Origin of the sequence: Mycolicibacterium elephantis DSM 44368, from assembly GCF_004014805.1 — a bacterium.
Classification (GTDB): domain Bacteria; phylum Actinomycetota; class Actinomycetes; order Mycobacteriales; family Mycobacteriaceae; genus Mycobacterium; species Mycobacterium elephantis.
Genome location: NZ_ATDN01000019.1, coordinates 1 through 55,636, shown reverse-complemented (window position 1 = coordinate 55,636; position 55,636 = coordinate 1). Strand labels below are relative to the sequence as shown.

General features: G+C 68.0%; 55 protein-coding genes and 2 pseudogenes. 25 read left to right on the top strand and 32 right to left on the bottom strand.

Annotated elements, in window-relative coordinates; translation table 11 throughout:
- The first annotated feature begins 119 nt into the window (after window positions 1-119).
- Genes cofD through MELE44368_RS14535 form a run of 3 tightly spaced genes read left to right on the top strand, consistent with a single transcriptional unit; the run spans window position 120 to window position 2,994 of the window.
- Window positions 120-1,100: a 2-phospho-L-lactate transferase gene (gene cofD, locus MELE44368_RS14545; RefSeq protein WP_128109137.1), complete on the top strand. Its 981-nt coding sequence runs from the start codon at window positions 120-122 to the stop codon at window positions 1,098-1,100.
- Entirely contained in the window at window positions 1,097-2,446 is a 1,350-nt protein-coding gene (locus MELE44368_RS14540) for a coenzyme F420-0:L-glutamate ligase (RefSeq protein ID WP_128109136.1), read from the top strand. The genes cofD and MELE44368_RS14540 overlap by 4 nt, the downstream gene beginning before the upstream one ends.
- Window positions 2,443-2,994 (top strand): NUDIX domain-containing protein, encoded by a 552-nt coding sequence (locus tag MELE44368_RS14535; protein ID WP_128109135.1) that lies wholly within the window; start codon window positions 2,443-2,445, stop codon window positions 2,992-2,994. Before MELE44368_RS14540 ends, MELE44368_RS14535 begins: the two co-directional genes overlap by 4 nt.
- Before the next feature lie 19 nt (window positions 2,995-3,013).
- On the opposite strand, the gene manB is transcribed toward MELE44368_RS14535, so the two are convergent.
- From manB to rfbD, 3 genes are read right to left on the bottom strand one after another with little or no spacing between them, the layout of a single operon-like run.
- Window positions 3,014-4,090: a mannose-1-phosphate guanylyltransferase ManB gene (manB, locus tag MELE44368_RS14530; protein ID WP_206613769.1), complete on the bottom strand. Its 1,077-nt coding sequence runs from the start codon at window positions 4,088-4,090 to the stop codon at window positions 3,014-3,016.
- A 1-nt stretch (window position 4,091) separates the two neighbouring features.
- On the bottom strand, window positions 4,092-4,985 hold the full coding sequence (locus MELE44368_RS14525; RefSeq protein ID WP_128109134.1) for a glycosyltransferase family 2 protein: 894 nt from the start codon (window positions 4,983-4,985) through the stop codon (window positions 4,092-4,094).
- Window positions 4,986-4,995: 10 nt separating this feature from the next.
- Window positions 4,996-5,871 (bottom strand): dTDP-4-dehydrorhamnose reductase, encoded by an 876-nt coding sequence (gene rfbD / locus MELE44368_RS14520; protein ID WP_264030628.1) that lies wholly within the window; start codon window positions 5,869-5,871, stop codon window positions 4,996-4,998.
- A gap of 67 nt (window positions 5,872-5,938) precedes the next feature.
- Between rfbD and MELE44368_RS14515 the strand changes: the two genes are divergently transcribed.
- From MELE44368_RS14515 to MELE44368_RS14505, 3 genes are read left to right on the top strand one after another with little or no spacing between them, the layout of a single operon-like run.
- A complete protein-coding gene (locus MELE44368_RS14515) occupies window positions 5,939-7,414 on the top strand; it encodes an LCP family protein (RefSeq protein ID WP_128109132.1) in 1,476 nt (491 codons plus the stop codon).
- Window positions 7,415-7,416: 2 nt separating this feature from the next.
- Window positions 7,417-8,124, top strand: a complete 708-nt coding sequence (locus tag MELE44368_RS14510; protein WP_128109190.1) for a TIGR03089 family protein — start codon at window positions 7,417-7,419, stop codon at window positions 8,122-8,124.
- Between the two features lie 60 nt (window positions 8,125-8,184).
- Window positions 8,185-9,621, top strand: a complete 1,437-nt coding sequence (locus tag MELE44368_RS14505; protein WP_128109131.1) for a multicopper oxidase family protein — start codon at window positions 8,185-8,187, stop codon at window positions 9,619-9,621.
- 75 nt (window positions 9,622-9,696) lie between these two features.
- On the opposite strand, the gene MELE44368_RS14500 is transcribed toward MELE44368_RS14505, so the two are convergent.
- From MELE44368_RS14500 to MELE44368_RS14485, 4 genes are read right to left on the bottom strand one after another with little or no spacing between them, the layout of a single operon-like run.
- On the bottom strand, window positions 9,697-10,860 hold the full coding sequence (locus MELE44368_RS14500; protein WP_128109130.1) for an acyl-CoA dehydrogenase: 1,164 nt from the start codon (window positions 10,858-10,860) through the stop codon (window positions 9,697-9,699).
- 55 nt (window positions 10,861-10,915) lie between these two features.
- The gene (locus MELE44368_RS14495; RefSeq protein WP_128109129.1) at window positions 10,916-11,740 is read right to left on the bottom strand and encodes a class I SAM-dependent methyltransferase; all 825 of its coding nucleotides are present in this window, start codon (window positions 11,738-11,740) and stop codon (window positions 10,916-10,918) included.
- A gap of 11 nt (window positions 11,741-11,751) precedes the next feature.
- Window positions 11,752-12,282 carry a 5-(carboxyamino)imidazole ribonucleotide mutase gene (gene purE, locus MELE44368_RS14490; protein WP_128109128.1) on the bottom strand — a complete coding sequence of 177 codons (531 nt, stop codon included), beginning with the start codon at window positions 12,280-12,282 and terminating at the stop codon, window positions 11,752-11,754.
- Window positions 12,269-13,459 (bottom strand): 5-(carboxyamino)imidazole ribonucleotide synthase, encoded by a 1,191-nt coding sequence (locus tag MELE44368_RS14485; protein ID WP_241566634.1) that lies wholly within the window; start codon window positions 13,457-13,459, stop codon window positions 12,269-12,271. Before MELE44368_RS14485 ends, purE begins: the two co-directional genes overlap by 14 nt.
- A 138-nt stretch (window positions 13,460-13,597) precedes the next feature.
- On the opposite strand from MELE44368_RS14485, the gene MELE44368_RS14480 reads away from it, so the two are divergent.
- The gene (locus tag MELE44368_RS14480; protein ID WP_128109127.1) at window positions 13,598-14,359 is read left to right on the top strand and encodes a GtrA family protein; all 762 of its coding nucleotides are present in this window, start codon (window positions 13,598-13,600) and stop codon (window positions 14,357-14,359) included.
- On the opposite strand, the gene MELE44368_RS14475 is transcribed toward MELE44368_RS14480, so the two are convergent.
- From MELE44368_RS14475 to MELE44368_RS14425, 11 genes are all read right to left on the bottom strand, one after another.
- On the bottom strand, window positions 14,314-14,832 hold the full coding sequence (locus tag MELE44368_RS14475) for a PH domain-containing protein (protein WP_128109126.1): 519 nt from the start codon (window positions 14,830-14,832) through the stop codon (window positions 14,314-14,316). The two genes, MELE44368_RS14480 and MELE44368_RS14475, sit on opposite strands and share 46 nt — an antisense overlap.
- Before the next feature lie 10 nt (window positions 14,833-14,842).
- Window positions 14,843-15,652, bottom strand: coding sequence for a biotin--[acetyl-CoA-carboxylase] ligase (locus MELE44368_RS14470; RefSeq protein WP_128109125.1), 810 nt, complete (start codon window positions 15,650-15,652; stop codon window positions 14,843-14,845).
- Window positions 15,642-16,898, bottom strand: a complete 1,257-nt coding sequence (locus MELE44368_RS14465) for a lipase family protein (RefSeq protein WP_128109124.1) — start codon at window positions 16,896-16,898, stop codon at window positions 15,642-15,644. Before MELE44368_RS14465 ends, MELE44368_RS14470 begins: the two co-directional genes overlap by 11 nt.
- Window positions 16,899-17,198: 300 nt before the next feature.
- Entirely contained in the window at window positions 17,199-18,659 is a 1,461-nt protein-coding gene (locus MELE44368_RS14460) for a sugar transferase (RefSeq protein WP_128109123.1), read from the bottom strand.
- A 325-nt stretch (window positions 18,660-18,984) separates the two neighbouring features.
- Window positions 18,985-19,878, bottom strand: a complete 894-nt coding sequence (locus MELE44368_RS14455; RefSeq protein ID WP_128109122.1) for a sialate O-acetylesterase — start codon at window positions 19,876-19,878, stop codon at window positions 18,985-18,987.
- A complete protein-coding gene (locus MELE44368_RS14450; protein WP_128109121.1) occupies window positions 19,847-21,085 on the bottom strand; it encodes a lipase family protein in 1,239 nt (412 codons plus the stop codon). The genes MELE44368_RS14455 and MELE44368_RS14450 overlap by 32 nt, the downstream gene beginning before the upstream one ends.
- Window positions 21,085-22,350 (bottom strand): acyltransferase family protein, encoded by a 1,266-nt coding sequence (locus MELE44368_RS14445; protein WP_128109120.1) that lies wholly within the window; start codon window positions 22,348-22,350, stop codon window positions 21,085-21,087. The genes MELE44368_RS14450 and MELE44368_RS14445 overlap by 1 nt, the downstream gene beginning before the upstream one ends.
- Window positions 22,347-23,609, bottom strand: a complete 1,263-nt coding sequence (locus MELE44368_RS14440) for an alpha/beta fold hydrolase (RefSeq protein ID WP_241566630.1) — start codon at window positions 23,607-23,609, stop codon at window positions 22,347-22,349. The genes MELE44368_RS14445 and MELE44368_RS14440 overlap by 4 nt, the downstream gene beginning before the upstream one ends.
- The gene (locus MELE44368_RS14435; protein ID WP_128109119.1) at window positions 23,606-24,274 is read right to left on the bottom strand and encodes a YveK family protein; all 669 of its coding nucleotides are present in this window, start codon (window positions 24,272-24,274) and stop codon (window positions 23,606-23,608) included. The genes MELE44368_RS14440 and MELE44368_RS14435 overlap by 4 nt, the downstream gene beginning before the upstream one ends.
- On the bottom strand, window positions 24,271-25,515 hold the full coding sequence (locus tag MELE44368_RS14430; RefSeq protein ID WP_128109118.1) for a lipase family protein: 1,245 nt from the start codon (window positions 25,513-25,515) through the stop codon (window positions 24,271-24,273). The genes MELE44368_RS14435 and MELE44368_RS14430 overlap by 4 nt, the downstream gene beginning before the upstream one ends.
- Window positions 25,515-27,074, bottom strand: coding sequence for a tyrosine-protein kinase domain-containing protein (locus MELE44368_RS14425; protein WP_241566629.1), 1,560 nt, complete (start codon window positions 27,072-27,074; stop codon window positions 25,515-25,517). Before MELE44368_RS14425 ends, MELE44368_RS14430 begins: the two co-directional genes overlap by 1 nt.
- Before the next feature lie 135 nt (window positions 27,075-27,209).
- Between MELE44368_RS14425 and MELE44368_RS14420 the strand changes: the two genes are divergently transcribed.
- Window positions 27,210-28,661 carry an O-antigen ligase family protein gene (locus tag MELE44368_RS14420; RefSeq protein ID WP_128109116.1) on the top strand — a complete coding sequence of 484 codons (1,452 nt, stop codon included), beginning with the start codon at window positions 27,210-27,212 and terminating at the stop codon, window positions 28,659-28,661.
- A 153-nt stretch (window positions 28,662-28,814) separates the two neighbouring features.
- On the top strand, window positions 28,815-30,344 hold the full coding sequence (locus MELE44368_RS14415; protein WP_241566628.1) for a cellulase family glycosylhydrolase: 1,530 nt from the start codon (window positions 28,815-28,817) through the stop codon (window positions 30,342-30,344).
- 7 nt (window positions 30,345-30,351) lie between these two features.
- Here MELE44368_RS14415 and MELE44368_RS14410 read toward each other — a convergent pair whose 3' ends face one another.
- From MELE44368_RS14410 to MELE44368_RS14400, 3 genes are read right to left on the bottom strand one after another with little or no spacing between them, the layout of a single operon-like run.
- The gene (locus tag MELE44368_RS14410) at window positions 30,352-31,500 is read right to left on the bottom strand and encodes a glycosyltransferase (protein ID WP_128109115.1); all 1,149 of its coding nucleotides are present in this window, start codon (window positions 31,498-31,500) and stop codon (window positions 30,352-30,354) included.
- The gene (locus MELE44368_RS14405; protein ID WP_128109114.1) at window positions 31,427-32,605 is read right to left on the bottom strand and encodes a lipopolysaccharide biosynthesis protein; all 1,179 of its coding nucleotides are present in this window, start codon (window positions 32,603-32,605) and stop codon (window positions 31,427-31,429) included. The genes MELE44368_RS14410 and MELE44368_RS14405 overlap by 74 nt, the downstream gene beginning before the upstream one ends.
- Before the next feature lie 52 nt (window positions 32,606-32,657).
- Complete coding sequence (locus MELE44368_RS14400; RefSeq protein ID WP_128109113.1) at window positions 32,658-33,794, bottom strand: glycosyltransferase; 1,137 nt, start codon at window positions 33,792-33,794, stop codon at window positions 32,658-32,660.
- 152 nt (window positions 33,795-33,946) lie between these two features.
- Between MELE44368_RS14400 and MELE44368_RS14395 the strand changes: the two genes are divergently transcribed.
- Window positions 33,947-34,630: a class I SAM-dependent methyltransferase gene (locus MELE44368_RS14395; RefSeq protein ID WP_128109112.1), complete on the top strand. Its 684-nt coding sequence runs from the start codon at window positions 33,947-33,949 to the stop codon at window positions 34,628-34,630.
- Here MELE44368_RS14395 and MELE44368_RS14390 read toward each other — a convergent pair.
- Genes MELE44368_RS14390 through MELE44368_RS14380 form a run of 3 tightly spaced genes read right to left on the bottom strand, consistent with a single transcriptional unit; the run spans window position 34,627 to window position 37,044 of the window.
- Window positions 34,627-35,310: an acyltransferase gene (locus MELE44368_RS14390; RefSeq protein WP_064918169.1), complete on the bottom strand. Its 684-nt coding sequence runs from the start codon at window positions 35,308-35,310 to the stop codon at window positions 34,627-34,629. The two genes, MELE44368_RS14395 and MELE44368_RS14390, sit on opposite strands and share 4 nt — an antisense overlap.
- A 14-nt stretch (window positions 35,311-35,324) precedes the next feature.
- Window positions 35,325-36,005, bottom strand: a complete 681-nt coding sequence (locus tag MELE44368_RS14385; RefSeq protein ID WP_241566627.1) for an acyltransferase — start codon at window positions 36,003-36,005, stop codon at window positions 35,325-35,327.
- A gap of 4 nt (window positions 36,006-36,009) precedes the next feature.
- Window positions 36,010-37,044, bottom strand: coding sequence for a glycosyltransferase (locus MELE44368_RS14380; RefSeq protein WP_241566626.1), 1,035 nt, complete (start codon window positions 37,042-37,044; stop codon window positions 36,010-36,012).
- Window positions 37,045-37,352: 308 nt separating this feature from the next.
- Between MELE44368_RS14380 and MELE44368_RS14375 the strand changes: the two genes are divergently transcribed.
- The 4 genes from MELE44368_RS14375 to MELE44368_RS14360 are packed head-to-tail and all read left to right on the top strand — an operon-like array spanning window position 37,353 to window position 40,684.
- Window positions 37,353-38,111, top strand: coding sequence for a class I SAM-dependent methyltransferase (locus MELE44368_RS14375; protein ID WP_128109110.1), 759 nt, complete (start codon window positions 37,353-37,355; stop codon window positions 38,109-38,111).
- 58 nt (window positions 38,112-38,169) lie between these two features.
- Window positions 38,170-39,807: an acyl-CoA carboxylase subunit beta gene (locus MELE44368_RS14370; protein WP_128109109.1), complete on the top strand. Its 1,638-nt coding sequence runs from the start codon at window positions 38,170-38,172 to the stop codon at window positions 39,805-39,807.
- Complete coding sequence (locus MELE44368_RS14365; protein ID WP_241566625.1) at window positions 39,804-40,049, top strand: acyl-CoA carboxylase subunit epsilon; 246 nt, start codon at window positions 39,804-39,806, stop codon at window positions 40,047-40,049. Before MELE44368_RS14370 ends, MELE44368_RS14365 begins: the two co-directional genes overlap by 4 nt.
- Window positions 40,046-40,684 (top strand): Maf family protein, encoded by a 639-nt coding sequence (locus MELE44368_RS14360; RefSeq protein ID WP_128109108.1) that lies wholly within the window; start codon window positions 40,046-40,048, stop codon window positions 40,682-40,684. The genes MELE44368_RS14365 and MELE44368_RS14360 overlap by 4 nt, the downstream gene beginning before the upstream one ends.
- 83 nt (window positions 40,685-40,767) lie before the next feature.
- On the opposite strand, the gene MELE44368_RS14355 is transcribed toward MELE44368_RS14360, so the two are convergent.
- The gene (locus tag MELE44368_RS14355) at window positions 40,768-41,748 is read right to left on the bottom strand and encodes an NAD-dependent epimerase/dehydratase family protein (protein WP_128109107.1); all 981 of its coding nucleotides are present in this window, start codon (window positions 41,746-41,748) and stop codon (window positions 40,768-40,770) included.
- Complete coding sequence (locus tag MELE44368_RS14350; protein ID WP_241566624.1) at window positions 41,741-43,090, bottom strand: nucleotide sugar dehydrogenase; 1,350 nt, start codon at window positions 43,088-43,090, stop codon at window positions 41,741-41,743. The genes MELE44368_RS14355 and MELE44368_RS14350 overlap by 8 nt, the downstream gene beginning before the upstream one ends.
- A 120-nt stretch (window positions 43,091-43,210) precedes the next feature.
- Here MELE44368_RS14350 and MELE44368_RS14345 point away from each other — a divergent pair, with 120 nt between their 5' ends.
- The 4 genes from MELE44368_RS14345 (at window position 43,211) to MELE44368_RS14330 (ending at window position 46,937) form a co-directional block, all read left to right on the top strand.
- Window positions 43,211-44,098, top strand: coding sequence for a sulfurtransferase (locus MELE44368_RS14345; protein WP_128109105.1), 888 nt, complete (start codon window positions 43,211-43,213; stop codon window positions 44,096-44,098).
- Window positions 44,099-44,102: 4 nt separating this feature from the next.
- Window positions 44,103-44,513, top strand: a complete 411-nt coding sequence (locus MELE44368_RS14340; protein WP_046751533.1) for a SufE family protein — start codon at window positions 44,103-44,105, stop codon at window positions 44,511-44,513.
- Between the two features lie 257 nt (window positions 44,514-44,770).
- Window positions 44,771-46,570 carry an acetyl-CoA carboxylase biotin carboxylase subunit gene (locus MELE44368_RS14335; protein ID WP_128109104.1) on the top strand — a complete coding sequence of 600 codons (1,800 nt, stop codon included), beginning with the start codon at window positions 44,771-44,773 and terminating at the stop codon, window positions 46,568-46,570.
- 49 nt (window positions 46,571-46,619) lie between these two features.
- A complete protein-coding gene (locus MELE44368_RS14330; protein ID WP_128109103.1) occupies window positions 46,620-46,937 on the top strand; it encodes a hypothetical protein in 318 nt (105 codons plus the stop codon).
- Window positions 46,938-46,940: 3 nt separating this feature from the next.
- Here the strand turns inward: MELE44368_RS14330 and MELE44368_RS14325 are convergent, their stop codons facing one another.
- Window positions 46,941-47,474 carry a nucleotidyltransferase family protein gene (locus MELE44368_RS14325; RefSeq protein ID WP_264030591.1) on the bottom strand — a complete coding sequence of 178 codons (534 nt, stop codon included), beginning with the start codon at window positions 47,472-47,474 and terminating at the stop codon, window positions 46,941-46,943.
- A 240-nt stretch (window positions 47,475-47,714) separates the two neighbouring features.
- On the opposite strand from MELE44368_RS14325, the gene MELE44368_RS14320 reads away from it, so the two are divergent.
- Window positions 47,715-48,158 carry an STAS domain-containing protein gene (locus tag MELE44368_RS14320; RefSeq protein ID WP_128109101.1) on the top strand — a complete coding sequence of 148 codons (444 nt, stop codon included), beginning with the start codon at window positions 47,715-47,717 and terminating at the stop codon, window positions 48,156-48,158.
- Here MELE44368_RS14320 and MELE44368_RS14315 read toward each other — a convergent pair.
- Window positions 48,129-48,851, bottom strand: coding sequence for an RNA polymerase sigma factor SigF (locus MELE44368_RS14315; protein ID WP_276050263.1), 723 nt, complete (start codon window positions 48,849-48,851; stop codon window positions 48,129-48,131). The two genes, MELE44368_RS14320 and MELE44368_RS14315, sit on opposite strands and share 30 nt — an antisense overlap.
- 62 nt (window positions 48,852-48,913) lie before the next feature.
- Window positions 48,914-49,348, bottom strand: coding sequence for an ATP-binding protein (locus MELE44368_RS14310; RefSeq protein WP_046751538.1), 435 nt, complete (start codon window positions 49,346-49,348; stop codon window positions 48,914-48,916).
- 319 nt (window positions 49,349-49,667) lie between these two features.
- On the opposite strand from MELE44368_RS14310, the gene MELE44368_RS14305 reads away from it, so the two are divergent.
- Complete coding sequence (locus tag MELE44368_RS14305; RefSeq protein ID WP_128109099.1) at window positions 49,668-50,684, top strand: DNA topoisomerase IB; 1,017 nt, start codon at window positions 49,668-49,670, stop codon at window positions 50,682-50,684.
- A gap of 189 nt (window positions 50,685-50,873) precedes the next feature.
- On the opposite strand, the gene MELE44368_RS14300 is transcribed toward MELE44368_RS14305, so the two are convergent.
- Both MELE44368_RS14300 and MELE44368_RS14295 read right to left on the bottom strand, forming a co-directional pair.
- Window positions 50,874-52,100: a glycosyltransferase gene (locus tag MELE44368_RS14300; RefSeq protein ID WP_128109098.1), complete on the bottom strand. Its 1,227-nt coding sequence runs from the start codon at window positions 52,098-52,100 to the stop codon at window positions 50,874-50,876.
- A gap of 67 nt (window positions 52,101-52,167) precedes the next feature.
- Window positions 52,168-52,446, bottom strand: a pseudogene (locus MELE44368_RS14295) (glycosyltransferase family 1 protein); the annotation flags it as partial.
- A gap of 141 nt (window positions 52,447-52,587) precedes the next feature.
- Here MELE44368_RS14295 and MELE44368_RS14290 point away from each other — a divergent pair.
- From MELE44368_RS14290 to MELE44368_RS14270, 5 genes and pseudogenes are all read left to right on the top strand, one after another.
- Window positions 52,588-52,785, top strand: coding sequence for a hypothetical protein (locus MELE44368_RS14290; protein WP_128109097.1), 198 nt, complete (start codon window positions 52,588-52,590; stop codon window positions 52,783-52,785).
- A gap of 75 nt (window positions 52,786-52,860) precedes the next feature.
- The gene (locus MELE44368_RS14285; RefSeq protein ID WP_241566623.1) at window positions 52,861-53,271 is read left to right on the top strand and encodes a hypothetical protein; all 411 of its coding nucleotides are present in this window, start codon (window positions 52,861-52,863) and stop codon (window positions 53,269-53,271) included.
- Window positions 53,271-54,488, top strand: a pseudogene (locus tag MELE44368_RS14280) (Nramp family divalent metal transporter). The gene MELE44368_RS14285 and the pseudogene MELE44368_RS14280 overlap by 1 nt, the downstream one beginning before the upstream one ends.
- Window positions 54,485-54,883, top strand: a complete 399-nt coding sequence (locus tag MELE44368_RS14275; RefSeq protein WP_128109095.1) for a hypothetical protein — start codon at window positions 54,485-54,487, stop codon at window positions 54,881-54,883. The pseudogene MELE44368_RS14280 and the gene MELE44368_RS14275 overlap by 4 nt, the downstream one beginning before the upstream one ends.
- Entirely contained in the window at window positions 54,870-55,232 is a 363-nt protein-coding gene (locus tag MELE44368_RS14270) for a PRC-barrel domain-containing protein (protein ID WP_128109094.1), read from the top strand. Before MELE44368_RS14275 ends, MELE44368_RS14270 begins: the two co-directional genes overlap by 14 nt.
- Here the strand turns inward: MELE44368_RS14270 and MELE44368_RS14265 are convergent.
- On the bottom strand, window positions 55,214-55,555 hold the full coding sequence (locus MELE44368_RS14265) for a hypothetical protein (RefSeq protein ID WP_128109184.1): 342 nt from the start codon (window positions 55,553-55,555) through the stop codon (window positions 55,214-55,216). The two genes, MELE44368_RS14270 and MELE44368_RS14265, sit on opposite strands and share 19 nt — an antisense overlap.
- Between the last annotated feature and the right edge of the window lie 81 nt (window positions 55,556-55,636).

Below are 55,636 nucleotides of genomic sequence, written 5' to 3'. Positions count from 1 at the left end.
TAGAACAGAAATTCATACCATTCCGTGACCGAATATCGGCGAGTCGTCGATCGGCGTGTCTGTCACACCGGTGCGCCTGCGCGCGCCCGGCCGACCGCGACGGCCTACGCTCGGTCGATGTGAAGGTCACGGTTCTGGTCGGCGGCGTCGGCGGAGCGCGGTTCCTGTTGGGTGTACAGCATCTTCTCGGGCTTGGCCAATTCGGCGACAACACCGCCGACGAGTTGACCGCGATCGTCAACGTCGGAGACGACGCCTGGATGTTCGGCGTGCGCATCTGCCCGGACCTCGACACCTGCATGTACACCCTGGGCGGCGGTATCGACCCCGACCGGGGCTGGGGCCACCGCGACGAAACCTGGAATGCCAAGGAGGAACTCGCGGCCTACGGCGTGCAGCCGGACTGGTTCGGGCTGGGCGACCGCGACCTGGCCACCCATCTGGTGCGCAGCCAGATGCTGCGGGCGGGCTACCCGCTGTCGCAGGTCACCGAGGCGCTGTGCCGGCGGTGGTCACCGGGTGCCCGGCTACTGCCGGTCACCGACGACCGCAGCGAAACCCACGTCGTCATCACCGATCCCAGCGACGGCGAGAAGCGCGCGATCCACTTCCAGGAGTGGTGGGTGCGCTACCGCGCGAAGGTGCAGACCCACAGCTTCGCGTTCGTCGGCGCCGACCAAGCGACCGCGGGGCCCGGAGTCACCGAAGCGATCGAGACGGCCGACGTCGTGCTGCTGGCACCGTCGAACCCGGTGGTCAGCATCGGCGCGATCCTCGCCGTGCCGGGGGTCCGCGCCGCGTTGCGCGCGACGCCGGCGCGGGTCATCGGCTACTCCCCCGTTATCGGCGGAAAACCGTTGCGCGGCATGGCCGATGAATGCCTGTCGGTGATCGGGGTGCAGAGTACCTCCGAAGCGATCGGCCAGTATTTCGGTGCACGTTCGAAGGTCGGCATACTCGACGGCTGGCTGGTGCACGAGGGAGATCACGCCGAGATCGACGGCGTCGAGGTGCGCGCGGTGCCCCTGCTGATGAAGGATCCTGCGGCGACGGCCGAAATGGTGCGTGCCGGCTTGGATCTGGCGGGCGTGAAACCGTGACCGAGCACGGCTCCGCGGCCGCCGTCGAGCTCCTACCCGTGCCCGGGCTGCCGCAGTTCCGGGCGGGCGACGACCTGGCCGCGGCGATCGCCGCCGCGGCGCCGTGGTTGCGCGACAACGACATCCTCGTGGTCACCAGCAAGGTGGTGTCCAAGTGTGAGGGCCGTGTCGTCGCCGCACCGTCTGACCCGGACGAACGAGATGCGTTGCGGCGCAAGCTCGTCGATGCGGAAGCTGTTCGGGTACTGGCCCGCAAGGGCCGCACCATGATCACCGAGAACGCGCTGGGGCTGATCCAGGCGGCGGCGGGGGTGGACGGCTCCAACGTCGCAGCGACGGAGTTGGCGCTGCTGCCGGTCGACCCCGACGGCAGCGCGGCCGCGTTGCGCGACGGGCTGCGCGACCGGCTCGGCGTCACCGTCGGGGTCGTGATCACCGACACCATGGGCCGCGCGTGGCGCAAGGGTCAGATCGACGCCGCGATCGGCGCCGCGGGGCTCACCGTGCTGCACGGCTATGCCGGTGCGCGCGACCGGCACGGCAACGAGTTGATCGTCACCGAGATCGCCGTCGCCGACGAGATCGCCGCCGCAGCCGATCTGGTGAAGGGCAAGCTCACCGACATCCCGGTCGCGGTGGTGCGCGGCCTGTCGCTGCGCGACGACGGATCCACCGCGCGGATCCTGCTGCGCCCGGGGGAGGACGACCTGTTCTGGCTGGGCACGGAGGAGGCGATCGCTCTCGGCCGCAGCCAGGCCCAGCTGCTGCGCAGGTCGGTACGCCGGTTCGGCGACGAACCCGTGGCCGGCGACCTCATCGAGGCCGCCGTCGCCGAGGCGCTCACCGCCCCCGCGCCCCACCACACGCGTCCCGTGCGGTTCGTCTGGTTGCAGGACCGTGCCCGCCGCGTGGCGCTTCTGGACCGGATGAAAGACAAGTGGCGCGCCGACCTCCGCGGCGACGGCCGCTCCGCCGACGCCGTCGAGCGCCGCGTCGCCCGCGGCCAGATTCTCTATGACGCACCCGATGTCGTGATCCCGTTCATGGTTCCCGACGGCGCGCACAGCTATCCCGATGCCGAACGCACCGCGGCCGAACAAACCATGTTCACCGTCGCCGCCGGCGCCGCGGTACAGGCACTGCTGGTGGCGTTGGCGGTGCGCGGCGTCGGCAGCTGCTGGATCGGCTCGACGATCTTCGCGCCCGACCTGGTGCGCGACGCGCTCAAGTTGCCCGGCGACTGGGAACCGTTGGGCGCCATCGCCATCGGCTATCCCGAAGAAGGCTCGGCGCCGTCCGGGCCCCGCGATCCCGTCCCCACCGACGGACTGTTGGTGCGCAAATGAGCCTGCACGCCTCGGCCGTGGAGACGCTGCGCGGTTGGCGGGCCCCCGACCCCGGGCAGGACACGCTGCGCCACGCGGTGCTGGCGTTTCTGGCCGCCCGGCCCGACGGCTGCCTGCGCGAGTGCGTGCCGGGGCACGTCACCGGTTCGGCGCTGGTTCTCGATCACACCGGAAGCAAGGCGCTGCTGACGCTGCACCCGCGGGTCGGGCGCTGGCTGCAGCTGGGCGGGCATTGCGAGCCGACCGACGACACCATCGTCGCCGCCGCGCTGCGCGAGGCCGCCGAGGAGTCCGGAATCGACGGGCTGCGAATCGATCCCGTGCTGGCCGCGCTGCATGTGCACCCCGTCACCTGCTCGCTGGGCGTGCCGACGCGCCACCTCGACATGCAGTTCATCGTGCACGCACCGGAGGGTGCCGAAATCGCCTGCAGCGACGAGTCGTTGGCCCTGCGCTGGTGGCCACTGGACGCCCTGCCCGACGACTGCGACTTCGGGCTCACCCAATTGGTGATTTCGGCGCGCAAACGAGCGCTCAGCGAGCGTTAGCGCACCGAAATCGCATGTTTTAGACATCGGTCGAGTAGCGGATGCCGCCGTCGGGAATCGTGACCCCCGGCCAGACCCGCGCACCGCGCAACAGCTCGCAGCGTGCACCGATGTCGGCGCCGTCGCCGATCACCCCGTCGCGGATCAGCGCGCGCGGCCCGATGCGGGCGCCGAACCCGATGATCGAGCGTTCGATCACCGCACCGGCGCCGACCTTCGCGCCGTCGAAGATCACCGCCCCGTCCAGCCGTGCGCCGCCGGCGATCTCCGCGCCGCGCCCGACGACCGTGCCGCCGATCAGCAGGGCGCCGGGCGCCACGCTCGCGCCGTCGTGCACGAGTTCCTCGCCGCGGTGCCCGCCGAGCGCGGGCGACGGCGCGATACCGCGCACCAGGTCGGCCGACCCGCGCACGAAGTCCTCGGGGGTGCCCATGTCGCGCCAGTAGGTGTTGTCGACGTAGCCGCAGATCCGCAGCCCGTCGGCCAGCAGCCCGGGAAACACCTCGCGCTCCACCGAAAGCGCCCGCCCCTTGGGGATGCGCTCGATCACCTCGCGGTTGAACACATAGCAGCCGGCGTTGATCTGGTCGGTCGGCGGATCCTGCGTCTTCTCCAGGAACGCGGTGACCCGCCCGTCGGCGTCGGTCGGCACGCACCCGAACGCGCGGGGATCGCCCACCCGCACCAGGTGCAGGGTGACGTCGGCGTTGTTCTCCTCGTGGCTGTTCAGCAGCGCACGCAGATCGGCGCCGGACAGCACGTCGCCGTTGAACACCAGGGCGGTGTCGTGGCGCAGCCTTGGCGCCACGTTGGCGATGCCGCCGCCGGTGCCCATCGGCTGCTCCTCCACGACGTACTCGATCTGCAGACCCAGCTTGGAGCCATCGCCGAACTCCGACTCGAAGACCGCGGCCTTGTAGGAGGTGCCGAGCACCACGTGCTCGATGCCGGCTTGGGCGATGCGGGACAATAGGTGTGTCAGAAAGGGCAGGCCCGCCGTGGGCAACATCGGCTTGGGCGCCGAAAGCGTCAACGGCCGCAGCCGCGTACCGAGCCCGCCGACCAGGACGACGGCGTCCACCTCTGCCGGATTCACGCTAAGGCCGTCCTTTCCGCCGGTTGCGTGCAGAGTTGCGTACCACCAACCCGCCTCGCGCCGCGAGCGCCCCCCGGATGGTCCATCGCAGCGGCCCCTGCCACCACCTCGAATACCGATCCGCGAGGAAAGTGTATGTGCTGGTGTGGTGGGCAGCCAAGTTGCGGGCCGGATCCCGACCGGCCGCGTGGCCCTTATCGTGCAAAATCTCCGCGGAGGGCACGTATACGTTCTGCCAGCCGGCCTTTCCGAGGCGATCACCCAGGTCGACGTCCTCCATGTACATGAAATAGCGCTCGTCGAAACCGGAGATCTCGTCGAAAGCGGCCCTTCTCAGCAACAGGCACGATCCCGACAGCCAGCCGACCGGACGTTCGCTGGGCTCTTGTCGCTCCTGCCGGTAGGCGGCCGTCCACGGATTGGACCGCCACACCGGGCCGACGACCGCGTGCATGCCGCCGCGCACCAGGCTGGGCAGGTGCCGCGCCGACGGATACACCGACCCGTCGGGGTCGCGGATCAGCGGGCCCAGCGCACCGGCGCGCGGCCACCGCGCGGCGGCCTCCAGCAGGATGTCGATGCTGCGTGGACCCCACTGCACGTCGGGGTTGGCGACCACGAAGAAGTCCGAATAGGACGCCGCCGCACCCTCTTTCAGGTACTCGTCGACGGCACGGTTCACCGCGGTGCCGTAGCCCAGGTTCGCCCCGGTGGGCAGCAACCGCACGTTGGGGTAGCGCTCGAGCGCCTCCTCCGGGGCGCCGTCGGTGGAGCCGTTGTCGGCCATGATGACCGTGACCGGCCGGTCGGTGGCATGCGACAGCGACGCCAGAAACCGGTCGAGATGGGGTCCCGGCGAATACGTCACCGTGACGACCACCAGTTCGTCACTCACGGTCTAGAGGTTATCCGGCCGCCACACCGTGCGCGTCGAGCGCCGAGGTCAGCGCGTCCCGCCAGGGCCGCAGCGGGGTGAGCCCGGCCTCGGCGGACCGCCGCCCGGACAGCGCCGAGTACGGCGGGCGGGGCGCCGGGCGCGGGTGCCGCTCCGAGCTGACGGGACGCACCCGCGCCGGATCGGCGCCGACGGCCTCGAACACCGCCTGCGCCTGTTCGAAGCGGCTGGCCTCGCCCTCGTTGGCGGCGTGCAGCACGGGCGCGGCGATGTCGCCGTCGGCCACCTCCAACAACGCGGTGGCCAGGTCCGCGACATACGTGGGGGAACCGATCTGGTCGGCCACCACCTCGACCGGCTGATCGCCTGCGGCCAGTCGCCGCATGACGGCCACGAAATCGCCTCCGTCGCCGCCCTCGTACACCCACGCGGTGCGGACCACGTGGGCACCGGGCAGGGCCTCGAGCACCGCCGACTCCCCCGCCAGCTTGGTGCGCCCGTACACGCTCAGCGGACCGGTCTCGTCGTCGATCTCATAGGGCCGCCGCTGTGTGCCGGAGAACACATAGTCGGTGGAGATGTGGATGAGCCGCGCGCCCGCCGCGGCGCAGGCGCGTGCGAGGTTGCCCGGGCCTACGGCGTTGACGGCATGGGCGCGCTCCGGTTCGGCCTCGGCGGCGTCGACCTTGGTGTAGGCGGCGCAGCTGATCACCACGTCGCCGGGTTCGATGACGCGCGTCACGGCGGCCGGATCGGTGATGTCGCACCGCGCCGACGTCAGCGCCAGCACCTCGCGTCCCTCCCGGCGGGCCTGAGCTGCCAAGACGCGGCCGACCATGCCGCCGGCCCCGGGTATGACGATTCGGTCCCAGTTGCGCTCAGCCACGGTCTCGAGTCTGGCACGCCGATGCGCGCTACCGCCGATGCGGCGGTCTCGCCAGTAACCTGGGCTGATGCCCGCGCGCACGCTTCGTGTCATCGCCGTGTCAGCGGCATTGTTGGTCGTGATCGGTACCGGCGCCGCCTGGGGCAAGATCCGCGCGTTCGAAGCCGGAATCAACCAGATCTCCTCGGTCGCGCTCGGCGAGGGCGGCGAGGACGGTGCGATCGACATCCTGTTGGTCGGCATGGACAGCCGCACCGACGCCCACGGCAACCCGTTGTCGCAGGAAGAACTGGCCATGCTGCGCGCAGGCGACGACGAAGCCACCAACACCGACACCATCATCCTGGTGCGGGTGCCCAACAACGGGAAGTCCGCGACGGCGATCTCGATCCCCCGCGACTCCTACGTGGCGGCGCCCGGCGTGGGCAAGATGAAGATCAACGGCGTGTACGGGTCGGTGCACCTGGAGAAGATGAAAGACCTCGTCGAAGTCAAGGGCATGGACCCGGCGGAAGCCGAGCCGCTGGCCGCCGAGGCCGGACGTGAGGCGCTGATCAAGACCGTCGCCAACCTCACCGGTGTCACCGTCGACCACTACGCCGAGATCGGACTGCTCGGCTTCTCGTTGATCACCGACGCCTTGGGCGGTGTCGATGTGTGCCTGAAAGAAGCTGTGTACGAACCCCTCTCGGGGGCAGACTTTCCCGCGGGCTGGCAGAAGCTCAACGGCCCACAGGCGCTGAGCTTCGTCCGCCAGCGCCACGATCTGCCGCGTGGCGACCTGGACCGGGTCACCCGCCAGCAGGCGGTGATGGCTTCCCTTGCCCACGAGGTGATCTCGGGCAAGACGCTGTCCAGCCCGGCGACACTGAACCGGTTGGAGGATGCCGTACAACGCTCGGTGGTGCTGTCCGACGGTTGGGACGTAATGGAATTCGCCGAACAGCTGCAGAACCTCGCGGCCGGCAACGTCGCCTTCGCCACCATCCCCTGGCTGCAGGAGAACGGCTGGAGCGACGACGGCATGCAGAGCGTGGTGCGGGTGGATCCGGCCGCGGTCAAGGAGTGGGTGGCCGGCCTGCTGACCGATCAGGACGAAGGTAAGACCGAGGAGCTGGCGTACACGCCGGACAAGACCACCGTCGACGTCATCAACGCCACCGACGTCAACGGCCTGGCCGCGGCGGTCTCCCAGGTGCTGGCCAACAAGGGCTTCACCCGGGGCCTCACCGGAAACCACGAAGGCGCCCCGCCGGGCGGCAGCCAGGTGCAGGCCGCACGCACCGACGACCTTGGCGCCCAAGCGGTTTCCCGCGACCTCGGCGAGCTGCCGCTCGTCGAGGACCCTTCGGTCGCGCCGGGCACCGTACGGGTGGTGCTTGCCGACGACTACACCGGGCCCGGCTCCGGCCTGGACGGCACCGATCCGACGCTGAGCACCTACGACACCCTTGCCGTCGGATCGGCGGGCTCGACCGACGCCACCCCGCCACCACCCACGATCATCACCGCGGGCTCCGATGACCCGCAGTGCGTCAACTAGCCGTGCCGACGGTCAGTTCGGCGATCCTCGATCCCCTGATGGCGGCCGATCCGGCGGGCCCGCGCATCACCTACTACGACGACGCGACCGGTGAGCGCATCGAATTATCAACGGCCACACTGGCGAACTGGGCTGCCAAGACCGGCAACCTGCTGCGCGACGAGCTGGGGGCCGGACCGGCCAGCCGGATCGCGGTGTTGTTGCCCGCGCACTGGCAGACCGCTGCGGTGCTGTTCGGGATCTGGTGGATCGGTGCGGAGGTGGTGCTCGGGCCGGGTGATGCCGACGTCGCGCTGTGTACCACCGACCGGCTGTCCGACGCGGACGCCGCTGTCGGTGTCGGCGAAGTGGCGGTGTTGTCGCTGGACCCGTTCGGCAAGCCGGCCGACGACGTTCCCGTCGGGGTGACCGACTACGCGACCGCGGTGCGGGTGCACGGCGACCAGATCGTGCCCGAGGCCGCCCCCGGGCCGGCGCTGAACGGTCGATCGGTCGCCGACCTGCTCGCCGACGCGCGAGCGTCGGCGGAGACGCAGGGGTTGACCGCGCGGGACCGGGTGCTGTCCAGCGCGGACTGGGACACCGCCGAGGCGCTCATCGACCACCTGCTGGCGCCGTTCGTGGTGGGCGCGTCGCTGGTGCAGGTGGCCAACCCGGATCCCGCCGCGCTGGACCGGCGCAGGCAGACGGAGAAGGTGACCAGGGGCTGACGGGCCCGGAAATTTGCGGTTTTGCAAGCGGTCGTCGGGTACCGGTGCCACGCTGGAGCGGTGATCGACAGGCGCAGGTTTCTCGTGCTGTCCGCGGGTGTGGCCGCCGGCGTCGTAGGTGCGTGCTCGTCGCGGGCCGCCGAGCCGGCGTCGGCCGAACAGGCGGCGACCACCCCGGGCTTCGACATCGGCTTGACGCCCGCGGAGACCGACATCGACCTCGGCGGGGTCACGGTACGCACCTGGGCGTACGGCGATCGGCTGCCGGGGCCGGAGATCCGCATGCGCAGGGGTGAGAGGCTGCGCGCGCAGTTGACCAACAGGCTGCCCGCGCCCACCACCATCCACTGGCACGGCCTGGCGATTCCCAACCCCATGGACGGCGTCCCGGTGCTGACGCAACCCGCGGTGCCGCCCGGCCAGGACTTCACCTATGAGTTCGTCGTGCCCGATGCGGGGAGCTACTGGTATCACTCCCACGAAGGCACGCAGCTCGACCGTGGCCTCTACGGTCCGCTGATCATCGAGGATCCCGCCGACGGCGCCGACTATGACGACGAACTCGTTGTGGTCCTTGATGATTGGGTGGACGGCACCGGACGCACGCCGGACCAGGTGCTGGCACAGCTGCGGGCCTCGGGCATGCCGGCCATGCCGGACCTGCCCGATGCGGGGATCACGCCGTCGACCCCGCTCGGCGACGACGGCGGCGACGTCACCTACCCGTACTACCTCATCAACGGGCGGGTGACCACGGATCCGCAGGTGGTCGATTACCGTGCCGGACAACGGATCCGGCTCCGTATCATCAACGCGGGCTCCGACACGGCGTTTCAGGTCGGGGTGCCGAACCACCGCATGCACGTCATCGCCACCGACGGTTTTCCGGTACTACCCGTGAACGCGGATTCGGTGATCCTCGGGATGGGTGAGCGCGTCGACGCGATCATCGCCCTGCAAGCGTCGGCGCCGGTGCTCGCGGCCGCCTACCGCAAGGACGGCTACGCCCAGCTCAACATGCGCGTCGACAACAAATCCGCAACGGGCAACGCGGGCGACTATGTCGCGACGCTGCGGACGCAGGCCCCGCTGGACACCGCGACGCTGGCCGCCCCACCCGAGCTGAACCTGCCCGGCGCCGCCCCCGACCAGATTATCGACATGCGCCTGGCGGGGCCGGTGAACGGCTACAACTGGACGATCAACGGCAAGCAGTACGACCCGCCCAACGACGGCTATCCGGTGAAGCCCAACCAGCGCGTGCGTATCCGCTACGTCAACGAGTCGAAGATGTTTCACCCCATGCACCTGCACGGGCACACATTTCAGGTGATCGGATCGTCGGCTCCGCTGGCCAGGAAGGACACCGTGCTGGTGGCGCCGCTGCGGACCGTCGAGATCGACTTCGACACCGACAACCCCGGGCGCTGGATCACCCACTGCCACAACACGTATCACCTCGAGGCCGGCATGGCCACCTTTGTCGAGTACACCTGATTTCCCTCGGCGAGCAGACGTGAAAACCCCCTGTTTCCCGCAGTTTAGGGGGTTTTGCCGTCTGCTCGCGGGGGGTTATTTCAGCAGGGCGCGCGACATCACCACACGTTGAATCTGGTTGGTGCCCTCGTAGATCTGGGTGATCTTGGCGTCGCGCATGAACCGTTCCACGGGGAAGTCGGTGGTGTAGCCGTAGCCGCCGAACAACTGGACCGCGTTGGTGGTGACCTCCATCGCCACGTCGGAGGCAAAGCACTTCGACGCCGAGGAGATGAACCCGAGGTCGGGTTCGTTACGTTCGGCGCGCGCCGCCGCGGTGTAGACCATCAGCCGGGCGGCTTCGACCTTCATCGCCATGTCGGCCAGCATGAACTGCACCGCCTGGAAGTCGGCGATCCGCTTGCCGAACTGCTTGCGCTCCTTGACATATCCGATCGAGGCGTCCAGCGCTCCCTGGGCGATGCCGACGGCCTGCGCCCCGATGGTCGGGCGGGTGTGATCCAGCGTGGCCAACGCGGTCTTGAAACCGGTGCCCTCCTCGCCGATGATGCGGTCGGCCGGAATGCGGCAGTCCTCGAAATACAGTTCGGTGGTGGGCGATCCCTTGATGCCCATCTTCTTTTCCTTGGCGCCGACGGTGAATCCCGGGTCGTCCTTGTGCACGATGAACGCCGAGATGCCGTTGGCGCCCTTGTCCGGATCGGTCACCGCCATCACCGTGTACCACGTCGACTGGCCCCCGTTGGAGATCCAGCACTTGGCGCCGTTGAGCACCCACTCGTCGCCGTCACGGCGCGCGCGGGTGCGCATCGACGCCGCATCACTGCCGGCCTCCCGCTCGGACAGCGCATACGACGCCACGGCCTCACCGGAGGCGATCGACGGCAGCACCTGCTTCTTGAGTTCCTCGCTGCCGCGTAACAACAAGCCCATCGTGCCCAGCTTGTTGCAGATCGGGATCAGCGACGACGACGCGCACACCCGCGCCACCTCTTCGATGACGATGCACGCGGCCACCGAGTCACCGCCCTGCCCGCCGTACTCCTCGGGGATGTGGATCGCCGCCATTCCCGCACCGGTCAGCGCCGCCAGCGCCTCATCGGTGTAGCGCGCCTTCTCGTCGACGTCCGCGGCGTGCGGCGCGATCTCCTTCTCACACAGGTCACGAAGCACCGACCGCAGCTCGCTGTGCTCGTCGGACAGCTTGAAAGCGTCGAAAGACGGATTGCCGATCGCCATCGAGAACTCCTTGCTACTCGCCGGTAACTTTATCCGCGCCGCGCCGGTGTGACGTTCAGCGGCCCCGGCCCGAGACGACCTGCAGGCCGCGCACCATTTCACGGTACGTGCGGTGATAGAGCGACCGGATGGCCGCGCTGCGTCGCAGCAGGTCGACCGCGCCCTGCGGCGCCACCAGAGCCACGTCGTGCCCGGCGAACACCGATTCGCCGGTCGCCAGCCGCAGCTTGCCGCTGACGGCGGACTCCACCTCGGCCCGATACAGCCGGCAGTAGTCGGGCTGGGCGAAGAAGACCTTGTTGAACCCGATCAGGAACGGAACCAGCTTGGCGCCCTGTTCCAGATAGCGCAGCGTGCCGACCGCCACGCCCGGCCACTGCTGGTTGAAGACGTCGTCGGCGATGACGATGCCGCCGTCGGCGAGCGTGGCCTCGGCGAGTTTCATGTCGGAGAACACGATCTCCGCGGTGTGGCCGCCGTCGACGCTGAAGAGCCGGATGTCGCCGCCCGCCAACTCGCGCAGGCGCTCCGGCAGAAGTTTCGTCGAATCACCCTGGTGGATCACGACGTCGTCCATCGACGACCACAGGTTCACGTTGCTGAGAAACTTCTGCAGGTCACCGTGCCCCGACCCGTCGACGTTCAGCTCCTGGTCGCCGAAGATGTCGATCGCGACGGCCTTCTCGCCGGGGCGCTGCAGCAACCGCAACCCGATGAACAGCCTGCCGTGGTGCACGCCGATTTCGGCGACCGCGCCCGAGACCTGCTTGGCCCGCTGCGCCGAGTTCAAGACGTCGAGCAGCAACAGCACCTCGGGCTGTAGGAAGCCGGTGACGATCCGGTGCCCAATGGCCCGGTACCGTGCGAATTCACGTGACATCGGGATGCAGCCTACTGCCCGAGGAGGCGCTCGCGCAGCGCTGCGTCCTTCTGCAGCACGCTGTCGTGCAACTGCGCCTGGAACCGTTCGACGCGCTCGCGCAGCCTGGCATCGGATGCACCCAGGATCCGCACCGCCAGCAACCCCGCGTTGCGGGCGCCGCCGATCGACACGGTGGCCACCGGCACGCCCGCGGGCATCTGCACGATCGACAGCAGCGAGTCAAGGCCGTCCAGCTTGGCCAGCGGCACCGGCACCCCGATCACCGGCAACGACGTCGCCGAGGCCACCATGCCGGGCAGATGCGCCGCTCCCCCGGCACCGGCGATGATCACCTCGATGCCGCGGCCCGCCGCGCTCTGCGCGTAATCGAGCATGCGGGCCGGGGTGCGGTGCGCGGAGACGACGCCGACCTCGAACGGGATGTCGAACTCGGCCAGCGCCTCGGCCGCCTCCTGCATCACGGGCCAGTCGCTGTCGCTGCCCATGATCACCCCCACCCGCGGTGCGGGGGTCGACCTCGTCTGCTCATCGCCCGTCATGTGGGTCCCATCCGTCCGTCCATTCCGCATGCGACATCCAGTGCGCCGCCCTCGCCGCGCGTTCCCGCACCTCGGCGACGTACGCGGCGTCGTCGGCCGAGCCTTCGGGCGCACCGATGATGTTGACATGGCCGATCTTTCGGCCCGGCCGCTCCGCTTTTCCGTAGAGGTGCACCTTGGCGTTGGGCATCCGCGCGAACAGGTGATGCAGCCGCTCGTCCATGCTCATCTCCGGCACCTGTTGTGCACCAAGCACATTGGCCATCACGGTGACCGGCGCTGTAGGGGCGGTATCGCCGAGCGGATAGTCGAGCACCGCGCGCAGGTGTTGCTCGAACTGACCGGTGACGGCACCGTCCATCGTCCAGTGCCCCGAGTTGTGCGGGCGCATCGCGAGTTCGTTGACCAACAGCCTGCCGTCGACCGTCTCGAACAGTTCGACCGCCAGCACCCCGACCACACCGAGTTCCTCGGCCAGCCGAAGACCCAATTGCGTTGCGGCGCTTGTGAGTTCATCATCGAGGTTCGGTGCGGGTGCAATCGCCTCGACGCAGATGCCGTCGCGTTGCACGGTCTGCGCCACCGGCCACGCCGCACCCTGCCCGAACGGGGAGCGCGCCACCAGCGCGGCCAGCTCGCGCCGCATCTCGACCCTTTCCTCGACGAGCACCGCCGCCCCGGCGGCCAGGTGCCGTTGCGCGGCGTCGCGCGCATCGGCGACGTCGCGCGCCAATGTCACTCCACGGCCGTCGTATCCGCCGCGCGCGGTCTTGACCACGAGCCGGCCACCGACACGGGTGGCGAACGCGTCGACGTCGGCGGGCTCGGTGACGGCCGTGAACCTCGGCACGGGCGCGTCCAGCGCCTCCAATCGCCGGCGCATCACCAGTTTGTCCTGCGCGTGGATCAGCGCCGACGGCGGCGGTGCCACGTTCACACCGTCGGCCACCAGCTTCTCCAACAGCTCGGTCGGCACGTGCTCGTGGTCGAAGGTCAGCACGTCGGCGCCGGCGGCCGCACGACGCAGCGCATCGAGGTCGGTGTGCGCGCCGATCACCACATCCGGGCTGACCTGCGCGGCGGGGTCGTCAGCGGCGGCCGCCAGCACCCGTAGCGTCTGCCCCAGCGCGATCGCGGCCTGATGGGTCATCCTGGCCAGTTGCCCGCCGCCGATCATGGTCACCACCGGGGGCCCGCTCGAGGTTCGCGACACGCCCTTATGGTGTCATGGCCCCGGCCGGCCACCTCGCCTGCCTTACCGTCGCTCACCAGCACGGCTACGCGTCAGTAGCGGGATTCCGTAAACTGCCCTTTTGTGTCCTTTACCGATGCCACGATCGAGCGGCTGCCCCGCCCGATCCGCCCGTACCTGGAACGGCATCACGAACTGATCAAGTTCGCGATTGTGGGCGCGACCACATTCGTCATCGACTCGGCGGTGTTCTACACGCTCAAGCTGACCGTGCTGGAGCCCAAACCCGTCACGGCGAAGATCATCGCGGGCATCGTCGCGGTGATCGCGTCCTACATCCTCAACCGCGAATGGAGCTTCCGCGACCGGGGCGGCCGAGAACGCCACCACGAGGCGCTGATGTTCTTCGGGGTCAGCGGCGTCGGAGTGGTGCTGAGCATGGCGCCGCTGTGGTTCTCCAGTTACGTGCTGATGCTGCGGGTGCCCGAGGTCAGCCTGACCGTCGAGAACATCGCCGACTTCATCTCCGCCTACATCATCGGCAACCTGCTGCAGATGGCGTTCCGGTTCTGGGCGTTCCGACGCTGGGTCTTCCCCGACGAGTTCGGGCGCAACCCCGACAAGGCCCTCGAGTCCACCCTCACCGACGGCGGTATCGCAGAGGCGCTGGAGGACCACGTCGAACACGTGCGCGGCCATGGTGCTGGCCCTGGTTCTGTCAATGGTTCTGTCAATGGTTCTGTCAATGGTTCTGGCCCTGGTTCTGTCAATGGCTCCGCCACCGGCACCGGCACCGTCACCCCCTTGCGCCGCCCCAACCGGCGCGCCCGGCGGCTGGATCAGCTCGGCGATTCCTCCGAGCCCAGCGTGTCGAAGACTTCGTGATACAGCAGCGAGTGCACCCGTTCCACCTTCGGAATGTCGTTGAACTCGAGCGGATCCTGCGACGCTGACTCGATGATCAGCGTGCCGGTGCGCAGCATCCGGTCGGACAGCCCGTGCCGGAACTCCACGCTGTTGATCCGCGCCAGCGGGATGTCGATGCCCGACCGCGTCAACACGCCGTGGCGGAACATCACGCGCCGGTCGGTGATGACGAAATGCGTTGTCCACCAATTGAGGAACGGCCAAAGCGTCAGCCATCCGACGATCACCAGCCAGACGGCTCCGATGACGATCAGCACAACGTTTCTGGCGGTGGGGTCCCATCCGGTCTGGTTGACGTAACCCGCGCCGAACGCCGCCAGCGCGGTGGCCACCAGCAGGATCAGGATCGGCCCGATCAGCCGCTTCCAGTGCGGATGGCGGTGCAGCACCACGTGCTCGTCGGTGGCCAGCACGTTGTCCGGATATCCCATGACGAAGACCTTAAGGCCGGGCCGGGCGTAGGTGCACGATGTCGCCCGCGGACACCTTCGCCGGGTGCCCGTCGGCGTCGATGTCGAGCCGGCCCTCATCGTCGATGTCGCGGGCGACGCCGACGATCTCGCGGCCCCCCGGCAGAATCGCCCGCACGGTCATTCCGAGGGTCAGGCTGCGGGCGCGGTAGTCGGCGATCAGGCCGGGGTCGACGCCGCCGGAACGTCGCCACGCCTCGACGCGACGGCCCAGTTCGTGCAGGAGGCGGCGGGTCAGCCCGTGACGGTCCGGCGCGGGCACCCCGAGCTCGACGAGCGAGGTGACACCGGGCACCCTGATCTCGGAGCCGCGCAGCGAGACGTTGAGCCCCAGCCCGATCACCACCTCGCGGCGGGCCGCGGCGACCTCGGCGAGGATGCCCGCCAGCTTGCCGCCGCCGGCGAGCACGTCGTTGGGCCACTTCAGGCCGGCCCGCACGCCGGTGTCGGCGACCGCGTCGACGATCGCGACGCCGGTGGCCAGCGGCAGCCACCCCCAGGCCTGGCTGGGCACCGAGGCGGCGTCGACGCCGACGGACATCGTGATCTGCGCGTACGGCACCGCCGACCAGCTTCGCCCCTGCCTGCCGCGGCCGGCGGTCTGGTTCTCGGCGATCAGCACGGCGCCGTCGACGGCCTCACCGCGGCCCGCGCGGGCGATCAGGTCGGCGTTGGTCGAGCCGGTTTCGGCCACCACGTCGATGCGGCGCCACGGCCGCGATGTGCCGAGCACGTCGACGCGCAGCGCCGCCTCGTCGAGCGGAACCCGCTCAGCAGTCATTGGGCGCGGGCCTTCCTGCGAACCGGTCGTCGATCCAGTCGAGCATCTGGATGGCATCGGCGGGATTGTGGCCTGCTTCGGGATCGAACTCGATCGACACCACCCCACCGAGTGCGCATGCTTCTTCGATCGCGGACCTGGTCCATTCGGCGTCGATGAACGGGTCCTTCCCGCCGTAGAAGACGTAAAGCGGCGCGGACAACGGCTTTTGGGGTAGCGCCCAGTCTTCGAGCAGGCGCCGCAGCCGGTCGGCGGCCTGCGGAGTCTTCGGGGTGAACTCCCGCGGCCCGATCCGTTGGATCGCCGCCGCGCGGGCGTAGGCGCCCTCTTCGGTGCAGTCCGACAGCTGGTCCCAGTGCCGCGTGGCCTCGAAACGCCGGTAGTCGTCACGGTCGAGGTCGGGATGCAGCCGCGCCAGCGATTCGATCACCGCCTGCATGACGGGCCGCTGCTCGACGGTCAGGGTGCCCTGCTCGGCCTTCGACACGATTCCGGAGATGTCGGCGGCGGGGGATGACGCGACGGCCCCGACCAGATGCAGTTCCGGCGCGTAAGCCCGCGCCTGTTCGTCGGCGGCCCACGATGCGGCGCCGCCCTGAGAGTCGCCCAGCGCCGCCCAGTTGTCCGACACGCCATCGAACGTGTGGCGCAGGGCCCGCACCGCGTCGATCATGTTGAGCCCCGCCGTGCGGGCGTCCGAATAAGGGTGGACGCCCTTCACCCCGAGACCTTGGTAGTCGGGCAGCGCGACTGCGTAGCCCTGCTGGGTGAGCACCCGGACCACCTTGACGAGGTTCAGCAGGGACGGCGACAGCGACGGCGCGCAGTGGGGATCGATGCCCAGCGTGCCGTGACCGAACGCCACCACCGGCCATCCGCCGTCCGGGGCGTCGTCCAGCGGAGTGAACACCGAACCGGACACCACTGTCGCCTCCCCGGTGTCGCCGGAGGTTGACCGGTAGACCACTCGGGCCGCGCGCAGTCGTCGGCCCTCCACGGTGCGGGTGACGCCGGGCATCGTGGTGGCCGACACCAGCGATCCGGGACCGGTGCCGGAGGTATCGGCCGACTCGATCAGCACCGGAGGTCCGCCGGAGGACGGGAACTGGTTCAGACCTCGGATCGCGAGCATGGTGGCGATCGGTCGTAACGGCACGATGACCAGCGCACCGAGGACGACGGCCACCAGCGCGACGGCGACGACCAGCACCGCTTTGCGCGTCGCGCCGCTGCGTTGGCTCGGCATAGGTCTCCTGCTCAGGTCGTGCGCCCACCGCGCGACACTTCAACCTAGGCGAGAGGTGTCGGGCCCGGCGCGGCACCATCGTATTCAGCGAACATCGGTGCGGTTCACGCCGACGACTTGGAACGTGTTCGCCGCGTCCCGGGCCGACTCATTGCGCACCGCGAACACTTTTGCGGCGGGGCGCCGCGTTGGCATTTGTAATTGTGTGTCTTTTGACCTTTTAATTCGTTGCTGGCCGCCGCGACCGCCAGGCGAGACGGTTTCGCTGTGCGGATAGCTGGCGGGCGGGCGGGTGGTCGGTCAGTACGCGCCGGAGCCCGCCGCGACCGTGCGGATGGTCTTGGCCGCGATCAACAGGTCGTTGGTGATCGACCAGTTCTCCACGTAGGACAGATCCAGCCGCACCGAGTCCTCCCAGGACAGATCCGAGCGTCCGCTGACCTGCCACAGCCCGGTGATGCCAGGCAGCACCAGCAGCCGGCGGCGGACCTGGTCGTTGTAGGTGTCGACCTCCCGGCGCAACGGCGGCCGCGGTCCCACCACGCTCATGTCGCGGCGTAGCACGTTGATGAACTGGGGCAGCTCGTCGATGCTGTAGCGCCGCAGGAACTTGCCCACCTTGGTGACGCGGGGATCCTCCCGGATCTTGAACAGCACGCCTCCGACGCTCTCGTTGATGTCCAGCAACCGCTCGAGTTCCTGATCGGCGCCCTCGACCATGGTGCGGAACTTGAGCATCTGGAACGGCCGCCCGTCCAGGCCGATCCGCTCGGAGCGGTAGATCACCGGGCCGTTGCTGGTCAGTTTGATGGCCAGCGCGGCCAGCAGCATCACGGGCAGCGCACAGGTCAGCACCGTAAGCGACACACAGACGTCGAAGGCCCGTTTCTGCAGTTTCTTGGTTCCGCTGTACTGCGGCTTCTCGACGTGGATCAACGGCAGCCCGGCCACCGGACGCATGCTCAGGCGAGGACCCGCGACATCGACGACACCTGGTGAGACCACGAGGTCGACGCCGAGTTTGTCCATGTCCCAGGACAACTCGCGCACCCCTTCAGGGCCGAAATGGTCGGTGGTGGTCAACGCCACGGTGTCGGCGTCGGTCTTCAGGATCGCGTCGTGCACATGGTGTTCGTCGCCGAACACCGGCAGCGCGCCGACGCCGGGCACGTCCAGAGTGCCGCCGCCCGCGCGGCCCGTCAGGCACACCCCGACCACCGCGTATCCGTAGGTCCACCCGCGCGTGAGCGACTGCACCAGGCTGCGCACCGCGCGCGCGTCGCCGACCGCGATCACGTTCTGCACACACTTGCCCTGGCGCCGTTTCCTGGCCAGGATCCGCCTACACAGGCTGCGGCTGAGCAACAGCGCGAGCAGGCCGAGCGGAAGCGCGACAGCGAGGTAGCCACGGGCGTACTCCGGGCGCAAGATCATCAGCCCGACGGCGATCACTCCGACGGTTGCCAGTGTCGCGGAGAACACCCGCCGGTACTCCTCCACCCCGGCGCCGACGATCCGGGATGAGCGGGTGCGGTAGGCGGCCAGCAAGGCCAGCCACGTCGCGGCGACGACGATCGACAGCAGGGAGTAGTAGGAGAAGACGGGGAAGTACGCCCCGTCGGACATCGCGTCGGGTGCGCCGAGCCGGACGAACTGGGCGGCGACCAGGGAGAGCGCGACGACGAGGACGTCGGTGACGATCAGCGCAAGGCGGTAGGACTGCTGCCAGGGCGCGCCGGGCGCGGTACCGATCTTCGTCAAGCGAGGCTTCGCGGGGGTGTAAGCCTCTTCAGCCACGAACACGGCTAGGCGTTCCTCCTAAGATTTGCTGACGGCTATCGGCCCCCCGACGAAGCGCGATCGCGCATTCACTATGTCAAAGTTTGCCCGGCTCCGCTACCCATATGGAGAATTGGCTGGTCAACGGCGAGTGTCGCGCTACGGCGACTTCGCGAAGCCGGCAAATCCCTATGTACCCAAAACGGCGCATCTCAAGCAGCGAAATCCGAGACATTTCGGGGACCGCCGCGATCACGGCGGAACGGCTCTATCCCTGGCATCCCAAGGCGCCGGCGCCGGTGTCTTTTCAGCCGGAGGCATAGCGCGCCAGCTGGGCGGCGCGCATCCGGCGGTATTCGTTCCACATGTCGTGACCCATCCGCCGCAAGCCCGCGCCGTTGTAGTGCCGGTCGGTCTCGGAGTTGACCGAATCGCGCGGTCCCGGGATGAATGCCGTGCCCGGGATCCGCTCGGGTGTGTCGACGTGGACGGCGTGGATCTTCGAATAATCGCGGCCGCTCAGTTCCATTTCCTCGGGCGCCATTCCGCCCAGCAGCACGGGCAGATCCGTGCCGTACCGATTGCGCAGGTCCTCGATCAGGGAGTCGAGCTTGGCCTGATAGACCGGCGCGGTGGTCAGCGGGACGTCGGTTTCGCCCTGGTGCCACAGGACTGCCGCCACTTCGCTGCCCGGATGTGTCGTCAGCGCCTTGTCGATGGCGGCCACGGCCCGGCGGTAAAGATTGACCCGGGTGTGGGTGTCGGCGGGATCCCAGGTGTATCCGTTCTTCGGGGTGAACGACGTGTCGCCGCGCGCACCCGGGATGAGAAGCACCGTGCGCCCCGTCTCGTCGGCCAGGTGTTTGGCGAATGTCAGCCCGAAGCCCACGCCCTTGCCGGGGATCTCGTGAATGAGCGGTTCCACGGCGAGCACGGCCTTACCCTTGGCCGGTCCGCACATCGCCCATTGGTGGACCCGCGGATGCGGACGGTCCGGGCCGGTCAGGTCCAGGCCACGGCCCATGCCGAACGCGTTGGACTGGCCCAGTACGGGCACGATCAGATAGCCCCGCTCGGGAGCCGTGACGTCGATTCCCTTCGGGGCGAGCATGCGCAGCACGACGCATTTGGTCTCGGTCAGCAGCCGCCGCCACAGCGGCCAGTCGCCGTCAGTTACCGGGGATGGAAGTGCTGCACTCATCTGCCACCGGCTTTCCCGCGAATCTGTCTGTCAGCCACGCGTATTGGGAGCTGATGTCCACGTTTCCATGTCCCGCTTGCGGCTGGAGGTCCCACACGACCGGGCCGCCGAGCGCGCAGGCCCGCGCGATCGCGTCGGTGATCCACTGGGCGTCGATGTACTCGTCCCGGCCGCCGTACGACACCGACAACGGTGCCGTGAGCGGCTGCTGCGGCAGTGCCCACTGGCTCAGCAGCTCGCGCAGCCGGTCGGCGGCCTGCGGCGTCTTCGGCGCCAGGTCGCCGGGCGCAAGCGCCTCCGCGGCCTCCTTGCGGTCCAGTCCCTTCGCGCCCGAACACGACGACAACACCTCCCAGTACTCGGCGGCCGCACCGCTGCGGAAGTCGTCGCGGTTGAGGTCGGGGTGCAGCCGCGCCAGCGTCTCCACCACCGACTGAAACGCCGGCCGTTGGTAATAGGTCAACGTGTGGGCCTGCGCCTTGTCCACGAGGCCGGTGACGTCGACGGCCGGCACCATCGCGACCACCCCGACCAGCTCGAGTTCGGGGGCGTAGCCGCCCGCCTGCTCCCCCGCCGCCCACACGGCGCCGCCGCCCTGCGACCCGCCCAGCGCGGCCCATTTGGGCGAGATGTCGTCGAAGGTGTGGCGCAGTGCGCGCACCGAGTCGATGATGTTGAGCCCCGCGGTCTTGGCGTCGAGATAGGGATGTACCCCCGGCGCGCCGAGCCCCTGGTAGTCGGCGAACGCGACGGCGTAGCCCTTGCGGACCAGCCCGACCACCATCGAGGACATGCCGAGCAACGAGTCGGACAGCGACGGCGCACAGGGCTCGTCGATCCCCGTCGTACCGTGCCCGAACGCCACCACCGGCCAGCCACCTTGTGGCGCTGTGCCTTTGGGGGTGTAGACCGATCCGGAGACGACGGTCGGCTCACCGGTGTCGCCGTTGGTGGAGTGGTACACCACGCGGGCGGCGTTGAACTCGCCGCCCACCTTGCTGCGGCTGAGCCCCGGCATCGTCATGGCGCTGACCAGATCACCGGGTTGCGACCCGCCGAGATGCGCGGTCGGGATCGGCTCGGCGTCCGAGCGCGCAGCCGACGCGGCGCCGCGGTCGAAGACGTGGGTGCCGACCGCCCACGCCACCACCCCGGCGACCAGAACGACCGCCGCCGCGACGGCGAGCCCGACCCGCAGTCGGCCCATCAGCGCCACCTGTACCGGTAACGTCGGGCGATGTTCATCGCGGGCTTCTCCACGGTGTAGTAGGTGACGGCGGATACGGCCAGCGTAACCGCAAGCACCACAACGATGTTCAGGCACATGCCGCCCAGTGAGTCGCCTGCCAGCAGCCCGAACCGGTGCAGCATCAACATGGTCGGGAAGTGCAGCAGGTACAGCGACAACGACACCTTTCCGACGAACAAAAACGGGGCCAGTTCCAGGCCCTCGCCGATCCGCGAGCGCTGACCACACGACAGCGGGGCCACGATCACCAGGATCACCAGGGCCGAGGCGATGGCCATTCCGCTGGTTCCGAACATGTTGCCCAGCGCGATCAGCGCCAGCGACACGGCCAGCACGACCGGAAGCGCCAGCGCCGACACCGGCCGTAGCCGCCGGGCCGCCGACTCCCGCACCGTGCCGCGCTCGATGGCGACCACGACGACGGCGGCCAGCATGCCGAACGCGAAGTTGTCGGCGTTGACCAGGAAACTCCGCAGATACACCGAAACCCAGTTCGGGCCCCACTGCATCATCTCGGGGTCGGTCACCCCGAAGTAGTTGCTCACCAAGGGCAGCAACAGCTTTCCGATGAAGCCGATGGCGATGAACAGCACCGGCAGGCTCGCGGCCAACAACAGCGGGCGCGCCGAGGTCCGGCGTCGCATCGCGAACAACACCACGGCCGCCAGCGGCAGGGAAGTGTAGAACGCGAACTCCAGCGTCAGCGACCACGACGGGTTCAGGCCGGTGAAGACGTATTCGGGGATATAGGTCTGCACCAGGGTCAGGTTGGCCAGCAGCTGCCAGGGATCGGTGATGGTGCCGGTACCCGCGTCGGTGCCGAGGGCATGTTCGGTCGGGTTCGCGACGTACACCACGCCGAAGACGTAGTTGCACAGCAGGAAGATGACCAGGTAGCCGGGCACGATGCGGGCGAATCGGTGGATCGCGAAGTTGCGTGCGCTGGGCGCCATCGCCACCGCGGCGTCTTCGGTCAGGCGCCGCACATAGGGCAGGAACAACAGAAAGCCGCTGAGCACGAAGAAGAAGATCAGGCTCATGCCGACGATCCCGATCTTCGTTTGGGCCGCGGTGTTCGGCGAGAAGTTGCCCGCGACGTGCATGACCGCGACGCCGACGGCCGACAGTCCCCGTGCCCCGTCCAGGCCGATGATGCGCCCGGTGGTGCGGGGCGCCGGCTTCGACGACGACCGGCCTGCGGTATCCCGCGGCTTGACCGTCACTGCGAAGCCCCCAGCGGCGCCAGACCGAGGCAGCTGTCGGGTGCCGGCTCCCCGCGGAACCGCGCGTTGACCCAGCCGAACGCCGAGGAGACGTCGATGGCGGCGTGCCCCTTGTCCGGTTGCAGCTGAATGTCGATCACGTCGCCCATCCCGCACGCCGCCCGCAGCGCGCGGTCGGTCCACTCCTGCGGCACCAACGCGTCCTCACCGCCGAAGAGAACCAGCATCGGAGCGGTCGCCGGGCGCTGGGGCAGGCTCATGCGCTGCAGATGCGCGCGTAGCGTGTCGACCGCCTGCGGTGTGCTCGGCGCAAGATCGGCACCCGACAACTGCGGGGTCAACGCATTTCGCCCGGCCACCTCGGGCCCGTCGCACGCGATCAACGTGTCCCAGTTGTCTTTCACGAGCCCTCGTCGATAGTCGTCGAGCCCGAACTCCGGATGTGCCCGGTGCAGGGTTTCGAGGATGGCGACCAGCGCGGGTATCTGTTCGGTGCTCAGCTGCCCGGTAGCCGCCGCATCGGCGAAACCGCTGATGTCGGCCGCCGGTGACACGCTCACCGTGCCCAGCAGCGCCAGGCCGGTGCCGTAGCCTGCTGCCAGTTCGTTGGCAGCCCAGGTGGCCTGCCCGCCTTGGGAGACCCCGATCGCCGCCCAGCGTTCGGAGGCCTCGGGTATCAAATGGCGGGCGGCCCTCACCGAGTCGATCACGTTGTAGCCGGCCGTGGTGGAATCGAGGTAGGGGTGATAGCCGTCGTCACCACCGTTGTCGATACCCAGACCCTGATAGTCCGGCACCGTGACGACGAATCCGGCCTTGACGAGCGCGGTCACCACGTTCGACGTGCCGAGCAGTGTCGGCGAGAGCGACGGCGCGCAGCCGGACTCGATGCCGGTGGTGGCGTGCGCGTAGGCCACGATCGGCCAACCCCCTTCGGGCGGTTGGCCTTTCGGGGCGAACACGCTGCCGCTGAGTCGGGTGAGACCGCCGGTGATGCCGGAGGTCGACGTGTACTCGATGCGCGCGGCCGTCGAGGCCACCGCGCGCAGCCTGCGGTCGATGGTCGGTAAGGAGGTGGCCTCCGACAGCGCCCCCGGCTCTTGGCCGGCACCGCTGTAGTCCGCGTCGAGGTGCATGCCGGTCATCGCCGACGGCGGCTGCGCGGAAGTGTCGTCGGCGCAACCGGTTACGACGGCGCCGGTCGCGACGACGAGGCAGGCGAGCGCAAAGCCCGCGATGGTGCTGCGCGCGCGGGTCATCGCTGTTGTCCCGCGATCGCCTCGTCGACGACATGGTCGAGTTGCCTGCTGCCGTGCATGCGGTCCCTGAGCAGTCCGTACGCCAGCACCAGCACGGCGCTGAGCACGAACCCCAACGCGCCTGCGGCGAGGACGAACTGCCACATCGAGCCCTGTCTGACCGCCGGCTGGGCGGCGTCGACGACGACGAGTTCGGCGCTGCCGGTGTCGACCGCGGCCATCTCCTTGGTCAGTGCGACGAGGTTGCGGGTGACGGCGTCGGCGGTCTGCCGGGTCACCTCGGGGTCGCTGCCCGCCACGATCACCTCCAACAGCGCGGAGTTCTTACCCACCACCGTGATCCGGGAAGCGAGCTCGGCCGGGCTGGTGTTCAGATCCAACTGCTGGATGGTGCGCACGGTCACCTGCCGGCTGCGGGCCAGATGCTGGGTGGTGACGTTTCGCGAGAGCGAGTTCAGGTGGCCGTGGTAGGCGTCCACCGTGGTGGCGCCGCCGGGTGTCACGGCGAAGACCCTCGCCGTGGAGGTGTATGTCGGCGGGGTGCTCTGCCACGCGAGCCACCCGGCTCCGGCCGACAAGGCCGTCGCGCACAACAGCACGATCCAGCCGCTGACGAGCAGCCTCAGGTAGTCGCGTATCCGGGGCACGTTGGCGGGTGGCCTCATGGCGCCCCCACACACAGGTCGGCGGGCCGTTGTCCGTCAAAGCGTGCCCTGAGCCACTGCAGCGACGACTGGATGATCTGTTCGTTGGTGGTCGTGGTGTCACCGATACGTCGATTCACCACGATCGGATCGCCTTTGGCACAAGCCTCTTTCACCGCGAGCGCGACGCCGGCCTGTGGCACCAACGGATCGTCGGTGCCGTAGACCACCAGCACGGGCGCGGCCGGTGCCGGTGAGGCACCCGGCAGCGCCAGGGCGCTCAGCGCGTCGCGCAGCGCCGCGGCGGCGGCATCGTCGCGCGGCCGCAGGTCGTCCGGGCTCAATTGCGACGCCACCCGCTGCGCCTCGGCGGGATCCACGGGCGCACACGAGGTGAGTTCGTCCCAATGGTCGCCGGCCAGACCCGAGCGGTAGGCGTCCAGGTCGAGGCTGGGCAGTTCCTGCGACAGGCTCTGCAGTAGCACCATGAGCAGCCGGTACTGGTTCTGGCTGAGGTGGCCGGTCACTGCGACGTCGACCAGCGGGGAGAGATCGGCGTACGGCGAGAGCGCCACCGCGCCGACGAGGTTGAGACCCCCGCCGTAGTCGACGGCTCGAATGGCCGAGGCCCACGCCGCCAGGCCGCCCTGGCCGCTGCCGTACGCCCCCCAGTTCGCGCTGGCGTCGGGAAGGACCCGTCGCGCCGCCCGCACCCCGTCGATCATGTTGTTGCCCAACGCGACCCAGTCCAACGGGGCGTGCGGGCGACCGGGTACGCCCAGCCCCTGAAAGTCGGGCATCATCACCATGTAGCCGCGGTTGAGCATCACCGTCATCGCGGACGCGTAGCCGCCGAGCCCCCTGGCCAGCGACGGCGCACAGTTCTCCGTCACGCCGGTCAGCGAGTGCCCGAACGCGATGATCGGCCATCCGCCGTCGGGAGCCTTGCCCGCCGGAACCGCGACCACACCGGACACGTCGACCGGTTGACCGGCATTGGTGGTCGAGCGGTACACCACCCGAACGGCCGTCACACCGGCGTCGGTGAAGTAGTCGTTGGGGGCCAGGGGTTTGACCTCCACCAGCGATCCGGGGCCGTCATCGGTCATGTCCGGCGGCGGCAGCTCCGTGGCCCCGACGAACGGAGGCGTCAGCGTGCGCGACGGCCGGTTGTAGTCGGCCGGCGGCTGCGGCGGGCTCGGCGCACAGCCGGCCAGGACCGACACCACGCCGACGGCGGCCACCACAAGCCGCAAGCCCACTAGCCGCTGCCTCCGTGCCGAGACCGGCCGCCTGCGTTGATCGCGGCGTCGCCGTTGGCGCGTCGCGAGTCACCGGACCCGACGAGCTGACCCTTCTGGGTCGCCACGGTGTCGGTGTCCGCGGAGCGCGCACCCGCCCCGCGGTCACGTCCGGCCGAGCGGGCCTGCGCCGAACCTTGGGCGTCGCGCTGGACCTGCCTGTCGTGCTGGCGTCGGAGGCGGCCCCCGACGCGCTCGAACGTCGCCACGGTGCCGATCAGCGCGACGTTGGCGGTCTCGAGCGCCTGGATCGCGCGGCGCAGTGCCGAGCCGGTGGTGGACCCGATGCGCGCCAGCAGCACCGCGCCGTCACACAGCGCGCCGATGTTGGCGCCGTCGGCGCAGCGCTCCAACGGCGGCGTGTCGACGACGATGTAGTCGAAGTTGCGGGCGAGCTCCTCGAACATCGCGGCGGCGCGGTCGTTGGCCCACATCTCGCCGGGCCGCGACGCCTTGGGGCCGGCGGGCAGCAGCGCGATGGCGTGCGCGCCCACCGGGATTTCGCCGATCACCGCCTCGGGCAGCGCGTGCTCCCCGGCGATCACTGTGCTCACCCCGCGGTTCATGGCGCGGGCGCGCCGCTGATCGTCCAGGCCCAGCCGGTCGGCCAGGTCCGCGCCGCGCAGGTCACCGTCGACGACGATGACCGCACGGCCCGACTCGGCCAGCGCGGCGGCCAGGTCGATGGCGACCGTGGTCCGACCGTCGGCGGTGGACGGGCTGGTCACCGCGATACGGCGCGGCGGGACGCCGCTACCGGGCGGCACGGCGAACCGCAGGTTGGTGCGCAGTTCGCGCACCCGCTCGGCGTAGAGCCCGTTGCCGTCGAGATCGACGACGGTGGTCGTGGCCCGCGTCGGCTCCGATGGCAGCGAGCCAAGCAGATGGGTGCCGACGGCTCCCTCGACCGAATCACGGCCGCGCAACCGTTTGTCGATGATGCCCGCCAGCACCGCGACGACGATGCCGACCACGAGGCCGATGAACGCGCCCAGCGCGATCATGGTGAGCACCCCGAGGCCCGTCGGCGCCGTCGGGTAGCTGGCCTCGTCGACCACGACCAGGCCCGCGGCGGGGCTTCCGCCCCGGCGCGACGTCTCCAGCTCGCTGACCAGGCCGACCAGTTGGTCAGCCACCGCGTTGGTATAGGTCTGCGCCTGGGTGGGGTCGGAGTCGGTGACGCTCACGTCGAGCAGCACGGTCTTCTCGCCGGGCAGCGCGGTGACCTTCGCGCGCAACTCCTCGGCCGAGATCGGCGCCTTCAACTGGTCCACCGCGCGTGCGGCAACTTGTTCGCTGGAGGCCAGGTCGGCGTACGAGTAGACACGTTCCTGGGAGAACAGGTTGTTCTGGTACGCCTCGGTGACCGAAGTTCCATTTTGCGTTGCTACGAACAGGCGCGCGGTCGATTGATATTCGGGTGTCAGTAAAAGTGTGGTCGCGTAGCCGCCGGCGGCTCCGACGATGGTCAGGGCCACGATCAGCCACCAGTACCTGCGGAAAATGCGCAGGTATTCCATGATTTCCAAGATGGACCCTTTCAAAAGCGCGCCGCAAACAAAAGTTCAAACAAGCCCAGAGTAGCGGTAGCTCGCATCGTCCGCGCCGTTGCACCTGAGGGGGCTGGCTGGTATCCAGCCGGCGAAGCTGTCACCATGGTCTCCGTGATGCCCCGCCAGGACCTGATCGGCAAATCCATGCTAGCCCTTGCGGCGATCGGAGTCTGCCCCCTTGTGGCGTGGGTGGCCTTCGGGCACGGCACGCTCGTCACATACGCGGTGATCGGCCTTCTTGGCCTGATCATCGGGGTTTACATCGGCTTGCGTCATCCGCTGTGGCTATTCTGGGGCACCGCGGCGGTGATCGGCGGATTACCGTTCGGATACTTCCCCGGCGTACATATTCCGCTATACCTGCTGTTCGCAGCCGGAGCGGTGCTCGCGGCCATAATTCATCCGTCCCAGCGAACTCGACTCAGCACCCTCGAAATCGCCATATTGACGTTGCTGGTGGTGTCGGCAATATCGGTTGTCGGCACCGGGGTCACCCTTCCGGCGGTGTTGCTGTATGCAAAGTGGGGCATCGCCACAGCCTTCGCAATAGCGTTGCTGAGACTGTCACGTGAGAACCTCGCCCGGTTCGGCCGGATATTCGTCTACGCCGCGTCCGTCAACGCGTTCGTGGGGATTCTCATGGCGACGGTGGACCAGCAGCAGCGCCTGCTGAAACCGCTGCAGATCTTCGGCTATGGCGTCGGCGCCGAGCTGCGCCAACAGACCGCGCTGTACGTCTACTCCAACGAGGGTGGCACGATCGGCAAGACGCTTCGGCTCGGCGGAACCTGGGTGCTGCCCAACAGCGCCGGGCTGGCCCTGGCGACCGCGTTGATCATCTGCCTCGTCCTGTTCACCGGCTGGCGCCGGGCCGTGATGTCGACCGTCATCGTGGTCGCGCTGTTACTCACGCTGAGCCGCAGCATGATCTTCTCCGTCGCGGTCGGACTGCTGCTGGTGCTGCTCTTCCACAGCATGCGCGCCCGCGATCGCCAGATCGCGATCGGGCTGATCGGCGTCGGCGCCGCGGCCGCCCTGCTGACCCCGATGATCCGCGACCGCATCCTCTCCACGTTCGCCGACGAGGACACCGGTCGGGAGGCCCGCGCGGACTCCATCGCCGAGTTCCCGCATCGCATGTCGGGTCACTGGCTGTTCGGACTCGGGTGGGACCGGCCCGAATTCCGCAGCGGCCAGCTGGCCCAGTCCCTCAACTACGTCTCCAACGCGCCGCTGTTGACGATCTACCGCGGCGGGATCATCACCGGGTTGGCCTTCGTCGCCGTCCTGGTCATCGGCTGCGTGGTGGCCTACCGCGCGCTGCGCTCGCCGTCGCTGCCCCACGCCGTCTATGGCGGTGTGTTCGTCGGTATCGCGGTGGTGTCGGCCAACCTGCAGCAGTCGGTTGTCGACATGCCGCAGATGACGCTGACCTTCTCGATCCTGTTGGCGTTCTTGGTCTACGTCGACCAGACCCGCCACGGGCCGCGCAGCGGTGTGTCCCCGTCACACGAATTGGCCGCTCCCGGCGGCGAACTCACCAAACTTCGCTGAATCTGCGCAGTCGCGAACTTCTGCGAGTCTCCGCGACAGCCGGTGCGACACGCCCGTTTACGACATACCTGCGATTCCGACGGCTGTGCCGGAGACTGACGGCATATCAAGATCGAATCCGCCGGGATCGCGACCAGATCTGGAGAGCCACTCGTGCGACGCGCGCCGCGCTACCGCAAGCCCCGCACCTTCGTCACGGTCGCGATCGCGATCGCCAGCGCGCTGTGTTGCGTCGCCGTCCTGGCCGTGCTGCAAGCGCCGCGTGAACCGAGGCGCGTCGTCGTGGCGCAGGCCGCGTCCATCAACCCGCTGCCGACGACCATCGGTTTCGCCGACGCCGACTCGTACGGGATGTCGCAGGCGGACCTCGCTCAGGCCGCCACCAAGTGGGCGCTGACCAAAGCGAAGACGGTTCGGCTGATGATCCCCTGGGCGGGCGTGGAACCGGTTCAGGGCAGGCTCGATTGGCGCAATGTCGACAAGGTCGTCGACGCCGCGGTCGCCAAGGACATTCCGGTGATGGGCTTCATCAACTCCACCCCGGCGTGGGCGGTCGGGCCCGGCGGGCACCCGCTCAGCGGAAGGCCCGCCTCCCCCGAGGTTTACGGCGACTTCGTTGCCAAGGTCGCCGAGCGCTACGCCGGAAAGATCTCGGCCTACGAGATCTGGAACGAACCGAACGCGGTGACCTTCTACACGCCGGCCCCGGACCCCGCGGGCTACACCGACCTGCTCAAGGCGGCCTATCCCAGGATCAAGGCGGTCGACCCCTCGGCGACCGTCATCGGCGGCGTGCTCGGGGCCGTCGTGGATTTCGGCAGCTTGACGATCAACCCGGTCCGGTTCCTGGAGGAGATGTATGACGCGGGCGCGAAGAACTTCTTCGACGCGGTGTCGTTTCACCCCTACCACTATTCGTTGAAGTTCTCCGAGGGTGTTCCGGTGGCGAATTCGCCGGTGAACCAATTGATCGCGATGCGGCAGGTGATGGTCGCCAACGGCGACAGCGGCAAGAAGATCTGGGGCACCGAGTACGGCCAGCCGACGTCGAAGGTCAGCGAGTCCGAGCAGGCCGCGTTCGTCAAGGACATCCTCACGACCTGGCAGGAACTGCCCTACGCCGGGCCGCTGCTGATCTACACCACCCGCGATCGGCAGACCGGCAGCGCCAATGTCCAGGACACGTTCGGCGTGTACCGCACCAACTGGACCCCCAAACTCGCCCAGCAGATCATGCTGTTCGCCCCGGGCAAGTCGTGGGCATACACCCGGTTCGCCGGCCAGACCAACCCGGAATGGGGCGAGGTGCTCAGCCCGGTGTTTCCGCTGACGCCCAAGGTGTGGGCCCAGATCCGCACGGTCAGCACGTTGTTCGAGACACCGAAACAGAACTCGTTCATCGCCTCGCCGAACCCGATCGCCCAGATCGCGGTGTCCAGAAGGCTGGTCCCCACCTCACCGTTCGAGAACGGCACGCAGAGTTTCGACAACGGTGTGCGGATGTGGTGGTCGCAGGCCACCGGGGCGCGCTGGCTCGACGGCTTGATGGCGCAGGCCTGGGTGCCCGAGCTCGGGCTTGCCGTCAGCGACAAGTACACCGACAACGGCAGCGCCCGAATGGATTTCGAACACGGCTACATCACCTGGACACCGTGGATCGGTGTCAAGGTGACGTTCACCTGAGTGCGGTTCAGGCCGCGACGGTCTCGGCACGCAGCAGGGCCGCGACCGCGCGGTGCGGCCGGCGCTGTTCCCAGCGTTGCCGGTTGACGTCGTAGAGCCGGTCGCCGTCGGCCACGGCGGCGGGCTGGTCCAGAAGGTAGCGTCGGCACTGTGCGACGAAACCGTCGTCGTCGTCATGGGTTTGGAGTCCGTACATGGCGCCCAGGTCGCCGATCGCGGCGGTGGTGCCCACCACCGGCAGGCCCATCCTGATCGCGTCGAGTATCTTCACCCGCACGCCCCCGCCCGTCTTGATGGGAGCCACCAGGGCGCGGCAGGTGCCCAGGAACTCGGCAAGGTCCTCGACGAAGCCCAGGTCGCGCACGCCGTCGGGGTAAACCGGATCGGGCGCGCCCGGCTTCTTCTTGCCGATGACGCAGAGCTCGGCACCCGGGATCCCCGCGGCGATCCGTGGCCACAACGCCAGCGCGTGCAGAAACGCCTCCTGGTTCGGCGGCCAGTCACGCAAACCCATGAAGACCAGCCGGCGTGGCGTACTCGCCACGTCGACCTGCCGCGCCGGCGGCAGGGACACGTCGAGCCAACGCGCGCCGGAAACCCCGTTGGCGCGGTAGAACTCGGCTTCCGGCGCGTCGTAGGTGCCGACCGCGTCGGCGGCCCTGGCGATGCGGATCTCGTCGCGGCGCAGCCTCGGCGCCTCGATGCGGCCCAGCAGGCCGCGGCTGGCCCGCCATACCAGCGCCTCGGAGATGTTGGTGTTGACGACCAGGCGGGCACGCCCGAATTTGGCGCTGCGCAGGAAGGATTCGGCCATGTAGCTGTGTTCCGCCACGAAAACGTCGGCGTCGCACGCGTCGACAGCGGCGACCAGGTCGTCGGTGTCGAACCGCACGTGAACCAGGCTGCGTCGCTTACGAATCGAATCGGCCAGCAGCCGAGCCGGTCGGATCTTCGGCTTCGGCAGCCGGATCAGCGGAACGCCGCCGGGCAGTGTGGCCCTGCCCGCCTGCGCGGAGAGGCACAGCCCGGACACCTCGAACTCGTCGGAGGCCAGCTGCATGAGCAACTGTCCCAGCTCGACGTCACCCGCCCGCTCCGTCACCGGGTCTTTCGACAGCAGAAACGTCACTTTCGTCTTTGGCCGGCCGCCTGCCATGCCGTCCCTTTCCATAGATCGCCACCACGAAGATGACCAGCAGCACCGAGTCGCTGACCGAGGTCGTGATCGCCGCGCCGACCGCCCCGAGGGGCGCCAGCACCGCCAACAGCCCGAACTTGACCGGCACCAGACCGATCACCGCCGTCATCCGAACCACGTCGCGACGTTGGGCATAGAGCACGAACTGGAAGACCATGATCACCGTGCGGAACGCGCAGTACGCCGACATGATGATCATCGCGACGGCCAGTTGGTTCGGCGCGGGCGAGAAAAGCAGAACGATTCCGGCGATCAGCACCAGCAGCCCGCCACCCGCACCGATCGCCACGGTGTACTTCAGCGGCGGGCCGGTCGACAGGTCTCCGCCACTGTCCCGCAGCGACTGCGCATAAGTGGTGCCGAACGCCTGACCCACGTAGCAGATCGCGGACGCGACCACCCACGTCAGGTTGTAGTAGCCGACGACCGTGGTATCGGTGAGCCAGCCGAGCAGCAGCACGTCGCCGGCGAGAAAGGCTGACGTGCCGAGCATTTCACCGGCGAGCACCAGAATGGTCCGCGGCGGACCCGGCAGCTGGGGTCGGTGACCACGCGCCGTGCCCACCGCCAGCACCGCGATCACCACGTAGGGCACGCAGTACGCGATGCTCGCACCCAGCAGCGTCGGATGCAGACCCACCAACGACGCGCCGAACAGGTAGGCGCAACCGGCCACCACGCTGCCGACCTGCCTGCTGGTGTCGATTCTCGACGTCACGTGCGGGTCGCCCTGGCGCATCGCGCGCGCTTTGTACGCACCGACGATCAGCTCGCCACCGGACACGGTGATGCCGAACCAGGCGACGTAGTTCAGCGGCAGGAAGACCTGGCCTAGCACCATCAGCGCGAGGCCGAGCAGGTAGCGGCCCGCGCGCTCGCGGACGAAGTCCTCCTCCGGTTCGCGCACCGCGCGCACCACGTAGGGATTGCTCAGGGTCTGGCCGAGCACCGACATGAGCGCGAAGCCCAGGCTGTACAGCCCGTAATCGCTGATTCCGAGTTGATGGATCAGGGCCACCGTCCACACCAGGCCGGTGCCGCGGCCACCGTAGACGTACAGCATCGACACCACCGTCTTGGCGGATCGGCGGGGTGCGGCTTTGGGGGTAGACAGCTCAGTGCCCCTTGTGGTGTCGGTCCAGCAGTTGCGCCCAGGCGGCCGCATACGCCTGCGCGGTGGCGGCTCCCGAGCGGGCCTGGCGCGTCTTCTCCGCGTACTCGCCCAGCTCCGTCAGCCGCCCGGTATCGCCCAGCAACGCCTCGATCGCTTCGGCCAGCCCGGCGGCGACGGCTTCCTGCTCGGTGCCGGGTGTCCGCACGACGACGGCCCCGGTCTTCTCGTCCAGCTCGGCCAGCGAACCGTACCCGGTGCACACCACCGGTGTTCGGTAGGCGGTGGCGTGGGCCACGACACCGGACGCCGGATAGGTCTCGTCGTACCAATGGCGCTTGCCGTACGGCACCACGATCGCCTGTACCGAGTCGAAGAAGGCGTCCTCGGCCGGCCCGTCGACCGCGCCGAGAATCTCGATGCCGTCGATGCGCGGCAGCGATTCGGTGCCGCGCCCGGCCACCCGGATGGCGATGTCGTCGGCCAGCAGCTCGCGGATGCGCGCGATCTGCTCGAAGCCCTTGCCGCGGTACACGTGGCCGAAGAACCCGACGGCCCTGGGGCGCTCCTGCACGGGCCGGATGACCGGGCGGTCCCGCACGATGTGCGGCACGTATACCGCGGTGGTGTGCGGATAGCGCTGTTCGATCGAGCGACGGCCGGTCTCGGTGAGCGCGAACAGCATCCGCCGCCCGTTGACCATGCCTTCCACCTTGGTCGACAGCGGCCGCAGCGGATAGTGCACGCCGTGGAAGACCAGCTTGCGGCTCAGCTTGGGTGCGAACATGAACTTGGTCGCCGCGGGCCACCACACCCCTTGCGGCGGGTCGTGGATGGTAGCGGTCACCGGGACGCCGGACAGCCCGGCGATGGCCCAGAACGGCGCGGCCCCGCCCGCGGCCAGCTCGCCGTGCACGAGCACCCGGTCGGGCGCCTCGGCGACCAGCGCGGCGACGGCCCGTCGGTAGGCCAGGATGTCGCGCACGCGGTCCCCGCCGGGACCCCGGGTGCGCACTTCGGCGACGTCCCCGAAGTGCGGCTTGACGGCGGTGACGAAGTCCTGGGCGTAGTCGCCCACCGCGGTCTGCCCCTCGGCGGGACCGACGAATACCAGCCGGTACTCGCGCAGGTTCGTCGTCACCTCGAATGCTCCCGTCCTCGATCGGAGCTAACGATACCCAAATGGCGGTTTGACGCCCTCGACGGGCAAAGAACAGGCCGCCGGCAAAGATTTGGGCAACGTCGCCGTGTTATGCTACGCCACGTTTTTTCGCCATTCGGCAGGAGTAGATCGTGGGTATAGCTGGGACAGTCAAATTCCTTGCGACACAACGACTTATCGGCTTCGACGTACCGGATACCCCGGTCTTCTACGGGTCGGACGGCAGCTTCGAGAAAGGCACCGACTGGTTTATCGACACGTTGCGCAACTCGAAGCGGTATCTGGAATTCGGAACCGGTGGGTCCACCTACCTGGCAGCAAAGTTCGGTATCGAGTTCGTGGCGGTCGACTCCGACCGGTTTTTCCTCAAGAGCGTGCAGAGGAAAATCCGCGACGACGGGTTGGCCCGCCCGGTCGGACAGAGCTTTCACTACGCCGACATCGGGCTGACCGCGCACTGGGGCCGCCCGATCGGACCGGGGCTGAACTCCCCGCGACGGCTGGAGAAGTTCCGCCGGTACTCGGATCTGCCGCCACAGAGCCTCGAGGGCGGACGCACGCCGGACTTCGTTCTGGTCGACGGCCGGTTCCGGGTGGCCTGTGTGCTCAAGGCCTTGCGCGCGTTGCGCCATGAGCGCGGCTGGACGATCGCCATGGATGACTACGGCGACCGCCCGCACTTCCATGTGGTGTCCGAGTTCGCCGAAATCGACCAGCTGGTCAACGGCCGGATGGCGGTCATCACGGCGGCCAAGCCGCTCAGCACCGAGGTGCTCGACAGCGCGATCCGCAAGTACGAGACCGAACTCGACTAACCGAACAGCGGGCGGTAGTACGCGCTGTACTGCAACGCGTCCGGGTTGCGCTTGGAGATCACCTTCGCGGGCACTCCGCCGACCACCTCGAGTTCGCCGACGTCCTTGTACTGGTTCACCAGCGCCTGCGCCGCCACCACGGCGCCACGGCGGATGTGGCTGGGCAGGATCATCGCCCGGCTGGCGATCCACACGTAGTCCTCGATCACCGTCGGGATCGGCACCGGCAGGAAGTCGGGATGGTTGATGTCATGTCCGCCACCGATGATGTGCACGTCGCTGGCGATGGTGACGTTGTCACCGATCCACAACCCGGCGCGGGCGTCGAGCAGGCACCGCTGCCCGACCGTGCTGTTGCGGCCGATGCGCAAGAACTCCGGATCCAGCACCTGCGTGGTCCGCATGATCGACGACCCCTCGCCGATCGTCGCACCCATCAGCCGCAGGAAACCCAGCCGGACCGTGTGGGAGGGGATGTAGGTGACGAACATGTTGTACAGCAGCTGGGCGATTCGGTTGCGCGCCTTGCGGGCAAAGCCCATCGTCTGCATGCGGTAGTTGACGAGCTCACCGTCGGGGCCCACCTCCCACGACGGCGGCGGAGGCAGCTTGAGATCCGGTGCGGCCGCGAGTTTGCGTGCGACGTCGTCGGGATCAGCTTTCGTCGGTTCCACGAACACCTGAGAAACTCCTGTCAGAAAAACAGCGGGCGGTAACTTGCGCTGTAGCGCAACGCATTCGGATCACGCTTGCCGATCGGCTTGGCGGGGTTGCCGCCGACCACCGTCAGCTCGTCGACGTCCTTGGCCACCAACGCATGTGCCGCCACGACCGCACCGCGCTTGACGTGGGTGGGCAGCACCATGGCGCGGCTGGCGATCCACACGTAGTCCTCGATGACAGTGGGATCGGGGCCGACGATCGGAAAGTCCGGGTGGTTGATGTCGTGACCGCCGGCAAGGAGCTGCACGTCGCTGTCCAGCGTCACGTTGTCGCCGATGTAGATGCCGGCACGGGCGTCGAGCACGCACCGCATGCCGACGGTGCTGTTCTCCCCGATCACCAGATAGTGGGCGTTCTGGATCTGGGTGCCCCGCATGATCGAGGAGCCCTTGCCGATCTCCGCGCCGAACAGGCGCAGCCAGCCCAACCGGATCGTGTGCGAGGGGATGTGGGTGATGATGATGTTGAAGGCCAGTTGGCCGATCCACTTGCGCAGCTTGTCCGAGAACTCGACGCCCTGGGTCTCCACGTCGATGATCCGGCCGTTCTCGTCGGTGATGTAGTCGAACTGCGGGCTCATCTTCAACCTGGGCGCGGCGGCGCGCTTCCTCGCGACGACCTCGGGGTCGATCTTGGTCGGTTCTAGACGCACCGTGTCACCTCCGCGCGGCGGCCAGGTTGTCGACTGCGGCGTGCAGCTTTTCGGTGAAGACCTCCTCGGTGAACTGCTCCACGTGGCGGCGGATCTTGTCAGCGTCGAATTCGGTGGCCTCGAACCGGTTCAGCGTGTCGGCGATCGCATCCGGCTCCGGCTCGTCGAAATACATTCCGGTGACGCCCTCGTCGATCGTGTCGAGGAATCCGCCGAACCGCAGCGCCACGCTCGGGCGGCCCCACACGCCGGCTTCGATCGGCGTCAGCCCGTAGTCCTCGTAGCTGGCGGCCAGCAGCGCCCGACAGTTCTTGTAGAGCCAGGCCATCTGCCCGTCGGTCAAGTCCGAAAGCATCGTGACGTTGGGCGTTTTCATACCGCGCAACCGCTCGGCGTCGGGGCCCTTGCCGACGACGACGAGCCGGCGGTCGGTTCCGGCGAAGGCGCGCACGATGACGTCGACATTCTTGTACGGCAGCAGCCTGGAGACGACGAGATAGAAACCGCCCTCCGGGCTGTCGAACCCGTCAATCGGCTCCGGCTGCATCGACTGCGACATCGCCACCGGGGCGAACATCACCTCGGCGTCGATGCCATAGGTGTCGGCGATCCGGTTCTGGATCAGCGTGGAGATCGCGTAGTACTTGTCGGCGGCCAACGCCTGACGGCGATCCCACGCCTTGAGGTAGGGCTTCGACAGCGCCAACCCGACGCGTTTGAACACGCTGCTGTCGTCGCCGAGGTACTTGTCGGACAGGTACAGCCAGCGCGCCGGCGAGTAGCAGTAGATGAGCTTGCGCCCGTTGGTGCGAAATCCGTGCGCCCAGCCGCTGGTGCTCGTCAGCACGATGTCGGCGTCCACGACCACCGAGCGGGCGATCGCCGGGTACAGCGGCAGCGCTGCGCGGTGGTAGGTCCGCAGCGGCCCGAACCGGTTGAACGGGGACACCCGGATGTCGCAGTCAGCAAACTCCGGGTAGGTGGTTTCCGGCTCATAGAGCATGGTGTAGATCGGCGCCTCAGGAAACGCCTTTGCCATCGAAAGAACGATTTTCTCCGCTCCTCCGAGTTGGGTCAGGTAATCGTGCGCGATCGCCACCTTCGGGCCGTCAATACCGTCATATTTGCGGGCTTGTTGCACGCTGCTTATCCCTTCGCGAGGCCCCCTGGCCTGTTTGCCGGCGTCTGGCTTCGGCGTAGTCTTTCCATCCGCGGCACTCATAAAACCGCAAACCAGCCACCATGACAAGCCGGCCGGATGGAATTTGCTGATCTGCCCTCGTTGGTTGGGGCCCATCAACGGTATGCTTTGCCGAGCCGCCGCCGCGAGAATTTCGGAGAACGACGATGACTGACCCAGGCGTCAATTTAATGGCCTCGCGTGCCGAGAGTCGCGTTAGCTACCGCGATATTGAAACGCTGTGGAAAGGCTACGACGAATACGTCCGTGAGCTGGCGTTGCGCGAAGGGGCGCAACACGTCGCCGAACTGGGCGGCGGGGCCAACCCGGTGCTGGCCGACATTCAGCGGTGGGGGTTCGCCCCGCACCGCATCGTCGTCGACATCTCCGCCGAGGAGCTGGCGAAGGCCGGCGGCGACGTGGAGACCCGCGTTCTGGACCTGTGCGAGCCCGTGCGGGACGGGCGCGAGATGTATGACGTCGTGTTCTCCAAGATGCTGTGCGAGCACGTGCCCGACGGGCGCGCGTTCCACCAGAACTGCTTCGATCTACTGCGCCCCGGCGGGCTGGCGGTGCACTACTTCCCCACCCTCTACACGCTGCCGTTCGTGCTGAACCGGCTGATCCCCGAGCAGGCCGCGCGCTCGCTGCTGCGCAAGATCCAACCCGGCCGCATCGACGACCCCAAGCACGAGAAGTTCCCGGCCTACTACCGCTGGACCACCGGCCCCACCAAGCGGGCGATCCGGCGCTTCGAGAGCGTGGGCTTCGAGCTGGAACAGTGGCACGGCGCGTTCGGCCATCACTACTACCACCTGGTCAAACCGCTGGACATGCTCGAGCAGGCCAAGTCGCGCTTCCTACTCAAACACCCGGTGCCCGCGCTGACCAGCTTCGCCGTCGTCACCCTGCGCAAGCCTGTCTAAGGAGACATTAAGGACGCGCCGGATCCGGCCCGTCGGCCGTTCGTTAGCATCGAACACCATGACAAGCGTTACGGGTTCGTCGGCGCCAGGCTCGGCCCACGAGATCGATATCCACACCACCGCCGGCAAGCTGGCGGATCTGCGCAGGCGCACCGAGGAGACGCTGCACCCCGTCGGTGAGGCGGCGGTGGAGAAGATCCACGCCAAGGGCAAACTGACCGCCCGCGAGCGCATTCTGGCGCTGATCGACGAGGGATCGTTCGTCGAACTCGACGCGTTGGCGCGGCACCGCAGCACGAATTTCGGGCTGGAGAACAAGCGCCCGCTCGGTGACGGCGTGGTGACCGGCTACGGCACCATCGACGGCCGCGAGGTGTGCATCTTCAGCCAGGACGCCTCCGTGTTCGGCGGCAGCCTCGGGGAGGTGTACGGCGAGAAGATCGTCAAGGTCCAGGAACTGGCCCTCAAGACCGGCCGCCCGTTGATCGGCATCAACGACGGCGCGGGCGCCCGCATCCAGGAGGGCGTCGTCTCGCTGGGCCTGTACAGCCGGATCTTCCACAACAACATCAAGGCGTCCGGCGTGATCCCGCAGATCTCGCTGATCATGGGCGCCGCCGCCGGCGGGCACGTGTACTCCCCCGCGCTCACCGACTTCGTCATCATGGTCGACCAGACCAGCCAGATGTTCATCACCGGACCCGACGTGATCAAGACCGTCACCGGTGAGGACGTCACGATGGAGGAACTCGGCGGCGCCCACACCCACATGGCGAAGTCGGGCACCGCGCACTACGTGGCCTCCGGTGAGCAGGACGCCTTCGAGTTCGTCCGCGACCTGCTGTCCTACCTGCCGTCGAACAACTACGCCGACCCGCCGCGCTTCCCGGCCCCCGAACCCGAGGGCGCGATCGAGGAGAACCTCGTCGACGAGGACCTCGAACTCGACACGCTGATCCCGGATTCTCCGAACCAGCCGTACGACATGCACGAGGTCATCACCCGGATCCTCGACGACGACGAGTTCCTCGAGATCCAGTCCGGCTACGCGACGAACATCGTTGTCGGGTACGGCCGTGTCGAGGGACGGCCGGTGGGCATCGTGGCCAACCAGCCCACCCAGTTCGCCGGCTGTTTGGACATCAACGCCTCGGAGAAGGCGGCGCGGTTCATCCGGACCTGCGACTGCTTCAACATCCCGATCGTCATGCTGGTCGACGTGCCGGGCTTCCTGCCGGGCACCGACCAGGAGTACAACGGCATCATCCGCCGCGGCGCCAAGCTGCTCTACGCCTACGGCGAGGCCACCGTCGCCAAGATCACGGTGATCACCCGCAAGGCCTACGGTGGCGCCTACTGCGTGATGGGGTCCAAGGACATGGGCGCCGATGTCTGCGTGGCCTGGCCGACGGCGCAGATCGCGGTGATGGGCGCCTCGGGCGCGGTCGGTTTCGTCTACCGCCAGGAACTGGCCGAGGCCGCCAAGAAGGGTGAGGACGTCGACGCGCTGCGGCTGCAGTTGCAACAGCAGTACGAGGACACCTTGGTCAACCCCTACATCGCCGCCGAGCGGGGATACGTCGACGCGGTCATCCCGCCGTCGCACACCCGCGGATACGTGGGCACCGCGCTGCGGCTTCTGGAGCGCAAGATCACCCAGGTGCCGCCGAAGAAGCATGGGAACATTCCACTGTGAGCGGGGCGACTGTGAGCGAGGATCCGCACGCGCACGAGGCGCACATCCAGGTGCTGTCGGGCCAACCGACCGACGAAGAACTCGCGGCGCTGATGGCAGTGCTCGCCGCTATGTCGGGTGCCCCCGCACAGCCTCGCGAGCAGGAACAGAACCTGTGGGGCCATCCCGTTGACCGGCTGCGCTACTCCGTCTTCAGCTGGCAGCGGGTGACGTTGGTGGAACGGACCCACATGCGCAAATGACGCGGGTAGTTCTCGCGTCTGCCTCATCGGGTCGCCGAAAGGTATTGCGCCAGGCGGGAATCGATCCGCTGGTCATCGTCTCCGGTGTCGACGAGGATTCGGTGCTCGCAGGTCTGGAGCCGGCGAGCACCCCGTCGGATGTGACGGCGGCGCTGGCCACCGCGAAGGCCGAGGCGGTCATCGACAGCCTCGATCCGGCGGTGGCCGCCGACTGCGTTGTGATCGGCTGCGACTCGATGCTCTATCGCGACGGGGCGCTGGTCGGCAAGCCTGCGACAGCCGAGGCCGCGCGCACCGCCTGGCAGCAGATGGGCGGCACATCCGGCGAGCTCTACACCGGGCACTGCGTGATTCGCTTGCGGGACAACGCCGTTGCGTATCGGGGCGCCGACAGCACGCCTACCACGGTCAGGTTCGGGGTGCCGTCACCCGCCGAGCTCGACGCCTACGTCGCCAGCGGCGAGCCGACGTCGGTGGCGGGCGGCTTCACCATCGACGGGCTGGGCGGGTGGTTCATCGAGGGCGTGGACGGCGACCCGTCGTCGGTGGTCGGCATCGGCTTGCCGCTGACCCGGCGCCTGCTTGTCGCCGCGGGCTTGACCCTCGCCGACCTGTGGGCGGCCAATCCCGTGTGACCTTCTCCACCGCGAGCAGACGCGAAAACCCCCTAAAGCGGGTGAAATAGGGGGTTTTCGCGTCTGCTCGGCGGAAAGAACTGCTACATCAGGTCGTTGGGTGGGGCGTCGTCGCGGTGCGCGCGATACCACTCGACCGTGCGCTCCAGCCCCTCATCGAGGCTGATCTGCGGCGACCAGCCGAGCGCGCGCACCTTGGCGATGTCCGGGCAGCGCCGCTTCGTACCGCCCTTCGGGGCCTCGCCGGGCTGGATGTCCAGATCGACGCCGACGATCTTGGCGATCCGCGTGGCCAGCTCGCGAATGGTCAACTCGTCGTCGCTGCCGATGTGGTAGATCTCGCGGTGCGCGCCGTTCTCGTACATCGTCAGGATGCCGTCGACGCAGTCGTCGACGTAGAGAAACGAACGGGTTTCGGTGCCGTCGCCCTGGATCGGTAGCACCCCGTCACCGGCCTCCTGCGCGGCGAGCGCCCGCATGATCAGTTGCGGCTCCACGTGCTTCCACCCCATGTCGGGCCCGAAGACGTTGTGCGGCCGGAAAACCTGCACCTTGCGATAGTGCTCCCGGCCGTAGTTGAACGCGATCAGCTCGCTGACGATCTTCGACCCGCCGTACGAATAGCGCGGGTTGAGGCTGTCGGGCAGCATCAGCGGAACGGTCTCCGGGGTGGGAAACACCGGCGGCGTCTGGTACACCTCGGCCGTCGACGCCACCACCAGGTCGGGAACGCCGGCGTTGCGCCCGGCGTTGCTCACCGCCAGCGCTCCGCGCAGCCCCATGTCGAGCACCAGTTCCGGTCGCTTGTAGAAGTTTTCGGTCCCGTTGATGGCCGCCAGGTGCATCACCACGTCGGCGCCCTTGAACGCGCGCTCCAGCGCGTCCTGGTCGCGCACATCGTTGGTGAACAGTTCGACGTCGTCGGCGACGTCGCCGAGCCTGCGCGCGTCGCCGCGCACCATCGAGTCGACGACGGCGACATTCCAGCCGTCGGCGACCATCCGCCTCGCCAGATAGGCACCGATGAACCCGCAGCCACCGGTGATCACCACGCGTTCAGGCATCACACACCACACGTCCACTCTTGCCGACGGCGAAGTAGGAGTCACCCAATTCGGACGCCGGAAGGTGGCTGAAGTGGTTCCAGTAGTCGAAGACGAACCCGTTGGGCTTGATGAACTCGCTGATCGTGCGCGGGGAGATGGTGCCGAGCGAGGGGTGGTTGTTGCCGATCACCACCACCGAGGCGCCGCTGACCGCGTCGCCGAACCGGTCGAACACCGTCACGTCCGGAAACTCGGCCGACAGCAGATCGGTCGGCGCGACGGGATCGTAGATGCCGATGTCGGCGTTCGGGTGGGCCTTCGTGAGCGCATCGAGCACCCGGATCGACATCGATCCGCGCAGATCGCTCGTCTCGGGCAGACCCTTGAACGCCATGCCGAGCAGGCTGATCTTCATCGGCGCCGACGCCTCGAGGTCGCGCCGCTGGATCTCGCTGCTGATGAACCGCACCGTCTCCTCCGGTTGACGCTCGTTGACCAGCCGGCCGGCCGCGGTGATCTCCAAGCTGACGCCGCGGGTGCGCGCGCTTTCCATCAGGATGTGCGGGTCCTTCTCCAGGCACGGACCGCCGACGAGTCCCGGCAGCGGGATGTTCGTGCGGCTGTAGCCGAGCTTGCCCGACGAGATGACCTCGTGCGCGCTGACGCCGAACGCGTCGCACACCCGGGCGATTTCGTTGGCGAAGGCGAACTGCACATCGCGGTAGGTGTTGCTGACCAACTTGATGATCTCGGCGGTCTCGATATCCGATACCGAGACGATGGATTTCGTTAGCCGGCGAAATACTGCTGCAGCCCGATCAGCGACCTCGGAATTGTCGGCTCCGACAATTTGCGGCAATTCGCGCAATTCCTGCAGTGCCTTGCCCTCCAGTGTCCGTTCCGGGCACATGGCGATGTCGAATTTCTTGCCGCTCGCGGCCAGGATCGGCGCCACCACCTGGCGCGTCGTACCGATCTTGACTGTCGAGCGCAGCATCACCAGGGCGCCGTCGCGCATGTTCTCGGCGATGTCGCGGGCCGCCGCCTCGATCATGTCGACCCGCGCCACGCCCGCGGCGGAAAGCGGTGTGCCGACGGTGATGATGTAGGTATCACAGGTGAAACCGCTGTCGAAGCGCTCCGTGGCCACCAGCTTCTTGAGCCTGGTCACGCCGGACAGCGCGTCGGGCAGACCCGTCTCGGTGAAGTGCGGAATGCCTTCGTTGGTCATCGCCACCAGCTCGGGGCGTTTCTCCACCCCGATCACCGAGTAGCCCGCTTCGGCGAGCACCGTGGCCAGGGTCAGCCCCACATAACCCAGTCCGACAATTCCAATGTCGTATTTTGCTGGACTAGCCATCATTCCTCGAGTTTGTAGCACGGTGATATTGCGGCAATGAGTGCCCACAATACTTTGCCAGAACACTTTTTGCGCAGTGGGTGCATGTCGCGGAGCGAAGGGGCTGGGTACGCTCTGACTGTGCCTCTGCCACCCGACCCAGATCCCGCCCTGCAGGCGTATGCCCACCCCGAGCGCCTGGTCACCGCCGACTGGTTGTCGGCCAACCTCGGCAGGCCGGGATTGGCCATCGTCGAGTCCGACGAGGATGTGCTGCTCTACGACACGGGCCACATCCCCGGCGCCGTCAAGATCGACTGGCATACCGACCTCAACGACCCCCACGTCCGCGACTACATCACCGGCGAACAGTTCGCCGACCTGATGAACCGCAAGGGCATCTCCCGCGACGACACCGTGGTGATCTACGGCGACAAGAGCAACTGGTGGGCCGCCTACGCCCTCTGGGTGTTCACGCTATTCGGCCACCCCGACGTGCGGCTGCTCAACGGCGGACGCGACCTGTGGATCTCCGACGGCCGCGAGACCACCCTCGACGTGCCGAACAAGCAGAGCACCGGCTACCCCGTCGTCGAACGCAACGACGCACCGATCCGTGCCTTCAAGGACGACGTGCTGGCCATCCTGGGCAAGGAGCCGCTGATCGACGTCCGCTCGCCGCAGGAGTACACCGGCGAACGCACCCACATGCCCGACTACCCCGAGGAGGGCGCGCTGCGAGGCGGCCACATTCCGACCGCACGCCACATCCCATGGGCCAAGGCGGCCGACGACAGCGGCCGGTTCCGCAGCCGCGCCGAACTCGAGGAGTTGTACGGCTTCTTGACGCCCGACGACAACACGGTGGTGTACTGCCGCATCGGTGAGCGCTCCAGCCACACCTGGTTCGTGCTGACCCATCTGCTCGGTCTGCCCAACGTGCGCAACTACGACGGCTCCTGGACCGAGTGGGGCAACGCGGTGCGGGTGCCGGTGGCCGTGGGCGAAGAGCCCGGCGAGGCGCCCTGACGCCATGAGCATGCCCGCGGCCCTGGCCGAAGTGGTGTCGGACTTCAAAGAGGTCGACGGCCAGGACAAGCTGCAGCTGCTGTTGGAGTTCGCCAACGAGCTGCCCCCGCTGCCTGCCGACCTCGAAGAGGCCGCGATGGAGCCGGTGCCCGAGTGCCAGTCCCCGCTGTTCCTGCACGTCGATGCCGACGACCGCGAGCACGTCCGGCTGTACTTCAGCGCGCCCGCCGAAGCGCCGACCACCCGCGGTTTCGCCGCAATCCTCGCCGCGGGCCTCGACGACCACCCCGCCGACGAGATCCTGGCCGTGCCCGACGACTTCTATTCCGACCTCGGGCTGGCCACGCTGATCAGCCCGCTGCGCCTGCGGGGCATCTCGGCGATGCTGGCCCGCATCAAGCGCCGACTGCGCTAGCCGGGGCGAAACCCTTGCCGCAGAAGATCTTTGTCGAGCAGCCAGCCGCCTGGCGCGCCGACTCTGCGGTGGGGGCGTCGACACGCCGTCTATCGCGCGCTGTGCGCAGAGCCGGGAATCCGCTAGTCAAGTGCTCAGCGGCCGGGCCGGCCGAAAACGTGTGACACCGCATCATCGGGTGCCCACTTCCGCCCCTTAAACTGCCCCGGGATAGATTCTTAAAGACGTTTCTTAGAGATATGCCGTCAGGAGGCCCAGTGGCAAGTCACGCCAGCTCAAAGATCTCCAAGGTGCTCGTCGCCAATCGCGGGGAGATCGCGGTCCGGGTCATCCGGGCGGCCAAGGATGAGGGGCTGCAGAGCGTGGCCGTGTACGCCGAACCCGACGCCGACGCGCCCCATGTGCGGCTCGCCGACGAGGCGTTCGCGCTCGGCGGTCAGACCTCGGCGGAGTCCTACCTCGACTTCGGCAAGATCCTCGGCGCCGCCGAGAAGTCCGGCGCCAACGCGATCCACCCGGGCTACGGGTTCCTGTCCGAGAACGCCGACTTCGCCCAGGCCGTCATCGACGCCGGGCTGATCTGGATCGGCCCGAGCCCACAGTCGATCCGCGACCTCGGCGACAAGGTCACCGCGCGGCACATCGCGGCGCGCGCCAAGGCGCCGCTGGTTCCAGGCACCGCCGACCCGGTCAAAGACGCCGACGAAGTGGTGGCGTTCGCCAAGGAACACGGTGTGCCGATCGCGATCAAGGCGGCGTTCGGCGGCGGTGGCCGCGGAATGAAGGTGGCCCGCACCATCGAAGAGATCCCGGAGTTGTTCGAGTCGGCCACCCGCGAAGCCGTCGCGGCGTTCGGCCGCGGTGAGTGCTTCGTCGAGCGCTACCTGGACAAGCCCCGCCACGTCGAGGCGCAGGTCATCGCCGACCAGCACGGAAACGTCGTCGTCGCAGGCACCCGCGACTGCTCGCTGCAGCGCCGCTTCCAGAAACTCGTCGAGGAAGCGCCGGCGCCGTTCCTCACCGACGCGCAGCGCAAGGAGATCCACGAGTCGGCCAAACGGATCTGCAAGGAGGCCGGCTACTACGGCGCCGGAACCGTCGAGTACCTGGTCGGCCAGGACGGCCTGATCTCGTTCCTCGAGGTCAACACGCGCCTGCAGGTGGAGCACCCGGTGACCGAGGAGACCGCGGGCATCGACCTGGTGCGCCAGCAGTTCCGCATCGCCAACGGCGACGTACTGGAGATCACCGAGGACCCGACGCCGCGCGGACACTCCATCGAGTTCCGCATCAACGGCGAGGACGCCGGTCGCGGCTTCCTGCCCGCACCCGGCCCGGTCACCAAATTCGCGGCACCGCAGGGCCCCGGGGTCCGGCTGGACTCCGGCGTGGAGACCGGTTCGGTGATCGGCGGACAGTTCGACTCGATGCTGGCCAAGCTGATCGTCACCGGCGCCAACCGCACAGAGGCGCTGGAGCGGTCCCGCCGTGCCCTTGCAGAGTTCAAGGTCGAGGGCCTGGCCACCGTCATCCCGTTCCACCGCGCCGTGGTGTCGGACCCGGCGTTCGTCGGCGACGACAACGGTTTTGCCGTGCACACCCGCTGGATCGAGACCGAGTGGAACAACACCATCGAGCCGTTCACCGGCGGTGATCCGATCGAAGAGGAAGACACCATTCCGCGGCAGACCGTCGTCGTCGAGGTCGGCGGCCGTCGGCTGGAGGTGTCGCTGCCCGGCGACCTGGCGCTCGGCGGCGGCGGCGCCCCGGCGGCAGGCGGCAACATCGTGCGCAAGAAGCCGAAGCCACGTAAGCGGGGCGCGAGCACCGGTGCGGCCGCATCCGGTGATGCGGTGACCGCCCCGATGCAGGGCACCGTGGTGAAGGTGGCCGTCGAGGAGGGCCAGGAGGTCTCCGCGGGCGACCTCGTCGTGGTCCTGGAGGCGATGAAGATGGAGAACCCCGTCACCGCGCACAAGGACGGCACCATCACCGGCCTCGCGGTGGAGGCCGGCGCCGCGATCACCCAGGGCACCGTACTCGCCGAGATCAAGTGATTTCGGCGCGCCGACAACCCGTGAGCGACCTTTAGCGCGCCGAAATCGCATGGAGCCGGTGGAGATCAATGCAGGCGCGTGGTATCTGCGCGCCTTGCGCGCCGACGACCGGATCGACGATCGGCCCGCGCTGGCCGAGTTGGGTGAGGCGGCCCCCGACGACTACGTCGACGCCCGAGCCGCGCAGTGGGCGTCCGACACCGTCTACTCGTGGGCGGTGTGCGAGCCGACCACCGGTGAACTCCTCGCCGAGGTGACGCTGGCGGCCGACACCGGGCTCGTCGGTATGCGCGCGCGTCCCGGCCACGCCGACGCCGCGCAGGCCGCGGGCGACGTGGTGCGACGGTTCGCCGACTCGCTGGGGTGACCGCTACCTGACGTCGATGTCGGTTCCGGTGGCGAGATCCCGGCACTGCACGGCGACGACGTCGTCGCGCTCCGCCAGGAACGCCCGCGCACCTTCGTCGCCGTGCAACCGCCCGAGCAGCGCCGGCCAGTGCCTGCGCGCCACCACGACGGGATGGCCGGGCGTTGCGCTGTAGTACGCCCTGGCCAGGCCGGACGGCGACGAGCGCGCCGCGGTCAGCACCCGCGACACCACGTCGGCGCCGATGTCGGGGGTGTCGACGGTGAGCAGCACCGCGTAGTCGGCATCGGCCGCGGTCAGGCCGGCGCGCAACGAGGCCGACAGACCGGTCGCCCAGTCCTCGGCGACGACCACGCGGGCAGGAGCGGGGACGTCGACGACGGCCGCGCCCAACACCACCACCACGTCGTCGCATCCCCCGCCGTGCAGCGCAGAAACCGCCGATCTGAGCCATTGGCCTTGGGCCGCAAGCACTTTCGGCATACCATAGCGGCTGCCCGCTCCGGCGGCCAGCAGTACCCCAGCGGCGAACGCCACGTTCTGCCTCTCAGATTCGCGGTGCTTTGACCTGCGATTATAAGAAGGATGCCAATGCATTTGTGTGTCGGCTGCCCACAGCGTAGGGTTCCAGACAGGTTGAGTTCACAGCCGAGCTGGGAACGTCATCGACGTGCAGGGCGGATCGCCTCTCCTGCATTCAGGGCTTTGAGTTAGCAGGGTCTACTTCTTTTGACGTGAACCTCAGTCCACCTTTTCTGACTGATGGAGTCACACGCAATGTCCACCACATCTGATACACAAGCAGCTTCGCAAGAGCCCACCGCCGACACGGTCACCTGCCGTACCGCGCGTTTCACCACCCAGTGGCTGCGGTCGGACACCGCTGTCATCAGCGCACACGGTGAGATCGACGCGGCGAATTCCCAAGAGTTCATCGAGTACGCACTGCGCCACGCCGGCCAGATCAACCGTTTGATACTCGACCTGTCCGGTGTCGAATTCTTCGGCACCGCAGGCTTTTCCGCGCTGCAAACGTTCAACGTGCGCTGTGTGGGTGAACGCATCGAGTGGGCGCTGACGCCCAGCTCCGGGGTGGCCCGGATCCTGAAGGTCTGCGACCCCGATCGCACCCTGCCGACATACACCAGTGTGGACGAAGCGATTTCGGCGGTGCACAGCCAATCGCAACCGCTATTGCAGCTGGTCCCGAAGTCGCGCTAGGGATTTCGCCAACAGCCTCGAGACGTGCATCTGGGAGATGCCGACCCGCTCGGCGATCTGGGTCTGGGTCAGCGATTCGAAGAACCGCAGCACCAGCACCGTCCTTTCTCGCTCCGGTAACGCGGCGAGCAACGGCCGCAAGGCTTCTCGGTTCTCGATCTGATCGAGGCCGAAGTCGACGTCGCCGAGCGTGTCGGCGATGGCGGGGGCGTCCTCGTTGGCGCTTCCGCCGCTGTCGATCGACAGCGTGTTGTAGGAGCTGCCCGCCACCAGGCCCTCCACCACCTCGTCGCGGTCCATGTCGAGCTCGGCGGCCAACTCCGAGGCGGTCGGCGCACGGCCGAGCCGCTGCGACAGTTCGGCGGTCGCGGCGCCGAGCCGCAGATGCAGTTCCTTGAGCCGGCGGGGCACCTTGACCGACCAGCTGTTGTCCCGGAAGTGCCTGCGAACCTCACCCATGATGGTGGGCACCGCGAACGACACGAAGTCCGATCCTGTCTCGACGTCGAAGCGGATCACCGCGTTCACCAACCCGACGCGGGCCACCTGAACGAGGTCTTCGCGTGGCTCGCCGCGCCCGTCGAAACGCCGGGCGATGTGGTCGGCCAGCGGCAGGCAGCGCTCAACTATCCGGTCCCTCTGACGCTGGAACTTCGGCGAGCCTTCCGGAACTGCCTTCAGCTCGCGGAACATGTCGGCGACATCCGCGTACTCAGAGTTCGATCGGGATGACGAACCCTGCGACGTCGGTGGCGTCACTGCAGCGAGCTCGCTCGTCTCGTCGTCATCGAGATCCCGAACACCCGCGCCTCCTCCGGGCCCTGCCCGTTCTCGAAGGTCCGGACCTCGTCGGTCAGCGAACTGAGCACGTGCCAGCTGAAGCTGCCGGGCGCCAGGATGTCGGGGCTCTTGCACGTCGTCGACGCGTCGATGACGACCGCATCCTGTCGGGGGTCGATCACCACGAGGAGCGTGGAGCCGGGTACGGCCGACCGGATCAACCGGGTGCAGGCTTCGTCGACGGCCAACCGCAGATCGGCGACCGCGTCGAAATCGAGGTCTTCGAAGGTCGCCACCGCGGCGACCAGAGTGCGCAGCACCGCGAGGTTCTCGAGTTCGGCGGCGACGCGAAGTTCCACCGCCGAGCCCCCACGTTGGTGCCCGTTGTTGGTATTGGCGGCGTCAGCCATTTGCCCTCCCGGCGATGTCGAGCCGAGATTACCCCACCTTGATTCCCAGCTAACCACTCGCGCTCCGATACCCCGTGCGGGCCGGCGTGTGACCTATGGGGCCAACGGGTATGCCCGGGTCATGGACACTCGCTTGCGCAAAATCCTGGTGACGGCCGGGCTGGTGCTGTTGGCGTTGGTCCTGATCGCGGTGGCGATATACGCCGCGGCGTTCCTCATGCTCGCGCCGATGATGCAATGACACGTCCGCCGGGTCTTCTCTTCCGTTTTCGTTCCCCATGGTGCACGTGCAGTACCCCCACGGCCTCAGGTACCAAACATGCGGCTTCGTCGTAGTGCCGTGACGGATCCCGGCCTGCGGCGGGTGCGGCGCGGACGTGGGTTCTCCTATCAGCACCCCGACGGCTCCGCCGTCACCGATGCGGCGACGCTGGAGCGCATCAAAGACCTGGTGATCCCGCCGGCGTGGAAGCGGGTGTGGATCTGCCCATACCCCAACGGCCACGTCCAGGCCGTGGGAACAGATGCCGCCGGGCGGCGCCAGTACCTCTACCACCAGCGGTGGCAGCAGGAGCGCAGCGAGGAGAAGTTCGACCGGGTCCTCGAGCTGTCGGCGGCACTGCCCGAGATGCGCCGGCGCATCGCAGCGGATCTGCGCCGTCGAGGGCTGGAGCGCGACCGGATCCTCGCGCTGGCACTGCACCTGCTCGATCTCGGCTACTTCCGGGCAGGCAGTGAGCAGTACGCCGAGGAGAACAACTCGTTCGGTATCGCGACGCTGCTCTGTGAGCACATCACGATGCACCGTCACGTAGTGGAGTTCGACTACCCGGCCAAGAGCGGGGTGCGCCGGACCCTGCACCTCGAGGACGCCGAGGTGATCAGATCGGTGCGGGCGCTGCTGCGCCGGCCCGACCGCGGTGAGCGGTTCCTGGTCTACCGCAACGGTTCGGGCTGGTCCGACATTCACGCCGACGACCTCAACAGCCGGTTCAAGGAACTGGTCGGCGACGAGTACACCGTCAAGGATCTGCGGACCTGGCATGGCACGGTGCTGGCCGCCGCGGCGTTCGTCGACGCCGACCCTCCGGTGAACAAGACCGTCGTCAAGCGGGTCGAGGCCGCCGTGATGAAGGAGGTTGCCGAGGATCTCGGCAACACCCCAGCGGTGGCGCGCAGCTCTTATGTCGACCCGCGCGTGGTCGAGGGCTACGAGTCGGGTCTGACCATCGCCGCGGCGGCACGGCGCGCGGCCAGAACCAAGGCGGACAGCGAGCGTCAGGCGATTCTCGACCGCGGCACGGCGCGGCTGATCCGCAAGGTCGCCAAGGGTTAGTCCTCGCACTGCTCGACACTGAAGATATGCACGCCGCTTCCGCGGTTTTGCGTGCACAAGCTCAGACTCGGCCAGCGGCCCCAGCGCCACCAGCGCGTCGACGTAGCACAGCCGTCCGGATTGCCGATGTTGACCGGACCCGAGCCGGCCGTGGAAACGGTGATCATGCTGAGAGGCGCAGTGAGCCGGTCATCCCGATGACAGGCTCGTCGCCGGTGCCGCGGCCCGCTCGAAGCGCGCGGGCGCCAGGCGGTCGTAGATGCGCTGAGTGTCCGCGGCGATGCGGTCCCACGAATAGCGGGCCCGGGCTCGGTCACGCCCCGCCGCCCCGAGGCTTTGACGCAGGAAGTCGTCACGCAGCAGGTGGTTCACGCTGGCGGCGACCTGCTCGGGACGTCTGGGTCGGACCAGTCGGCCGGTGACGTCGTGCACGACGGTGTCGAGCATGCCGCCAACCGCGGAGGCGACGACCGGAACGCCACACGCCATCGCCTCCAGGGGCACGATGCCGAACGGTTCGTACCAGGGGGTGCACGCCACCACGTCGGCCGATCGGAGGATGGCCGGCATGTCCTCACGGGCCACGGATCCGTACAACCTCACCCGGTCGCCGACTCCGAGTTCCTCCGCGAGCGCACGCAGCCGGAGCGCCTCCTGGTCGGATTCCAGGTGCGCGATGTCCGGTCCACCCACGATCACCAGCTCGGCGTCGGGAATGTAGGGCAATGCGCGGACCATCACATCAAAGCCCTTGCGCGGCACGAACCTTCCGACGCTGACGATCCGCCGATACCTGTCGCGGGCGGCCGTCGGCCCCTCTGGATTGAACAGATCGAGGTCGACCCCGCACGGCACCACGGAGATGCGGCTGCGGGACCTGCCCATCCGCATCAGCTCGAACACCTCGTCGGTGCAGGTGGCCGCGACCCAGGTGGCGGTACGTGCGATCGTCGCCTCCAGATACAACCGTTCCGACGGGCTGGTATTGACACCCTGATAACGGCGCTTGACCACGCCCAGCGCGTGAAACGTCTGCACCGCAGGCAGATTCAGATGACGAGCCGCCAATTGCGTTGCGATGCCGGACATCCAGAAGTGGGCATGTGCGACGTCGGGCCGGTCCGCGGCCCACTCGGCGTCGAGAAACTGGGCGAACGGCCCCATGTGGGCCAGCAGCTGGTCCTTGGGTATCTGTTCGGGAGGCCCGGCCGGCACATGCACGACGGTGTAACCGCGTGCCGTCTCGACGCGGTCGGGCAGCCCGGGGTCGTCTCTTCGGGTGTAGACGGTCACATGATGGCCGCGTTTGGCGAGCGCCGCCGACAACTCCGCGACGTGTACGTGCTGCCCGCCCGCATCGGCGCCGCCCAGCGCCGCAAGCGGGCTCGCATGCTCGGACACCATGGCGATCTTCATTCGGCGTCCTCCTCCCGTCTCATGCGCGCACCCGCCGCCGTGCCACCTCGGGCAACAGCCGCGCGGTGGGCACGTCAAGTCCGGGCCTGCGACCCAGCCATCGAGTTGCCAGCTCGAGTTCGTGGGGCCGCTGCAACACCACGAGATCGACGTCTTCATCGCGCAGCTGAGACAACGGAATTTCCTGTGCCTGCGGCCAATTCCGGCCGCACAGACCGCGGCCGTCGGCGTCGCGCTCTGAGTTGACCGGAGTCAGATAGCGGTGCGGTCCGGCGACGAACGCCTCGGTCCAGGACCCGTGCACATGCCACAGCAGCACCGAAGGCACAGGCGTGGGAACCGACATGCCGAGCGCGTACCCGAGCGCTTCGCGGGCAAAACGATTCTTCGCGACTGTTCGCAAAGTGGACGGGCTGCATTTCGCATCCTGTACCCCACCTGGTCAGAATGTGTTTTCCGTGATGACGTCGGGGGTAGGTTGATCGATATGCAGGACAGCGAAGAGGTTCCCTGGGACGTGCCCGTAGCCGACGCGGTGGATCAGCAACGTCCAGCCGAATCGACGCCCGACGACGACGACGCGCTCGACGATCAAGATCGAAGTGTGCCGTTGGAGACCAGCGCGTCGGACTGGCAGGAACAACAGCAGATCGCTGACCTGGACCCGGACGACTACGTCGGATAGGACGGGCTGACGGGGGCCGCGACGGCAAGCCAGGGCGAGCGCCTGCGGCGCGCCCGTCCGATACTTCTGCTGACGGTGCTGGCCGTCGGCCTGGCCCTGCTGTTGACGCGCTGTCCCGCATATCGGGACGGCATGCCGGGCCGACTCGCCCAGGCGATGGAGGAAACCACCTCGGCCGCACACAGCGGCGTGGCGGCGTTGGATCTGTGGACCCAGGGCCGCTCGACGACCCAGCTGGCCAGCGTGCAGATCACCGATGCCCGCGACGATGTGGCCAAGGCGTACAACGGAATTGTCGTCCTGCGTGCCCAGGACCCCGTCGACGTGCGACGTCAGCGGGTGCTGACCGAGTCGATGACGGCGATCATCGCGGAACTCAACGCGGCGTCGGCCGTGCTGCGCGACGTCGATGAGCAGCCCGGCGTGGCGGCCGTGCGCGCCGAGCTGGCGAGGTCGTCGCAGGAGCTCGAAGCCGGCTACCGCTGATGGCCAAGCTTTTCGGGGTGGCGCTCGGCATCCTGACCGCGATCGGCGGGTTCCTCGACATCGGCGACCTGGTGATGAACGCGGTCGTCGGGTCGCGGTTCGGGCTGTCGCTCGCCTGGGTGGTGGTGGTCGGCGTCATCGGTATCTGCCTGTTCTCCGAGATGGCCGGCCGGGTGGCCGCGGTGAGCGGACGAGCGACCTTCGAGATCATCCGGGAACGGCTGGGGCCATGAACCGCCGCGGCGAACCTGAGCGCATCGTTCTTCATCAACCTGATGACGTTGACCGCCGAGATCGGTGGTATCGCGCTGGCTCTGCAGCTGGCCACCGACCTCGGTCCGATGATGTGGTTCCCGGTCGCCGCGTTCGCGGTGTGGGTGGTGATCTGGCGCGTCAAGTTCAAGGTCATGGAGAACGTGGCCGGGCTGATGGGCCTGTGCCTGATCGTCTTCGCAGTCGCCGTGTTCATGCTGGGCCCGGACTGGTCGAACCTGGCCCATCAGGCGACCGCGCCGAGCATTCCGGAATCGGAATCGGGGGCGACGTACTGGTATTTCGCGATCGCGCTGTTCGGTGCGGCGATGACGCCCTACGAGGTGTTCTTTTTCTCCTCGGGCGCCGTGGAGGAACACTGGACCCCGAAAGACCTCGGCGTGGCACGCCTGAACGTCATGGTGGGCTTTCCCTTCGGTGGGTTGCTGTCCATCGCGATCGCCGCGGGCGCGGCGATCGTCCTGTTGCCCAACCAAATCGAGGTGACGGCGCTGTCGCAGGTCGTCATGCCGGTGGTGGCGGCGGGCGGAAAGCTGGCGCTGGCCTTCGCCATCGCCGCCACCTTCGGCGCGGCACTGGAGACGGCGTTGTCCGCCGGGTACACGGTCGCGCAGTATCTCGGCTGGCCGTGGGGCAAGTTCCGCCGCCCCGCCGACGCGGCGCGCTTTCACGTTCTGATGTTCGTGTCCATCGTGGCGGCGGTGGCAGTGCTGTTCACCGGGGTGGACCCGATCCTGGTCACCGAGTACTCCGTGGTGTTCTCCGCGATCGCGCTGCCCCTGACCTACCTGCCGATCCTCGTCGTCGCCAACGACCCGGCCTACATGGGCGACCGGACCAACGGCAGGGTGCTCAACGCGCTGGGCTCCCTCTACCTCGTCATCATCCTGGCCGCGTCGTTGATGGCGATTCCGCTGATGATCGTGACAGGAGCCGGACAATGACCACCGAACCCGCACTCAAGCCCCATCGCGGCCGGGCCCTCGATGCCCGTCTGCAGCTGTTGGACCGGCAACTCGTCGACGACGACGACGATCCGGTCGGCATCGTCGACGATCTCGAGTTGACCGGCATCGACGTGGACCAAGACATTCCGCACGGTTCCGAACCGCCCCGAGTGACCGCCCTGCTGTCCGGCAAGGTGGTGGCGACGCGCATCTTCGGAGGCACGCCGCCGCGGTCGAACCTGCAGGAGATCCCCTGGCGCCTGGTCCGTTCCGTCGGCATCACGGTGAAGCTGAAGCCGAACGACATGCGTTTCGATGTCCAGTGGGTGGAGCGGTGGTTGCGCGACCGGATCGTCAAGCACATACCGGGAGGCCGTCATGCAGCTGAGTAGCCTCTTGGGGCTGCGGGTCATCGACGCGGGCTCCAACCGGTTGGGCACCGTTGTCGACGTGCGTCTGACCGTCGCCGGCGACCTCTCGGACGACCCGCCGACGCCCAGAGTGCTCGGGCTGGTGATCAGCCCGCACAGCAAGGGCTCGTTTCTCGGCTACGAGCGCATCGACATCAACGGCCCGAAAATGATTGCCGGACTGCTGCGTTGGGGACATCGGGGTACGTTTTTGGCGGCCTGGGCCGACGTCGCCCGGGTCGGCTCCGACCACGTCACGCTACTCCCCGGTTACACGCGGTACTCGGCAGCGCTGCAAGACGCACCTGCCGCTCACGGCCGACGTTCGTGACCAGGACGGCCGTCGGTGCGGCGCCGATCCTTCATCTCCTCCTCCCACACATGACGGGCTCCGCCTTGTAGTTCGTCGCGCACACTGCGCTCGTGTTCACGGAAGACCGTCCAGTAGTTGTCGTCGAAGTCCTCGACGATCTGAAACGTCCACCGGCCGTGCAGGACGTTTCGGCCCACCACTTCGGTCTCGAGTCGATCCGCCACGGCGTCATGGCCCGCCGACCGCAACATGTCACAGGCTTGGCCCAGCATCAGGTCGGCGTGGCCGATCAACTGGTGAAACGAGTACAGGTCGCCGTGGGCGCGCTCGACACACTCCAGCGCCTCCGAAACCTTGCCGACGGCCTCGACCGGGGAACGTCCCGGGGAGTGGTGTAAGTGATGGCGGCGTGTCGGTCCCTG

What these genes read in the sequence shown, in the direction of transcription:
- MELE44368_RS14310 (WP_046751538.1), bottom strand. Translation starts at nt 49,348, where the DNA reads ATGGCTGACGCCGCCAATACCAACAACGGGCACCAACGTGGGGGCTCG.
- MELE44368_RS14420 (WP_128109116.1), top strand. Translation starts at nt 27,210, where the DNA reads ATGGTCTCCGTGATGCCCCGCCAGGACCTGATCGGCAAATCCATGCTA.
- MELE44368_RS14370 (WP_128109109.1), top strand. Translation starts at nt 38,170, where the DNA reads ATGACAAGCGTTACGGGTTCGTCGGCGCCAGGCTCGGCCCACGAGATC.
- MELE44368_RS14290 (WP_128109097.1), top strand. Translation starts at nt 52,588, where the DNA reads ATGCAGGACAGCGAAGAGGTTCCCTGGGACGTGCCCGTAGCCGACGCG.
- MELE44368_RS14455 (WP_128109122.1), bottom strand. Translation starts at nt 19,878, where the DNA reads ATGAGTGCAGCACTTCCATCCCCGGTAACTGACGGCGACTGGCCGCTG.
- MELE44368_RS14500 (WP_128109130.1), bottom strand. Translation starts at nt 10,860, where the DNA reads ATGGCGATCGGCAATCCGTCTTTCGACGCTTTCAAGCTGTCCGACGAG.
- MELE44368_RS14350 (WP_241566624.1), bottom strand. Translation starts at nt 43,090, where the DNA reads ATGGCTAGTCCAGCAAAATACGACATTGGAATTGTCGGACTGGGTTAT.
- purE (WP_128109128.1), bottom strand. Translation starts at nt 12,282, where the DNA reads ATGACGGGCGATGAGCAGACGAGGTCGACCCCCGCACCGCGGGTGGGG.
- MELE44368_RS14465 (WP_128109124.1), bottom strand. Translation starts at nt 16,898, where the DNA reads ATGCCGAGCCAACGCAGCGGCGCGACGCGCAAAGCGGTGCTGGTCGTC.
- MELE44368_RS14355 (WP_128109107.1), bottom strand. Translation starts at nt 41,748, where the DNA reads ATGCCTGAACGCGTGGTGATCACCGGTGGCTGCGGGTTCATCGGTGCC.
- MELE44368_RS14380 (WP_241566626.1), bottom strand. Translation starts at nt 37,044, where the DNA reads ATGGCAAAGGCGTTTCCTGAGGCGCCGATCTACACCATGCTCTATGAG.
- MELE44368_RS14435 (WP_128109119.1), bottom strand. Translation starts at nt 24,274, where the DNA reads ATGAGGCCACCCGCCAACGTGCCCCGGATACGCGACTACCTGAGGCTG.
- MELE44368_RS14425 (WP_241566629.1), bottom strand. Translation starts at nt 27,074, where the DNA reads ATGGAATACCTGCGCATTTTCCGCAGGTACTGGTGGCTGATCGTGGCC.
- MELE44368_RS14515 (WP_128109132.1), top strand. Translation starts at nt 5,939, where the DNA reads ATGCCCGCGCGCACGCTTCGTGTCATCGCCGTGTCAGCGGCATTGTTG.
- MELE44368_RS14375 (WP_128109110.1), top strand. Translation starts at nt 37,353, where the DNA reads ATGACTGACCCAGGCGTCAATTTAATGGCCTCGCGTGCCGAGAGTCGC.
- MELE44368_RS14330 (WP_128109103.1), top strand. Translation starts at nt 46,620, where the DNA reads ATGGAGCCGGTGGAGATCAATGCAGGCGCGTGGTATCTGCGCGCCTTG.
- MELE44368_RS14470 (WP_128109125.1), bottom strand. Translation starts at nt 15,652, where the DNA reads ATGACTGCTGAGCGGGTTCCGCTCGACGAGGCGGCGCTGCGCGTCGAC.
- MELE44368_RS14535 (WP_128109135.1), top strand. Translation starts at nt 2,443, where the DNA reads ATGAGCCTGCACGCCTCGGCCGTGGAGACGCTGCGCGGTTGGCGGGCC.
- MELE44368_RS14300 (WP_128109098.1), bottom strand. Translation starts at nt 52,100, where the DNA reads ATGAAGATCGCCATGGTGTCCGAGCATGCGAGCCCGCTTGCGGCGCTG.
- MELE44368_RS14410 (WP_128109115.1), bottom strand. Translation starts at nt 31,500, where the DNA reads ATGGCAGGCGGCCGGCCAAAGACGAAAGTGACGTTTCTGCTGTCGAAA.
- MELE44368_RS14275 (WP_128109095.1), top strand. Translation starts at nt 54,485, where the DNA reads ATGACCACCGAACCCGCACTCAAGCCCCATCGCGGCCGGGCCCTCGAT.
- MELE44368_RS14405 (WP_128109114.1), bottom strand. Translation starts at nt 32,605, where the DNA reads ATGCTGTACGTCTACGGTGGCCGCGGCACCGGCCTGGTGTGGACGGTG.
- MELE44368_RS14315 (WP_276050263.1), bottom strand. Translation starts at nt 48,851, where the DNA reads ATGTTCCGCGAGCTGAAGGCAGTTCCGGAAGGCTCGCCGAAGTTCCAG.
- MELE44368_RS14360 (WP_128109108.1), top strand. Translation starts at nt 40,046, where the DNA reads ATGACGCGGGTAGTTCTCGCGTCTGCCTCATCGGGTCGCCGAAAGGTA.
- MELE44368_RS14495 (WP_128109129.1), bottom strand. Translation starts at nt 11,740, where the DNA reads ATGTCACGTGAATTCGCACGGTACCGGGCCATTGGGCACCGGATCGTC.
- MELE44368_RS14305 (WP_128109099.1), top strand. Translation starts at nt 49,668, where the DNA reads ATGCGGCTTCGTCGTAGTGCCGTGACGGATCCCGGCCTGCGGCGGGTG.
- MELE44368_RS14485 (WP_241566634.1), bottom strand. Translation starts at nt 13,459, where the DNA reads ATGATCGGCGGCGGGCAACTGGCCAGGATGACCCATCAGGCCGCGATC.
- MELE44368_RS14340 (WP_046751533.1), top strand. Translation starts at nt 44,103, where the DNA reads ATGAGCATGCCCGCGGCCCTGGCCGAAGTGGTGTCGGACTTCAAAGAG.
- MELE44368_RS14450 (WP_128109121.1), bottom strand. Translation starts at nt 21,085, where the DNA reads ATGGGCCGACTGCGGGTCGGGCTCGCCGTCGCGGCGGCGGTCGTTCTG.
- MELE44368_RS14270 (WP_128109094.1), top strand. Translation starts at nt 54,870, where the DNA reads ATGCAGCTGAGTAGCCTCTTGGGGCTGCGGGTCATCGACGCGGGCTCC.
- MELE44368_RS14320 (WP_128109101.1), top strand. Translation starts at nt 47,715, where the DNA reads ATGTCCACCACATCTGATACACAAGCAGCTTCGCAAGAGCCCACCGCC.
- MELE44368_RS14440 (WP_241566630.1), bottom strand. Translation starts at nt 23,609, where the DNA reads ATGACCCGCGCGCGCAGCACCATCGCGGGCTTTGCGCTCGCCTGCCTC.
- MELE44368_RS14475 (WP_128109126.1), bottom strand. Translation starts at nt 14,832, where the DNA reads ATGGGATATCCGGACAACGTGCTGGCCACCGACGAGCACGTGGTGCTG.